The sequence below is a fragment of the Pseudomonas sp. lyk4-TYG-107 genome, assembly GCF_030209055.1.
GTDB lineage: Bacteria > Pseudomonadota > Gammaproteobacteria > Pseudomonadales > Pseudomonadaceae > Aquipseudomonas > Aquipseudomonas putida_A.
Map to the genome: position 1 here is coordinate 1 of NZ_JARVST010000033.1, position 53,875 is coordinate 53,875.

Below are 53,875 nucleotides of genomic sequence, written 5' to 3' on the forward strand. Positions count from 1 at the left end.
ACGCGGCCAACCGTGTACTGACCTAAACGCGCGACCAGCACATCAAAGCCTTCAACGGTATTGGGAACTTCAAAGCCGTCTTTCTGTGGTTGAACCCAGACGACCAGATTGGATTTGGAGATATCGATGCCGACCCAAGAAATCATGGCAAAACCCTCTTACACTCAGAAGTGAGAGTGCTCTGGCTTTGCCCACGCTTGTGATTCGAGTGGCGCTCGTCCAACTGTTCGGGCTTAGGGGCCAGAGTAGAAAGGTGGATGGCAGCTTTGCTCCCACTCGTGCTTCAAGCACCGCGGACTCACAGCTTGCCATCCACCCCTCTCACCTCAGAGTTTATTCCCTTACTCAGACACAAGCGGGCTTGCTCGCGAAGAGGCCATTACAGGCGACAGAAATCTTGGGCTGGTCTTTACTCATTGGCGCAAAACCTCTCAACCGCCAAGGAGAAACGCGCATGTCCGGATGGTACGAAGTGAGCAAAAGCAGCAACGGCCAGTTCAGGTTTGTGCTGAAGGCCGCCAACGCTGAAACCATTCTCACCAGCGAGCTCTACACCACCCGCGCGGCTGCCGACAACGGCATTGCTTCCGTGCAGACCAACAGCCCGCTGGATGAGCGCTACGAGAAAAAGACCACCAAGGATGGTCATCCTTACTTCAACCTCAAGGCTGCCAACCATCAGATCATCGGCAGCAGCGAGTCGTACTCCAACGATGCCGCGTGTGCCAAAGGCATCGCGAGCGTCAAGGCCAATGGGCCGAGCAAAGTGATCAAGGACAAGACCTTGCCGGTGCTCTGAAGAACACAGAAGAGCAAAAATGTGGGAGCGGGCTTGCTCGCGAAGGCGTCGTGTCAGTCGACATCTCCAGTGACTGATCCACCGCCTCGCGAGCAAGCCCGCTCCCACATGGGGTTGTGTGTGTTAGCGCAGGGTGTTGAGGATTGCTTTTAGCTGAGCTTGCCCAGCTTCGCTCAACGGAAACACCGGCAAGCGCGGATCACCAACCTCCAGCCCCGTCTCGCGCAATCCGGCCTTGATCGTCGCCGGCAAACCGCCCTTGAGGATGAAGTCCAGCAGCGGCAACTGGCGGTAGAACAACTCACGCGCCCGTTCCAGATCACCGGCCAGAGCGGCCGCATACAGATCCAGGTTCAACTGCGGGATCAGGTTCGGCGCAGCGGTGCACCAACCCTTGGCCCCGGCGGCGAAAGCCTCCAGTGCCAGCGGATTGCAGCCGTTGTAGAACGGCACCTGACCGTCGCCGAGCAATTGCAGCTTGTGCATGCGCTGAATGTCGCCGGTGCTCTCCTTGACCATGGTCACGTTTTCCACGCCATTGACGATGCGCAGAATCAGCTCCACCGACATGTCAGTGCCGCTGGTGGCCGGGTTGTTGTAGAGCATGATCGGCACGCTGATGCTGTCGCCGATGGCGCGGTAGTGCGCGAGGATTTCCGCTTCAGTGAGCTTCCAGTACGACGCCGGCAGCACCATCACCACGTCGGCGCCGTGGGCTTCAGCGAAGCGTGCGCGGCGTACGGCTTTGGCGGTGGTCAGGTCGGACACGCTGACGATGGTCGGCACCCGTTTGCCCACGTGCTTGATGCTGAACTCGGCGACCTGATCCCACTCGGCGTCGCTGAGGTAAGCGCCTTCGCCGGTGCTGCCGAGCGGGGCGATGGCATGGACGCCGCTGTCGATCAGACGATCGATCGATTGGCCGAGCGCCGGCAGATCGAGGCCTTCGCCGTGGGTGCCGAACGGGGTGATGGTGTAGCCGATGATGCCGTGAATATTGGACATGATGAGTCTCCGGAAAAAGCTGAAATCAGTTCAGGCAATCGGCGTGTTGGCGCAGGTTCTGCCGGGCGTAGTAGTTGAAGGCGGCGGCGTGGCGTTTGGGTTTCGACACCCAGTCATGGGCCTCGCGCCCCAGCGCCGGAATGATCGGTTTGATCGTGCCGGCGGCCATCGCCAGCAGCTGCAGTTTGGCGGCGCGCTCGATCAGTTGGGCGATGACACAGGCTTCTTCGATCGTGCTGCCGGTCGACAGTTGGCCGTGGTGCGACAGTAGAATCGCGCGCTTGTCGCCCAGTGCACCGGCAATCAGTTCGCCCTCTTCGTTACCCACCGGCACGCCCGGCCAGCCTTCGAGAAACGCGCAGTCGTCGTACAGCGGGCACAGGTCCATGTGGGAAATCTGCAGCGGCACCTCCAGCATCGACAGCGCGGCAATGTGCGTCGGGTGCGTGTGGATGATGCAGTTCACGTCCGGCCGGGCGCGGTAGACCCAGCTGTGGAAACGGTTGGCCGGGTTGGCCATGCCGTGGCCTTCGAGCACTTCCAGGTCTTCGTTGACCAGCAGCAGATTGCTCGCGGTGATTTCATCGAAACCCAGGCCTAGTTGTTGAGTGTAATAGGTCCCCGGCTGCGGGCCGCGAGCGGTGATTTGTCCGGCCAGACCGGAGTCGTGACCGCTCTCGAACAGGATCCGGCAGGTCAGCGCCAGCTTTTGCCGGTCAGTCCACGTATTATCCGCCAGGGTGTTTTGCATCTGGGTCAGCGCTTGCTTGACCAGTTGCTCTTTGGGTAGTGCTAATGTCTTGGCCATGTCTGTGTCCTTTGGGTGATTGCAAATGACACTAAAGAGCCTATATGACACAAAGTGTCATAAGCAAGCATCAATCGTCGTTTCCTTGATGGAATAACTGCTGCGCATGTCTATCCGTTTGAAATTGTTGAGAAAAAAACTTGGCGTAACGCTTGAGGCACTGGCTGAAAAATCCGGTATGACCAAGAGTTATCTGTCGAAAGTCGAGCGCGGGCTGAACACCCCGTCGATTGCGGCCGCGCTGAAACTGGCGAAGGCGCTGAACGTGAAGGTCGAGGAATTGTTCTCCGAAGACAACGTCAGCCTCGACAGCTACAGCCTGGTACGCAGCCACGAACGCCAGTCACTGGCGGCCAACGATCAGAGCCCGGGGTATGCGGTGCTGGCGCATCAGGTCAGCGAACGCAACCTGCTGCCGTTCATCATCTACCCGCCGCGCGAATTCACCGACAAAACCTTCAAGGAGCACTTGGGCGAGGAGTTTCTGTTCGTCCACGAAGGGCAGGTGGAAGTGGATTTCATGAACGAGCGGGTGCTGCTCGAACGTGGCGATGCGCTGCACTTCAATGCGCAGAAGCCGCACCGGATCAGATCGGTGGGCGAGGTGCAGGCGCAGTTGCTGGTGGTGGTGCACAGCAGCGAAGAATGAGCCGCCAGAAAAAGCTTCGCAAGCAAGCCCGCTCCCACATTTAGAATGCATTCCCCCTGTGGGAGCGGGCTTGCTCGCGAAAGCGTCAGTCCGGTTTACATCAAACCTCGACCGGCACCGACAACTTCGGATTACCCAACGCATGCGTCTTCGCATCAAAAAACCGCAACTCAATCCCGGTGCCCTCGAACACCTTGGCGTAATGGCGTTTCTGATGCTGGATGAACGCCGCACTGCGCGGATAAATCGAGATCGCCACGCTCGCCGGTTTTGCCAGACGCAGTGCCCTGACGATGTGAGCATCCTGCTCGCCCAAGGCATGACCGAAGATGCACAGGTTCTGCGCGTGTCCCAATAACTGCTCATAGCAGAACGACAGATAATCCGAACTGCGGATAGTCTTGAGCTTGTCTGCGCTCGGCCCTTCGTTGACGAACAGCGGCACGTCGTCGAGGGTCTTGATTGTGTTGTTGATCGCGAAACTGCCGAGCAGGGTGCCCTCGGTCGAGGTCAGTTTGCGCGCGGCGCCGTCCTGATTGCGCACCAGGTGCAGCCCGCCGTGCAGATACAACAGACGCGGTTTGGCGCTGCTGCTTGCGCTCAGATCGAAACTGGCGTCGGGACCGTTGAACAGGTCGTCGATCGCCTCGCTGCGGTGCTGGATCGCCCAGTAGCTGAGCAGGTCGTAATTGGTGGTGAACACCGTGCGATACCGCGCCAGTTCTTCATTGAGCGTGGCCAGGGTCGAGGCCTGCACCAGGCGCCATGGAATGTGCACCGCGTGCACGCTGTTGATCAGCGCTTCCTTGATCGCATAGTAGCGATTGCGCGGTGCCGCCGAGCTGACGGCCAACGCCTTGTTGACCCGGCTGGTGGTTTTCAGCGCGCCGAGTACCTGCTCGAAGCTGCGCGTCTGCATCGCGTCGAACACGCTCAGCTCCGATGGGCTCAGCGGTTTCTCCTCCACGGTGCGCGCGTTTTCGAACAGCGAGTCATAGCCAAAATCGTCCCACACCGCGCGGCTGGCGCCATTGCCCACCAGCAGACCGTTGAAGTCGGCGGTGGCGCGCAGGGCGCTCCAGTCTTCGAGGGTGGCGTCGACGTCCAGAAAATCGGTCATTGCGTGGGCAGTCTCAAAACAAAGGGCGGATGGACGGCGACTTTATCACGAGCGGGCATTGAGCCAGATCAACATCGGTGGTGACCGATCAGTCGATCCTGTGCACATCCGCCGTATCGGAGCAGTCGATTCGGCCCCAGTCAGGAGACGCGCATGAGCAGCACCTTTTTCATTCCGGCGGTAAACATCATGGGCAATGGATGCCTCGACGAGGCCATGGTTGCGATCCGCAACTATGGGTTTCGCAAGGCGCTGATCGTCACCGACGCGGGGCTGGCCAAGGCTGGCGTGGCGACCATGCTTGCCGAAAAACTGGCGATGCAGGACATCGATTCGGTGATCTTCGACGGCGCCAAACCGAATCCGAGCATCGCCAACGTCGAGGCCGGGTTGGCGCTGCTCAAGGACAGTCGCTGCGATTTCGTGGTGTCGCTGGGCGGCGGTTCGCCCCATGACTGCGCCAAGGGCATTGCTCTGTGTGCGACCAACGGCGGGCAGATCCGCGACTACGAAGGCGTCGATCAATCGAGCAAGCCGCAATTACCGCTGATCGCCATCAACACCACCGCCGGCACCGCCAGCGAGATGACCCGTTTCTGCATCATCACCGACGAATCGCGCCACGTGAAAATGGCCATCGTCGACCGCAACGTCACGCCGCTGCTGTCGGTCAACGACCCGGCCCTGATGGTCGCGATGCCGAAAAGCCTGACTGCCGCCACCGGCATGGACGCGCTGACCCACGCCATCGAAGCCTACGTTTCGACTGCGGCCAACCCGATCACCGACGCCTGCGCGCTGAAGGCCATGACCCTGATCAGCAACAACCTGCGCCTGGCCGTGCGTGACGGCAGCGACCTCGCGGCGCGGGAAAACATGGCTTACGCGCAGTTCCTCGCCGGCATGGCGTTCAACAACGCATCGCTTGGCTACGTGCACGCCATGGCCCACCAGTTGGGCGGTTTCTACGACTTGCCCCATGGCGTGTGCAACGCCGTGCTGCTGCCGCATGTGCAGACCTTCAACGCGTTGATCTGTGCCGAACGCCTGACTGACGTCGCTCACGCCATGGGTGCGGACATCCGTGGTTTCAGCCCGGAAGAGGGCGCTCAGGCGGCGATCAATGCGATCCGTTGTCTGGCCAGGGACGTCGATATTCCCGGCGGCCTGCGTGAACTCGGCGCCAAGCTCAGCGATATTCCAGTGCTCGCCACCAACGCATTGAAAGACGCGTGCGGTCTGACCAACCCACGGGCGGCGGATCAGCGGCAGATCGAGGAGATTTTCCGTAATGCGTTTTGAGATGCGCCGTCCTGATATTTTTTAGCCGAACTCACCGGCCCTTTCGCGAGCAAGCCCGCTCCCACAGTTGAAATGCGATCAACTGTGGGAGCGAGCCTGCTCGCGAAGACTGACTCGTCAACACCACAAAACCATGAGCTCTCAGATCAGCCAACCGCCGCCACATTCCGCTCAAACACCCCACCAAACTGAATCAACACCACCCCGCCAATCAGCAACAACGCGCCCAATACCCGCGACGCCGTCAGCTGTTTCTCCACCAGCCCAAACAACCCGAAGTGATCCAGCAGCATCGACGCAATCACCTGGCCGGCCAAGGCCAGCGCAACAAACCCCGACGCGCCGAGCTTCGGCAGCAACATCACCGCCAGCGCCACAAAGCACACGCCGAACGCACCGCCAGCCCACATCCACAACGGCGCCTTGCTGATAAACCCCAGCGACGGCAGCGGCAGGCGCAACGCCAGAATCACCGGCAACAGCACCAACACACTCACCAGCAACGAGGCCAAGGTTGCCCATAGCGGATGGCCGAGGCCCCGCGCCAGGTTGCTGTTGATCGCACTTTGAAACGGCACCACCGCCCCGGCAAACGCGGCCAGCAGCAACAAGCCAACCCACTGCAACGTACTCATGCTCACTCTCCAACAGGTTTTGCTGGACTCTAGGGTATTCGTCGCGCAGATTTAAATTCCGTTTTGTCATCCAGAACATGCACAAGATGAATGATCTACGCCGTATCGATCTCAACCTGCTGGTGGTCCTCGATGCTTTGCTCAGCGAGCAACATGTCACCCGCGCTGCCGAGCGGCTGCACCTGAGTCAACCGGCGGTCAGCCATGCGCTGGCGCGGCTGCGCGACTTGCTCGGCGATCCGCTGCTGGTGCGCGCCGGTTCGACGCTGGTGCCCACGGCGCGGGCGCTGGAACTGGTTGCGCCACTGGCCGAAGCGTTGGCCCAGGTGCAATCGCTGCTGGCGCCGAACACTTTCGGTCCGGCCACTGCGCGGCGAACCTTTCGTGTGGCGATGTCCGACTACGGCGCGGCCATCATCCTGCCCGATCTGATCCGCACCTTGCGCCGAGAGGCCCCGGGCATCGACCTGCAAATCAGCCATGCCAGCCGCGAGGGCATGCTGGAGGGTGTGCTCAACGGTGACATCGATTTGGCCGCCGGGGTGTTCCCGGAAATGCCCAACGAGTTGCGCAGCAGCGTGCTGTTCGAAGAGCGCTACGTCTGCCTGCTGGATCGCCGCAGCTTGCCGGCCGACGGCGTACTGGATTTGCCGACCTACCTGTCGCGCCCGCATGTTTTGCTGGAAATGCGCGGCAGCGGCACCCCGGAAATCGAGCGGGCGCTGACCTCACTGCGCGAACGCCGCCGCGTCGCCATTAGCCTGCCGCACTGGAACGTCGCCCCCGAGTTGATCAGCGGTACGGATCTGATTCTCACGGTGTCGTCACGCAGCGTGCGCGAGATTGATCAGCAGGAGCTGATTGTGCTGCCGCCACCGTTCGAGATTGCGCCGTTCACGTTTGTGCTGGCGTGGCATAAGCGCCGGGGTGGGGATCAGGCGTTGAACTGGTTGAATCGCCGGATTGAGGAGGGGATAGTGCGCGGCTGAAAACGTTATCAAGGAGTGGGGTGTGACAGTGAAGTCTGGATGGATCGGGTGGGTGGCCCTGAGTGGGTGGTTGATGGCGGGGCAGGTGTTGGCTGGTTGCGTGCCAACACCGATGGCAGGAGATCTGGATCTTTCTGTCTGCAAGGAGTGGCCTGCATATCCAGGATTAACCATCAACGCCACTGCACAGTTTAAGCGCGGATCCCCATCTGATGACCCAGAAGCGCTGAGTACCTACGATTTCGACTTGTCCGTTCTGGACACCGCTCAATCGAAACCCATTGCGACTTATTACAAAGCGGCTGCATTTGTATTGGATGGCGTCAGTTTGCGAGAAATAACGCTCGATACGGCTCGCTACACACTGACTACCGATCTTCGTGCCTTTGGCGTACGTGCGTTATCCACTAATGGATCCCGGATCAATCCGATGGAAGAAAACCTGCTTTCGCTCTACGTGAAAGAGGGCGAAAAATTGCGCCCGGTATTGGATAAATTAGTGGTTTATCGGTATGGCGGCGAGTGGGATGGTGACTGCGAAGGCGAGCGATATGAGATTTCAAGAACGGTAGAAATCGCTAAAACGAGCTCTCACGGCTATGCAGATCTGATTGTCAAAACCTTGGAGAAAGACACAACAAGTGTGGGGACGGGAGACGCATGTAAAACTAAAACCACTGACAACAAACCCGTTTTGACAACATTGCACTACGACGGAAAATCATACGTTTTGCCAAACGGTTTCCAAGGCCTGTAACCCGCCAGCCAGACACGACACTTATCAAGGAAGAACCATGCTTAACCCCACCAGACTCCTGATCGCCTTCGGTTTGCTGGCCATCACCACCCAAGCCCACGCCGCCTGCACCACCAAGAGTTTCGACGGCAAATCCATGTCACGCTGCAACGTCTGGCCGGCGTTCCCGAGTCAGGCGATTTCGGTCAAATCCACCTATCTGGCCGATTCTGGTGGTGACGATGCCGGGGCGTTCGATCTGGACCTGGCGCTCCTCAATGCGAGCAACGCCAAACCCATCGCCACCTACCGTAAGCCGGGCGCCTACAACTCCGATGCCGTGCGCCTGGATGACGTACGCATCGACACGGCGCGCTACCGATTGACGTCGGACATCCGCGCGTTTGGGCTGCGCGCGAAGTTCGTTCACAGTTCCCATGCCATTCCCTACGAGAAAACCGATCTGGCGCTGTATGTGCGCGAGGGCGACGAGTTACGTCCGGTGCTTGAAGGCCTGGTGGTCTTCAAGGACAACGGTGAGTTCGCGAATGACTGCGAGGGCTACAGCAAGAAAATCCGCCGAACGCTCGAGATCGCTCCAACGAGCCACAATGGTTTCGCCGATCTGATCGTCACCACCACCGGCAGCAAAATGAAAAACACCAAGTCCGGCAATCAGTGCGTTTCGACAAACACCGACCTGAAGAAAAAACAGATCACCCTGACGTACGATGGCCAGCAGTACAACGTCCCTGAAGACCTCAGAGGTTACTGACCCATGCTCACCGGCCTCAACCACCTGACCCTCGCTGTCAGCGATTTGCCCCGCAGCCTGGCGTTCTATCGCGATATGCTCGGTCTGCGCGTCGAAGCCACGTGGGACGCCGGTGCCTATCTGTCGCTGCCGGGGTTGTGGGTGTGTCTGTCGCTGGACGCACAGCGCAGCGCAGCGCCGTCCGTCGACTACACCCATTACGCATTCAGTCTGGCCGAGGCGGATTTTTCATCGTTCGTGCAGAAGCTAAAAGTGGCGAACGTACAGGAGTGGCGCGACAACCGCAGCGAAGGTGCGTCGTTCTACTTTCTTGACCCTGATGGCCACAAGCTTGAGGCTCATGTCGGCAATCTGGCTTCGCGACTGGCAGCCTGTCGGTTGAAACCGTACACGGGCATGCGTTTTTACGACGCGTCGTGATCAGACACATTGGGCTGATATAGACTGGCCATCATTTGTACTGGCGCCAGCAGGTTTTCCATGACTCCATCGCTGCTAATGGCCGTTCTGGCCTCGGGTTTCATATACGGCATCACGCCCGGGCCGGGTGTTCTGGCGGTGTTCGGCATCGGTGCGGCGCATGGGCGACGGGCCGGGGCCGGGTTTCTTTGTGGGCATTTGCTTGGCGATGTGGTCTGGTGCAGCACCGCGCTGATCGCCATCGTCGGTGCCCGCGAGATCGGCAGCACCGCATTCGATGTGCTGGGTGTGCTCAGCGGTTTGTACCTGTTCTGGCTCGGCTGGCGCGCAGTGCGAGCCCAGCGGCGCAGCGCTGATCAGCCGCAGGGCGCGGCGCGTCAGCCGTTCTGGCACGGCATCCTGTTCGGCCTGACCAATCCCAAGGCGTATCCGGTAGCGGTGGCGACGTTTACGGCGCTGCTGTCGAGCCGCGCCGAACTGCTCAACTGGTCGATGCTGCCGGGGCTGATCGCCCTGAGCTTTCTCGGCGGATTGCTGGCTTACGCTATCTTGATCGGCGTTGTCGGCGCCCGACGGGTGCGCACGCTGTATCAGCGCCACGAGCTGATGATCACGCGTTTGTGTGGCGTGATGTTCATCGGTTTTGCGATCAACGCACTGATGCACGCACTACCGGGATTGCTGCCGAACAAGGCTTGAATTTGTGTGCAGGGATGCGTGAACAAAGGGTCAGGGATGGTTGAACAGTGCTGCATTGTCCGGACACCCACGCTGAACCATGGAAAGCCGAAATTCCGCGCCGTTGGCGAGTTATATGGACCTGTTGCTCGATGCCGTCTGCGCGGTGGACAGGCAGGGCCGTTTCGTTTTTGTCAGTGCTGCCTGCGAGCGTATTTTTGGTTATACGCCTGACGAGTTGATCGGTCGGTCGATGATCGAGCTGGTGCATCCCGCAGATCGCCAGCGCACGCTCGCCGCCGCCCACGACATCATGGGCGGCGAACCCAAGCACAATTTCGAAAACCGTTACGTGCGCAAGGATGGCCGCATCGTCAACATCCTCTGGTCGGCGCGCTGGTCGGAGGTCGATCAACTGCGCATCGCCGTGGCCCGCGACATCACCGAGCGCAAGCAGGCGGAATCGCGTCAGGCTGCGCTGTACGCGATTTCCGAGGCGGCGCATGTCGCCGAAGACTTGCTGGCGCTGTTCAAACGCATCCACCTGATCATCGGTGAGTGGCTGCCGGCGCTGAATTTCTCCGTGGCGCTGTACGACGAGCACTGTGCGCAGCTGAATTTTCCTTATCACGTCGACGATCACGAATTGCAGCCCGAGCAACCGGGCACCGTCACCGGGCGTTTGTGTGCGCAGGTCATCCGCAGCGGTCAGCCGATTCTGCTGACGCCGGACAGCCCCGACGCCTCGCCCGACTTCGCGGCGCTGGTGGCGGGGCAGGACTCACCGTGCTGGCTCGGTGTGCCGCTGAATTCGAAGAACGGCACCATCGGTGCGCTGATCGTCAAAAGCCTGCCGGGCGGCGAGCGTTACACCGAGCAGGACAAGGAACTGCTGCAATACGTCTGCGCCCAGGTCGCCACCGCCATCGAGCGTCAGCAACTGCACGCGCGGCTCAAACGCATGGCGCAGTACGATCAACTGACCCAATTGCCCAATCGCGGGTTGCTCAAAGACCGTCTCAAGGCTGCGCTGGCCGGTGCCCGGGAAACCTCGGGAAACATGGCGCTGCTGTACGTCGATCTGGATCGCTTCAAACAGGTCAACGACACCTTTGGCCATGCGGTCGGCGACATGCTGCTGCAAACGGTGGCGAGTCGGCTCAAGGGCTGCGTACGCGACACCGATACCGTGGCGCGCATCGGTGGCGACGAATTCGTGGTGCTGTTGCACAGCGTTCACGCCGCTGAAGACGCCGACATCGTGGCCGGAAAAATCCGCCAGGTGCTGGTGCAGCCGATGCGCCTGGACGGTCACAACCTGTATATCGAACCGAGCATCGGCGTGGCCCGTTATCCCGAACATGGCAGTGAGGAGCAACAATTGTTCCGGCATGCCGACCAAGCGATGTACGCCGCCAAACGCCTCAATCATCGGGCGGTGGATAGCTGAAACAGTGCGCGCCGTTCGTCGCGGCGCGGGCAACTTTTCTAAACCTTTGGCAGTCCGGCAATTCTCAATCTAGGCGGGCATCTGCTCGCCAACGATCAACACCAAGAGGAAGAGAATCATGCCTAATTCAAGAAACTCGAACTCGGGAAACTTCGCCAACGATCGAACGAAGGCCTCTGAAGCCGGTCGCAAAGGTGGGAAAACCACCACCACGACAGTCGACAAAGAGCCTGCGAAAACCGAAATGGGCCGCAAGCCAGCTCAGAAGTCGAAGTAGTCGGTGAGGTAGTTTTGATTGAGAGGCGGGGGCGCAAGCCCCCGCTTGAATTTGCAGAGATAGGAGGGCGCGACCATGAGCCGGATGGCCACCCAGATACGTCGTTTCAGTTTTGCCACGCTGTTGGGTTTGTTCGCGGGCACAGCATTCGCCCAGTCGCCTGCCGACTTCATCAACGATGCGTCCGCCAAAGGCATGGCCGACATTGAAGCCAGCCGGCTGGCGCACCAGAAATCCGAATCCAAAGAGGTCAAGGATTACACCATTGTCGTGATCAATGACCGCACCACGGCCAACCAGCATCTGGCGAAGATCGCGAAGAAACTCGATCTGCCGGTCGCTCCCCGTGAAGAAATTGCCGACAAGGCCAAGACCATGATCCCTCAGGTCAAGGACGGTGAAACCTTCGACCAGGCCTACGCCGCGAGCCAAGTGAAAGCGACCGAAGAGGCCATCCAGCAGATCCAGCAGGAAGCGCAGTCGACCGACGTGCCGGAAATCAAGGCATTTGCCGACGAGACGCTGCCAAAACTGCAAAGCCATCTGGAAATGGCCCGAGCGCTGCAAGCCAGTCGCTGATACCACCGGCAAATAAAAAGATCGCAGCCTGCGGCAGCTCCTACACCGTTCAATGTAGGAGCTGCCGCAGGCTGCGATCTTTTGCTTTTTTAACTCTACTTAGCAGTCATTCAAATCCTGCTTCGGCTTGCTCTTCTCCCCCAGCCCTTCAAGATCGAATACCTCGCTTTCCCCCAGGCTGCGGTAATGCTTGCGCAGCGCCTCGAGTTGCTTGAGATCCAGCGATTCCAGCCCGAGCATTGCGTTCTGCGCTTCCTTGTTCACCCGCAACAACTCATCGAGCTTCAGATGCAGGATGTCGGTATCGCGGTTCTGCGTGTTCTGGATCAGGAACACCATCAGAAAAGTGATGATCGTGGTCGAGGTGTTGATGATCAGTTGCCAGGTGTCATTGAAATCAAAAATCGGCCCACTCAACCCCCACAGAAAAATCAGGATCAATGCGCCCATGAAGGTTTTCGGGCTGCCGGCCCAGAGGGCCAGGGTCTGGGAGATTTTCGCGAATTTCATTGCCGTGTTCCTTATTGGGAGAGCTTGAAATTCAGACATCCGGGGCGCGATGAAAATTCTACTTACAAATGACGTCTGCCAATAATTGTGAGGGTGAAGACATCCCTTGCAATAAGCCTGTCTGGAACTGCGCGCAGCGCTGCCTGTATTGTGACGAACCGCAGGAATGTCCCGACAGGAGAACGCAATGAGTTGGTCCGCCAGACAATACGTCGCTTTCGAAGATGAACGCACCCGCCCGGCACGTGATCTGCTGGCGGCGATTCCCACGGTTCAGGCGCGATCGGTGGTCGATATCGGTTGTGGCCCGGGTAATTCCACCGAATTGCTGGTGCAGCGTTTTGAGCAGGCCCAGGTCAGGGGGCTCGACAGTTCGCCGGACATGGTCAACGCCGCGCGCAAGCGCCTCCCGCAGTTGCAGTTCGAGGTCGCAGAAATCGATAGTTGGGGGGATCAAGGCCCGTTCGATGTGATCTTCGCCAATGCAGTGCTGCAATGGGTGCCGGATCACGCGACATTGCTGTCGGCGTTGGCGGCTAAACTTTCGGACGGTGGCAGTCTGGCGATCCAGATGCCGGACAACCTCAACGAACCTTCCCATCGACTGATGCGCGAAGTTGCCGCCAACGGCCCGTGGGCCGCGAAACTGGCAGGCGCCGCCGGACAGCGCACAGACATGGCGAGTGCCAGCGATTACTTCTCGATGTTGCGTCTGCACTGTTCGCGGGTCGATGTGTGGCGCACCACCTATCACCATCAGTTGTCCGGTGGAGCGGCGGGGGTGGTGGAGTGGTTCAAGGGCAGTGGCTTGATTCCGTTTCTGAGCCCGCTGACTGAAGAGGAGCGGGCGCAATATCTCACGCAGTATATGGCGGCGGTTGCCGAGGCTTATCCGGCGTTGCCGGATGGTTCGGTGCTGTTGCCGTTTCCACGGCTATTTATCGTCGCGACTCGGTAACGGCAAACACCCATTCTGTGGCGAGGGAGCTTGCTCCCGCTGGACTGCGGAGCAGGCCCAAGATATTCGGGGCGCTTCGCGCCCCAGCGGGAGCAAGCTCCCTCGCCACAATGCATATGCCGCGAATTAGCGCTGCACCGCCACCAACAACATCATCGGCCGCTCCCGCTCTTCAGCCAGCGCTGGTTGCGCCGCCACCTCCGCATCGCTCGGCCCCCATTCATTGACATGGCGAATGGCAAAACCCGCCGCGATCAACGAATTCAACAGCGTGCCCATCGTGCGGTGCTGCTTGATCACCCCGTCGGCCAGCCAGTGGGTCACCCGCTCGCCCTCCATCTGATAGCTGTCCAGCGGCCAGCGCTTGTGGCCATCGCTGTCGACCAGCCAGCCTGGATTGCGCGGGGCCATGAAGATCGGGTGCTCGATGGAGAACACAAAATGCGAACCCGGTTTCAGCGCCGCGTACAGATGGGCGAACAGTCCGGCCAGATCCTTGATGTAGTGCAGCGCCAGCGAACTGTAGGCCAGATCGAAACTGCAGGCCGGCAAGTCGAGATGTTCGAGGTCGGCGCGTTCATAGCGGATGTTCGCCGCCGCTGTGGTTTCGCGCGCCCGCTCCAGCATCTTTTCCGAGACATCCAGCCCCAGCACATGGGCGGCGCCATGTTCACTGGCCCAACGGCTGAACCAGCCATAGCCGCAGCCGAGGTCGACCACATTCAAGTCGTGCATCGATGGCAGCAACGCCTTGAGCGCCGGCCACTCCGGCGCGGCATCGAGGCCGCCTATAGAGCGGTTCATCTGGCTGTAGCCCTGGAAAAACTCCGGATCGTCGTAAATATTTTGCGTCATGGGGGGAAGTGGTCTTTTGAGTTCGGTCATCAGCGGCACAGAGGCCGCGCCATGGAGTCCCTCGAAAGTCAAAACGCGTATTCGTCGATGGCCGCGCAGGGGGAGGGTGGTGGGTGATGGGGAAATGCTAGCGGGTCGTGGGGAAGGTGAGAACCGTCGGTGTGTTGTGGATCTGTAATGTCGGAAAAATCCTCAGGGTTTCAAAAAGTGTGATTTGCAAGGATATGCAGTCATCGCAACAACTTGATGTTGTGATCAATTCGGCTTTGAATGGTACGCAGGGTTTCCTGAGTGATCGCGCCAGGATAACGATCATTTGCCACAGTTGAGAATTGGCTGGATACGTCGCAAAAGCGCTCAATGATAACTCCTGCCTCATAGGCACTAACCTCCGCTTCTGCTGCCAGTCCAAGCATGGCCTTTCGGTCGATTTCCAACGCTTCGCCCATCACATCCATCTGGTGATACCCACCCGGCCCCTCACAAAAGGTCACATCGTAGGCCGGGGCTAATTTCCAGTCGCCAGTTCGTGACATGGTGTAGGCAAAGTTTTTGGGGTGATCGTCTCGATTGTGGAACGCAACGTTGAATACAGCTCGCTCGAACGCTCGAGCTTTTTCTCGTACATCATTGGTGCATCTCTGCGTCGCGCGCAGGAAGTTGGCGTAGTCCAATGCTCCGGGGGATCGAAAATCTGCTCCGGTGAAAGCTGCGAGACTTTGCATGGGGACGCGCAGCCCGTCCTGTCGATCAAAGCGTTTGCTGGCGAAGGCAGTCATTCCGTCTGACAGACTGAAGTATTGCGTGTCTGGTGTTTGAATGCCGCAGAGGCGCAAGCACTCGGCATAGATCATTTCGATAGCGCACACTTCGGGGTGTTCGTGCTGGGCCGGGAACTTCACCAGCCATGCTTCAAAATCCGGAGTGGCGGCAGTGGTGAACGTCCCGGTATCAGGATCGCGATAGACCAGAGCTTTTGGTCTGGCACCTTGCGGAGATCCTCCCACCAGCAACAACTTCTGAAGAAGCTCACCCCCTTCACCTTTGAGCACTTGCTGCACTTCGGCTGCAAGCAATTCAATGGGAACATGCATCTGCGGTTCTAGCACCTCAGGCGCCACAGGCTTGAACGACATGGCGCCCATGGCATTGTTGCCAATGTAGGCCAGTCGCTCCAAGGGGCCGATGCGTGCGGGATTCAGGCCGCGACGTTTGAATAGACGATCCATCAGCAGCATGCCCCAACCGTCGGGCAGCGAGTCATAGACGGGGCCTGGCAATCCCAACTGATGTTGCGGGAAATCCCGGCTTAATTTTGCGCCTTGTAAAGGAAGTTTCAGGGACGAAAGTTCGAGTCCTCTTTTTTTCGCTTCGTCGCTGTACTCAAACACGACCAGCGGCCGACCGGTCAGAGCTGTGGTGGAAGCCAGCGTGCCCCACTGCCAATGTTCACCCCAGCCTTCGTAGTAGACGTCCACTCGCTCAAGCATTTTCGGATTTCCTTTTGATGCGTTGACGCTTGGCGCTGTTTTCGTAGCGCAGGATGTCGTCCAGAGTTTCAAGCTTTGGCAGGAACAGATTTTCGAGTTCCTTGCTGCGTCCAAGTACCATGGCGACGCGCACCAGATTTTCGAAGCCCACATTACGCCCGGCCTCAAGATTGGATACCGTGTTGGTTCCGATGCCGGCACGTGCGGCCACATCTGCTTGTGTCATCTCCAGAGCGAGTCGATCAGTGCGCAGGCGTTCACAGATCCGCTTGACGACCTCACTTGGCTTGCTAAGGCTCAAATCCAACATAATGGGTCTTACACCTCAAAAGCTACTTTAAACCCGGTAATTCTGGATTTATCCAGGAAATTGTCATCCATGCGTTATTCCTGTTTATTGTGGCTTATCTTTTAAAAATCGCAATAACCCACAGAAAAATGGAATTATTCAAATTTGGTTGAGGAGAGGTCCGAATCAGGAGAATCATCATTCATGGTGCCTTCCCACAAAATCCCGGACACAAAAAAACCGGCCCTGTAGGCCGGTTTTTCTGTTCCTGCATCCTCCGTCATAACACGACGTGAGACCTGAATGAGTGGAGCGGGTAGAGGGAATCGAACCCTCAACTAAAGCTTGGGAAGCTTTCGTTTTGCCACTAAACTATACCCGCTCAGAGCGGCTGACTTTGTACCAGAGTCGGGCGCAGATTTGAAGTTTTTCTTTTGCTCGCAGCGCGTTACAGCATTGAAAACGGTCATTCGCGGGCAAATCTGCAGGGCAATCAATGCTGGTTTTTCAGCCCCACAGACTCGCTCGCGACGACGCTTTTTCAAATGGCCAATGCATGGTGATCCTGGACGAACGCGTAGCGCGTTCGGCTCGACTGCGGTGAGGGTTTCAGGAAACCCAGCAGGGCGTTCTGGCTATCGCGGCATGCAGCCTTGTGCTCCATGTCGAGGAAGTGGCCGGTGGCCTGCAGCGTGGTGAAGGTGCTGTGCGCCACATGGTTGCCGAATATCCGGGCGTCTTCGGCGGCGGTGTATTCATCCCATTCGCCGTTGAGAAACAACACCGGCACGTTGATCTTCTTCGCCGCATTCAAATAGCACTGGCGATCGCTGTGCAGTACTTCACTGATGTGGAAGTGCATCTGCCCGTATTCGTGTTCGGCCAAGCTGCTGACGTGGCGATAGTTGAAGCGCTTGAACAGTGACGGCAGGTGTTTGCCGATAGTGCTGTTGACCAGGTGCCCGACGCGGTCGCCATCGCGCTGGCCGAGGTAATCGACACCGCGCTCAAGGTAATCAAGCATGTGTGCGTTGATCACCGGCGAGAACGAGCTGATCACGGCTTTCTCGATACGCCGCGGCTGGTGCGAAAGGGCAACCAGGGTCGCCGCTCCCCCCCAGGAAAACGACAGCACGTGTTCGGCGCCGAAGTGGTCGATCAGCTCCAGCAGGATCTGCCCTTCGACTTCCTTGGTCAGATGTTTCTCGTGACGATTGTGGATTTTCGACCGGCCCGCGTAGGGCTGGTCGTAGCAAACCACGTTGAATTGCGGGTGCAGGTTTTTCACAGTCTGTGCAAACGACGCAGTCGTGGCCATCGAGCCGTTGACCAGGATGATGGTCTTTTCTGCGGCGTCTGCGCGATAGAACTCCGTGTAAACCCGATACTGACCCTGTATATCCAGCACAGCGATTTCTGGCCTCATGTCATAAGACTCCTGGCAAGCAAGCGGGTATGCGCGCAAATAGAGATTGCACGAGCTTTGTGACAGGTAGGCATACGCCTGGAATTTGCTTGGCCCATGTCGATCCATGACTGCGGTCGACGGGTGTTGTTATTGGCGGGCAGTCTGCCGGCTGAGGCGCAACCCGAGGGCTGACGACCGGCAAAAAGTTTCTTGGAAGTATGTTGTGACTCGTCGGTCACAATTTGGCCGACGTCCTGATTCAAGCAGTGGGAGCGGGATCGCGCAAGTGCCGTTGGTAAATTGTTCGACAACTTCTGCTGAGCGGTCGCCGGCTTAGAACAAATGAATCTCTTCGGTGCGCAAAGCGCGGTACTCGCCCGGTTTTAGCGCGTTATCCAGCGACAGCGGGCCCATGGATTCGCGATGCAGGCGCAACACTTTGTTGTTGAAGTGACCAAACATGCGCTTCACCTGATGGTAGCGACCCTCGACGATGCTCAGGCGCGCCGCTCTTGGGCCGAGCACTTCGAGTTGCGCCGGTTGCGTGGTCAGGTTTTCAAAGGCGAAGTAGATGCCATCGGCAAACGTCAGCGCGTATTGCGGCCCGATCTCCTGTTCGGTCTCCACGTAATAGACCTTCGGCAGTTTGGTCTGCGGTTGGGTCAGGCGTCGCGACCAGCTGCCATCATTGGTGATCAGCATCAGCCCGGTGGTGTTGAAGTCGAGGCGTCCGGCGATGTGCAGGTCGTCCTTGTCCGGTTCATCGATCAGGTCAAGCACGGTCGGGTGCTGCGGATCGCGGGTGGCACTGACGCACCCCGGCGGCTTGTGCAGCATGAAGTAGCGTGCCGGTTTGCCGAGTTGCAGGACTTCTTCGTCGACTTCGACGCGGCTGAATTCCAGCACTTCGCTGTGCGGGTCGCTGACGACTTTTCCGTCGATCCGCACGCGCTTTTCCACCAGCAACAGGCGAACCTGCTGACGGTTGTAGCGGGGCAGGTTGCTGAGGAAACGGTCGACGCGCATGGTCAGGAATCGGCGGATAAAGGGGCGCGTATCTTACGGGATCGGTCGCACCGCTGCTTGCAGTTGCGCCTCGACCTGCGCGCAGCGCGGGCACAGACAGGATTGATTGCGCAGCGCTGCGGGCAAGGCTTCAAGCACTGCCGGATCGATGCTCACGGCATAGCACCAGCAGGCTTGGTCGGCAGTGCGCGGGTCGGCCAGGGTGCAGTCGTTGCGCGCGCCACAGGCCGGGCAGAGGTCGGGTTTGATGTCGGAATCAGGCATAGGACGAGTAAGGCATTTCCACGCAATTGCGGTTACGGCCAGTTTGTCTGGCCTGCTACATCGCATGATCGGCCCGAGACAGCAGGGTATGCAAGGTGTCATCAGCATGTACGGTGGCGGCACCGATGTATTCCTGGACATTACGCAGGCTAACTGTGGGAGCGGGCTTGCTCGCGAAGGCGTCCTGTCAGTCAGTGATTCGTCACTGACCCACCGCTTTCGCGAGCAAGCCCGCTCCCACAGAGGATTTTCAGTGTGACTGACACCGCTGATCTGAAGCCTTTGCGCGCCCGGCACTTGCCCCGGACCTGACAGTCAAAACTGTGTCGGCTGCGCTGTCTTGCTGCGGCCGCTGGTCTTTCAGGAGGCCGTCATGAGTACTTCAAAACTGTTGCGCCGGGTGCTGCTGGGAGCGGTGCTCGGCTTGGGGCTGTCCGGGTGTTATTACTACGCCGGTCCTTACGATGCTTACCCTGCCACTTACTACTATCCCGGCTATTACTCACCGTATTACTACGGCGGTTATTACGGCCCGCGCTACTACGGTGGCGGGCGCTATTACTACGGTGGTCACGGCTATCGCGGCGGCTACGGACGCGGTTATCACGGTGGCGGCTATCACGGTGGGCACCACTGACCAGTAGCTGAATGACAGTGGTTTCCAAATGAACAGGATTTCATCAATCACATGTTTCAACTTGTTACGGAAGCGCACCAGATTCGGAAAACGCTGTCAGATGTTTCGTCAGTTACCGAATAAACGACTGATGCCTGCCAGCGTCGCTGGTGTGGCTACCCGCGGTCCAGGAGGCCGCCATGTATCGACGAATTCTTCTACTTGCTGCGATGATGTTTTCCGTTGCCGGTTGCGCTCCCTACTCCTACGCAGACAGTTATTACAGCTCGGAGGTCTACACCTCACCCGCTCCGGCGTACTACAACACTGGCGGCACCTATTACAGCGGCGGCAGCACCTACTACTCGGCCCCGCGCTACTACCAAGCGGCTCCGCGTTACTACTCGGCGCCGCGTTACTACCAGCCAGCGCCACGCTACTACGAGAGCCGCCGCTGGCACGACAACGATCGCGGGCGCTGGGACGGGCACCGCGGTGGGGGTTGGGATCGTGACCGTGGTGGCCGTGATCATCACGGTAACCGCGGTGACCACGGCGGGCGAGGCGGTCGCTGGTAATCATCCGCAAACAAAAAAGCGGCGCATTGAGCGCCGCTTTTTTTGTGCCTGCGATTTACCGGGCGTTCAGTATTGCGTCAGATCCGCCAACGGATGCCGACCTTCCCAGACCTTGTGAAAATGCGCCTCGACCACCGCGTCCGGGACGTTATTGATGTCCGGCCAATGCCAGTGCGGTTTCTGATCCTTGTCGATCAGCCGCGCCCGCACCCCTTCGCTGAATTCCGGGTGCCGACAGCAATTGAGGCTCAGGGTGTATTCCATCTGAAACACTTCGGCCAGCGACAGATAGCGGGCGCGGAGGATCTGTTCACAGACCAGGTGCGCGGTCAGCGGCGAGCCTTCGCTCAGGGTTTTCGCGGCGCGAGCGAGCAGCGGATCAGAGCTGTCGCGTTGCAGGCTGATGGCCTTCCAGGCGCAGGTGACGTCGCTGACGTCGAGCAGTTCGTCGATCTGCTGGCGGCGCGGCAACCACTGCGGCTCGGGCATCTGCCCGACGGCTTCCTGTTGCAGGGCCTTGAGCAGACTGTTGAGCTGCATGTCGGTCTGTTCCTGCCAGTTGAGTTGCAGCAGGCCTTCGATCAGCTGCGGTTGCTGATCTTCAAGCAGAAAACGGTCGGCCAGATCCAGATCGATCGCATCCCGCCCGTTCATGTGTGCACCCGTCAGACCGAGGAACAAGCCGAGCTTGCCCGGCAACCGTGAGAGAAACCAACTGGCCCCGACGTCCGGGTACAGACCGATGGTGATCTCCGGCATCGCCAGGCGACTGCTCGGCGTGACGATCCGCGTGCTGGCGCCTTGCAACAGGCCCATGCCGCCGCCGAGCACGTAACCGTGGCCCCAGCAGATCAGCGGTTTGGGGTAGGTGTGCAGGCTGTAGTCCAGGCGATATTCGGCGGCGAAAAACTGCGCAGCGAGTGGCGGGACTTCGCCAGGATGGGCGCGACAGGCCTCCACCAGGCTGCGCACTTCGCCGCCGGCGCAGAACGCCTTGGCGCCGTTGCCGCGCAGCAGCACGCAGACGATTTGTGGATCCTTGGCCCAGGCGTTCAGTTTGTCGCTCAGCGCATTGATCATCGGCAAGGACAGCGCGTTGAGCGACTTTTCAGCATCCAGGCTGGCGATCCCGAGGCGGGCGCCATCGGTGCCGGTGAGTTCTTCGAAGTGCAGATTCATCGTGACCTCGATCGGGAAATTGAGCGTTCAGTATGATCGCTGTGCGGGAAAGTGCCGGATCTGTGTCAGATCAATTGACAAGCGTGGTCGGCTTTCCTAGGGTTCGCCCCATTGTTTTTGCCGGGTATGACCATGACTGCTGACGACCGTATCAAACTCGAACCGAGCTGGAAGGAGGCACTGCGTGCTGAGTTCGACCAGCCATACATGGCAGAGTTGCGCACTTTTCTGCAGCAGGAGCGGGCGGCCGGCAAGGAAATCTATCCGCCGGGCCCGCTGATTTTCAACGCGCTGAATTCGACGCCGCTGGATAAAGTCAAAGTGGTGATCCTCGGCCAGGACCCGTACCACGGCCCGGGCCAGGCCCATGGCCTGTGCTTTTCGGTGCAACCCGGCGTGCCGGCGCCGCCGTCGCTGGTCAACATCTATAAAGAGTTGAAGCGCGACTTGAACATCGACATTCCCGACCACGGCTACCTGCAGAGCTGGGCCGATCAGGGCGTGCTGATGCTCAACACCACCATGACCGTCGAGCGGGCCAATGCCAACGCGCATAAGGACAAGGGCTGGCAGTTCTTCACCGACCGGATTATTGAGGTGGTCAGCGAACGCCAGCCGCATCTGGTGTTCATGCTGTGGGGCGCGCATGCGCAGAGCAAGCAGAAGCTGATCGATGCGACCAAGCACCTGGTGCTGACCTCGGTGCATCCGTCGCCGCTATCGGCTTATCGGGGCTTCCTCGGTTGCGGGCATTTCAGCCGGACCAACAAGTTTCTCGAGCAAAATGGCGAAGCGCCAATTGAGTGGCGTCTGCCGCCGATTTGATGGGTTGAATGGGCGGGCCCCTTCGCGAGCAGGCTCGCTCCCACAGGTTCCTGTGGTTGCCACAGATTGTGTGAACACCTCAAAACCCTGTGGGAGCGAGCCTGCTCGCGAAAAGGGCGGCGCGGTATTACTCGGGATTACGGTTCCAGTATTTGAACAACGGCTCCGCCAGAAACAGTACAAACAGCAGCCGCATCACCTGCATCGCCGTCACCAGCGGCACCGACAGTTGCAGGGTCTCCGCCGTCAGACTCATCTCGGCAATCCCACCGGGCATCATGCCCAACGTCAGCGAACGCAGATCCAGATGGGTCAGCGCACTCAAGCCCAAAGCCGCCAATGTCGCGATCAACATGGTCAGCGCCGTGCCAATCAGCGTACGGCCCATGAATGACGGCGCGCGGCGGAAGAACTGTCGATTGAAGTGACAGCCCAGCCCGCTGCCGATCAGCCACTGGCCGATCTGGCTTCCACCGTCCGGCAGGCCGATGTGCAAATCCCAGGCAATGCTCACCGTGGCACTGACCAGCAGCGGCCCGAACAGCCACGGATTGGGTTGACGCAAACGCTGCCAGAGCCAGGCGAGCAGGGCGCCCGTGGGAAACAGAATCGCCAGCCAGCGCCAATCGACATTGCCGGCGTGGGAAATCGGTGTGCCGTCGCCCAGCAGATACTTGAACGCGGCCGGCACGCACAGCACCACCACCAGCACCCGCAGACTCTGCCCCGCCGCGACATGACTGAGCAGCGCGCCATTGCGTGCGCCGAGGTTAACCATCTCGCCTGAGCCACCGGGCATGCTCGAGAAAAATGCCGTGGCACGATCCTCGCCGGTACGGCGCATCAACCACACCCCGACCACCGCCGACAGGCTGGTGACCAGGGCACCGAAGAAGATCAATCCGAAATGACTCAGCACCTGCTCCATCACCAACGGGGTGAAGTGCAGGCCGATGCCGATGCCGACGATCCATTGGCCGCATTTACGCCCGCCGGGGATTTCCGTGAGTTGCCACGGGGTCAGGCAGCGCACGAGGATGATCGCCAGCAGCGAGCCGACCATCCACGGCAGTGGCCAGCCGATCTGGCTGGCGATAAAACCGCCAAGCAGACCGACCAGCGGGGTCGCCCACCAGCTTCTGAGGGAGGAGCGATCAGACATCGGCGATGGCGCGTTGCGCCGCCGAACGTTTGCGCCAGATGCGCAGCAGCGGCATCAGCAACATGATCGCGGTCAGGATCCACACGCCGAAAGTGATCGGGCTCGACCAGAGGATTTCCAGCGCACCGTTGGAAATCGACAGCGCACGACGCAGGTTCTGCTCCATCAGCCCGCCGAGAATGAACCCCAGAAGCACCGGCGACAACGGGAAATCCAGTTTGCGCAGGATGTAACCGAAGATGCCGATGCCGACCATCAGGAACAAGTCGAAGGTGGTCGCATGCACGGCGTACACGCCGATCCCGGTGATGATCGCGATCACCGGCACCAGTGCCCAGTTCGGCACGGCGAGGATGCGGGTGAAGATGCGGATCATCGGGATGTTGAGGATCACCAGCATGATGTTGGCGATGAACAACGACGCGATCAGGCCCCAGACGATGTCCGGTTGCTGTTGGAACAGCAGCGGCCCCGGGGTGATGTTGTACAGCGACAACGCGCCGATCATCACGGCGGTGGTGCCCGAACCGGGTACGCCGAGGGTCAGCATCGGCACCAGCGCGCCACACGCCGAAGCACCGATTGCGGTCTCCGGAGCAGCGAGGCCACGGGCGTCACCCTGACCGAATTTGCCGCCGGCACCGGCGATGCGTTTTTCGGTCATGTAGGCCACAGCACTGGCCAGCGTCGCGCCGGCACCCGGCAACACGCCCATGATGAAACCCAGCAGGCCGCAACGGATGTTCACCACGAACACCGACGCCGCTTCCTTGAAGTTGAACATCATGCGCCCGGTGGCTTTCACCGCTTCCTGACCGCGATGGGTTTTTTCCAGCAGCAGGAGGATTTCACTGACCGAGAACAGACCCAGTACCAGCACCACGAACTGGATGCCGTCGGTCAGGTGAATGTTGTCGCCGGTGAAGCGGTATACGCCGCTGTTGGCGTCGATGCCCACGGTCGACAGAAACAGCCCGATCAGCGCCGCAATAAAAGTCTTGAGCGGACGATCACCGGCCATGCCGCCAAGGCAGACAATCGCGAACACCATCAACACGAAGTATTCCGCCGGACCGAAGGCAATCGCCCATTTCGCCAGTAACGGGGCGAACAGCACCATGCCGCAGGTGGCGATGAACGCACCGATGAACGAACTCCATGCCGACAACGACAGCGCGACACCGGCCAGACCCTGACGCGCCATCGGATAGCCGTCGAGGGTGGTCATCACGGTGGAGGCTTCGCCCGGAATGTTCAGCAGGATCGAGCTGATCCGCCCGCCGTATTCGCAGCCCAGATACACCGCCGCCAGCAGAATCAGCGCCGACTCCGGTGGCAGGCCGAGGGCGAAGGCGATCGGGATCAGCAGGGCCACGCCATTGATCGGACCCAGGCCCGGCAACAGCCCGACCACGGTGCCGATCAGCGTGCCGGTCAAGGCCGTGACCAGGTTGTACGGGCTCAGCGCGACGCCGAAGCCCTGACCCAAATAACCGAGAGTATCCATATCAGTTCTCCAGAACGTCGAGCAGGCCCAGAGGCAGTGGAACGTCCATCAGACGGTCGAACAGCAGGTACAGACCGATGGCCATCAACGTTGTCACCACGATGCTTGGTAGCCAGCGACCGCCATACAGGCGCGCCATCGGGATGCCGATCAGGATGCTGCTGAGGATGAAGCCCAGCGGTTCGAACAGGCCGGCGAAGACCAGCAGCAACAGCACGCAGATGCCGATCTTGGTCAGGGTCTGGCGATCCAGCGGTGGCTCGTCTTCGCTGTGTTTGATCGGTGCCGGGCGGAACACCATGTACAGCAGCGCCAGGCCCATCAGACCGAGCATCAGCAGAGGAAAGGCGCGCGGGCCGACCGGTTCATAAGAAAAAGCCGCTTGATACGGCCACGCCATCAAGGCCAGGCCGATGCAGGCCAGCAATAGCACCGAGGCGAAAATGCGTTGTAAGAGCATGGGAAACTCCTGTGCCGAGGCCTCGATGCGCGAGGCCGCAGCCGCTAGACAGAGACGATCACTGAATCAGGCCGAACTCTTTGGCCAGCACTTTGTAGTCCGCGACCTGCTTCTTCACGTAGGTGTCCAGCTCCGGGCCGGTCATGGCGAACGGAAACAGTTCACGCTGATCGCGCAGCTTGGCGAACTCATCGGAGGCCAGCAGTTTGTCGAAGGCGTCTTTCCACCAGGCGTAGTCTTCGTCGCTGACTTTTGGCCCAAGGTAGAAACCACGCACCACCGGCCAGACGATGTCGTAGCCCTGCTCGCGCGCGGTCGGGATGTCTTTCATTTCCGGCTCGTCGATGCGCTTGTCGGCGAACACTGCGAGCAGACGCATGTCACCGCTCTGGATGTGCGGCATGGAGTCGGAGATGTCGGTACTGCCGACCTGGATGTGACCGCCGAGCAGCGCGGTGGCGATTTCGCCGCCACCTTCGAGGGCGACGTAACGCAGGTCACGCGGGTTGATCCCGGCAGCCTTGGCGATCAGTGCGGTCTGCATCCAGTCTTGGCTGCCGACCGTGCCGCCGGAACCGATGACCACGGAGCTCGGATCTTTCTTCAGGGCTTTGACCAGATCGTCGAGGGTCTTGTAGGGCGAATCGCTCTTCACCGCGATGGCGCCATAGCTGGTGCCGACGGCGGCCAGCCAGCGCACGTTGGTCTCGTCGAAACGGCCGAACTTGCCTTGCGCCAGGTTCAGCAACGAACCGCTGGACCACGCCACCAGCGTGCCGGCATCGGCCGGGCGCTGGGCGACGACCGCGTTGTACGCCACCGCGCCGACACCGCCGGGCATGTAGGTCACGCGCATCGGTTTGGTCAGCAGTTTTTCGTTGACCAGCGCACTCTGCGCCAGTTTGCAAGTCAGGTCGAAACCACCGCCGGGGGAGGCCGGGGCGATGCATTCCGGACGTTTCGGTTCGGCCATCAGTTGGCCGGCGAACAACATGACGCCAGCGGCCAGAGCAACTTTACGCAGTGATAAGTTCATCTATGTCTCCTTGGGAGTTGTTGTTATGGACGTACTGAATTACCAAAGGGCAACGCTATAGCTCACCAGCAGACGCACTTCATCGGCATCGCGAGCGGAGTAGTTGGAACGGTAGGTGGCATTACGCAGGCGTACGGCAACGTCCTTCAGGGCGCCGCTTTGTACGACATATTTGATCTCGGTGTTGCGCTCCCACTCTTTGCCTTCTTCGCCATTCTTGAGCTTGATGTTGTCACCGCTCAGGTAACGGCTCATGAACGACAGGCCGGGGATGCCGAGGCGGGCAAAGTCGAAGTCGTAACGCGCCTGCCAGGAGCGTTCTTCGGCGCCGGCGAAGTCGTTGATCTGCACGAAGTTGACCAGGTACGGGTCGCTGCCATCGACATAGGGGAACGCGCTGTCGCCGGACATGTGCTGATAACCGGCGCTGAACTTGTGGCCGCTCAGGGCGTAGCTGACCAGACCGTTGAGCGAGCGGTTGTCGATCTCGCCACCACGGGCCGCGCCCTGATCGTCACTGACCGCAAAGCGCAGGTCGGTGGCGAAGGTGCCCGGGCCCATCGGCCGCGAGGCGACCAGACCGAAGAAGTGCTGGTTATAGACTTCGTCGAGTTGGGCGAAGTGGTAACTGCCGGTGATCTTGTCGGTGAACTTGTAGTCCACGCCGGCGAAATCGAAATGCTTGCCGGCCACGGTGCCCGCGAAGCGGCTGTTCTTGTTGTTGAGGGCGATGTCCTCGAAGTCGGTGCTGTCGCGATCCTTGGCCTTGTCCAGACGCCCGCCGGTGAAGGTCAGGTTCTTGATCTCTTTGGAGGTGAGCAAGCCGCCTTCAAAGGTCTGCGGCAGGATGCGCCCGTCATTCGGTTTGAGGATCGGCAGTTCGGGAATCAGGCTGCCGATTTTCAGTTCGGTGGCGGAGATTTTCACTTTGCCGGTCAGGCCGACTTTCGAGTATTCGTTCGCCGCGCGCCCGTCATCGTGGGTCGGCAACAGGCCTGTACCGGTACGATCCGGGCTCGAATCAAGTTTGACGCCCAACATGCCCAGCGCATCGACACCGAAGCCCACGGTGCCGTCGGTGTAACCCGATTGCAGGTTGAGCATGAAACCCTGCGCCCATTCATCACGCTTGCTTTGCTGGGCACTGGTGCCGTCGCGAAAGTCGCGGTTGAAGTACATGTTGCGGGTTTCGAAGGTGGCGGAACTGTCTTTGATGAAGTCGGCGTAGCTCAACGGTGAGAAACCGGCGAGGGCAGCGGTGCTGGCTAGGGTGGCGTGGCGCAAACGAGAAGGACGAACAGGCGTAGAAGCCTTGGTCTGCAAGGACGGCATGCGGGTGTACTCCGTTTATTGTTCTTATTGGTCGAAAACGCTTCGAGGCGTTTTTCGTATCGCTGTGTGGCAGCAGCGACGGCAGTCGAAACTGTCCGTGAGCGGACTCTAACGGGCTAACCTTTCACTAACCTTTCAGCTGGATTTCGCGGGTTTCGGGCTTCACAGCGGCGGTTGCGGCTGTAAACTCCGCGGCAAAGAGTGGCGTCGGCCATCCCTGAATGAGGTAGAGATCCATGCGTGTTCTGCTCGTCGAAGACCATTTGCAACTGGCCGAAAGTGTCGCCCAGGCGCTCAAGAGCACCGGTCTGACCGTGGACGTGTTGCACGATGGCGTGGCCGCCGATCTGGCGCTGGGCAGCGAGGAATACGCAATGGCGATCCTCGACGTCGGCCTGCCGCGCATGGACGGTTTCGAGGTGCTGGCGCGCCTGCGCGCACGCGGCAAGAACCTGCCGGTGTTGATGCTGACGGCGCGCAGCGATGTGAAGGACCGCGTGCACGGCTTGAATCTCGGTGCTGACGATTACCTGGCCAAACCGTTCGAACTGACCGAGCTCGAAGCCCGGGTCAAAGCCCTGTTGCGGCGCAGTGTGCTCGGTGGCGAGCGTCAGCAGCGCTGCGGCGTGCTGGCCTACGATCTCGACACCCGACGCTTTAGTCTCGGCCAAGAACTGCTGACTCTGACCTCCCGCGAACAAGCCGTGCTCGAAGCGTTGATCGCCCGCCCGGGCCGGGTGATGAGCAAGGAGCAACTCGCCGCACAGGTGTTCGGTCTCGACGAAGAAGCCAGCCCCGATGCCATCGAAATCTACGTGCATCGCCTGCGCAAGAAACTCGACGGCCAACCGGTGGCGATCGTGACCTTCCGTGGCCTCGGTTACCTGCTGGAAAGTCGCGATGCATAAGCCCAGCAGCCTGCGCTGGCGGTTGCTGTGGAACCTCGCGTTGTTGCTGGTGGTGCTGATGCTCGCCAGTGGTCTGAGCGCGTACTGGAACGGGCGCGAAGCCGCCGACACCGCCTACGACCGCACCCTGCTGGCCTCGGCGCGGACCATCGCCGCCGGCCTGTCGCAGCGCGACGGCACCCTCAGCGCCGACGTGCCCTACGTGGCGCTGGACACCTTCGCTTACGACAGCGCCGGGCGGATTTACTACCAGGTCAACGACATCCATCAGAAGCTGATTTCCGGCTACGAAAACCTGCCCGGACCACCACCCGGTACGCCGAGAACCGACGATTATCCAGCGCTCGCGCGCTTCTATAACGCGACCTATCGCGGGCAGAACGTGCGCGTGGTCAGCCTGCTCAAAGCGGTCACCGAACCGAACATGAACGGTATGGCGGAAATCCGTGTCGCCGAAACCGATGAGGCGCGAGTCAGCATGGCCCGCAGTCTGGCGGCCGATACGCTGCTGCGTCTGGGCATGCTCGCGATCGGCGCCTTGTTGCTGGTGTGGTTTGCGGTGAGTGCCGCGCTGCGCCCGCTGGAGCGTTTGCGCACGGCGGTGGAGGAGCGTCAGCCCGATGATTTGCGGCCGCTGCCGCTGGTGGAAGTGCAACATGAATTGTGGCCGCTGGTGCGCGCGCTCAATCACTTCACCGAACGCTTGCGCGGGCAGTTCGAGCGGCAGGCGCAGTTCATCGCCGATGCCGCCCACGAACTGCGCACGCCACTGGCGGCGTTGAAGGCGCGGCTGGAACTGGGGCTGCGTTCGTCTGAAGCGGAAACCTGGCGCACAACCCTGGAATCCTCTGCGCAAAGCACTGATCGCCTGACCCATCTGGCCAATCAACTGCTGTCGCTGGCGCGGGTGGAAAACGGTGCCCGGGCGATTGCCGAGGGCGGCGCGCAACTGCTCGATCTGAGTCAGTTGGCCCGCGAGCTGGGCATGGCCATGGCGCCGTTGGCTCATGCACGCGGGGTCGCGCTGGCTCTGGAGGCGGATGAGCCGGTGTGGCTGCGCGGTGAGCCGACGTTGCTCAATGAGCTGCTGAGCAATCTGGTGGACAACGCACTGGCGCATACGCCACCGGGCGGCAACGTGATTCTGCGGGTCGCGGCGCCGGCGGTGCTTGAGGTTGAAGATGACGGGCCGGGGATTCCGCTGGAAGAGCGTGATCGGGTGTTTGAACGCTTCTATCGGCGCAATCAGCAGGTCGCGGGTTCAGGGTTGGGGCTGGCGATTGTCGGAGAGATCTGCCGGGCGCATCTGGCGCAGATCACCTTGCACGATGGTGAGCAGGCCGGTTTGAAGGTTCGGGTGAGTTTTATTGCTGGATAAATGTGGTGTTGGTGCGGGCCTCTTCGCGAGCAAGCCCGCTCCCACAGGGGATCCACGCCGTACACAAATCCCCTGTGGGAGCGGGCTTGCTCGCGAAGGCCGCGCCGCGGTTCCGGATCAGTAAAACATCGTCCGCGATTCTTCCAGATCCGCGCACAACTCCTTGTTCTCCGGATCGATCCCAAGCTTCCTGAACGCCGGCACGCTGAGTGGGTCAATCCGCGCAATCGGATGATCGCTGTCCTTGTGGCAATACAGACTCGCCACCTGCACCAGATCGACGTAATCGAGGTGCGCCGAGTCGCGTTTGAAATCCAGGTACAGCCCCGGTAACGCCACCAGTTGCTCGGGAAATTCCCAGACCCGCAACAGCTTGTCGCCCAGCAACGGGTGGATGTGGTCGATCACATGGTTGAGGCTTACCGGGTCTGACAGCAGTTCGTAGTGATCTTCGGCGTATGTGAGGATCGGCAATACGCCGATCTGATGCACCAGCCCGCCCAACGCCGCCTGATCAGGTTTGAGTTGGGTGTGCCGACGGCACAGGGCGTAGCTGACGCCGGCGATCTCCAGGCTCTTGCGCCAGACTTCGCGCATCTTCTGTTCGACCACCTCGGAGCGGGCGTGGAAGATCTGTTCCATCACCAGGCCGATCGCCAGGTTGCTGCTGTAGTTCACCCCCAGTCGGGTGATCGCGGTGTGCAGGTCGGTGACTTCCTGGGTCGCGCGCAGCAACGGGCTGTTGACCACTTTGATCAGGCGTGCCGACAGCGCCGTGTCGCGGCCAATCACTTTGCTCAGGTCGCTGACACTGATCTCCGGGTCTTCGGCGGCCTTGCGAATTTGCAGGGCCACTTCCGGTAACGTTGGCAGAACCAGGTCATCGTTATCGATGGCCTCAACCAAATCCTGTTGGACCTTATCCGCCAGCTCGCTCATGTAGATTCTCTAGGGTGTTGCAACAAAAGCTGCGATCAGCGCTGGATTTCGCGGTCGCGATCCAGTTCGTAGGGCAGGTCGAGCAAATGCAGGGCTGGCCCTTCGAGGGCGCCCAGGTGCAGATCACCCGCTTCGGCAGCTTCGGCCTGCAACACCGCCAACAGTTCAATCTTTTCTGCGGCGCGGGCGGCAATCACCACTTCGCCGATGGCGCTGCTGTGGCTTGGGGCGAACAGCGGGGTGCCCGGCTCCGGCAGTTCGCTCGCGTCCAGTTGCACGCGATAGAGACGACGCTTGAGCTTGCCCAGGTACTGCATGCGCGCGACGATTTCCTGGCCGGTGTAGCAACCTTTCTTGAAACTCACGCCACCGACGGCCTGCAGGTTGAGCATCTGCGGGATGAACAGCTCGCGGGTGGTCGGCATGACCTGACCGATACCGGCGCGAATCTGCCCCAGCAGCCATTGGTTCAATTTGCCTTCAGGCAGGGCGGTGGCCAACTTGGCTTTGATGGCATCGGCTTGATCGGCCGGTACCCAGAGTTCGGCGCGATCCGGCGAGACGCGAATCGCGATCAGGCCTGCGTTGCGCACCACGCCGTCGGTTTCGCCTGGCAGGTTCAGACCCAGGCTGGCCAACGCGGCGTCGCCGTGCTCCAGGCCAAAACGCACCCAGGCGGCGCTTTCGTCGGTCAATTTGGATTTGGAGAACACCGCGTACTTTTTCAGATCCGCCAGTTGCGGCTCCAGCAGTTCACTGGCCATTGCCAGCAGCACGCCGTCACCTTCGAGCAGAATGCGGAAGCTCGACTGCATCCGGCCTTTTTGCGTGCAGCGCGCGCCCAGGCTGGCCTGGCTGTCGCTGAGGTAATTGATGTTGCAGGTCAATTGGCCTTGCAGGAATTTGCCGGCATCCACGCCGCGAACCGCGAGTACGCCTTCATGAGACAGGGTGCAGAAAAAAGCAGAATCGGCCATGGGTCATCGCAGGGTAAAAAAGTCTGGGGCACATCATAAGGGCGCGTTGTTGAAATGGGTAGTTGATAAAGGATCGGTGGTGCCCGACCAAAGCCGACTGTGCGACCCGCGCCGGGGCTGTATACTGCGCGCCTATTTGAGGAGGGCTCCATGGTCGAACAAGTTGAACTCAATCGCCTCTTCTGGCACAGCCGCCGCGGCATGCTGGAACTTGACGTGCTGCTGGTGCCGTTCGTGAAAGAGGTCTATCCGCACCTCAACCAGGTCGATCGCGACTTGTATGTCCGTCTGCTGACCTGTGAGGATCAGGACATGTTCGGCTGGTTCATGGAGCGCAGTGAGTCCGAAGACCCTGAGCTGCAGCGCATGGTCCGGATGATCCTGGACCGTGTTCAGCCCAAGTAATACGTTCGAATGCCGCTGGCATGCCTCTCGGCAGTTGCTGGCGGCGTATCTGTTGACCCAGGCGTTCGCGCTGGGTCTGTTGTTTCTTCTGTCGATTCCACTCTGGGCCTGTCTGCTCGGGGCTTTCGCCTGTCTGCTGCACGCCGTGTGGGTGTTGCCACGGCAGATTCTGCTGACGCATCCGCAGGCTTTTTGCCGATTGCGCCGCGATGCCGATGGCTGGCAATTGTGGAATCAGGCGGGCGGCTGGCAAGCAGTCCAGCTGCGCCCTGACAGCCTGGCGTTGCCGTTGATCGTGGTGCTGCGCTTTCGTTTGCGCGGGGAGCGGCGGGTGCGCTCGATCTGTGTACCGCGAGACTCGCAGGCAGCGGATGTGCACCGACGCCTGCGAGTGCGGCTCAAGTTCAGCCGGCGTAGGTGGGCGGCACCAGAATAGTGTCGAGCGCCTCGGGCAGCAGGTTCGGGTAGTCGAGGGTGTAATGCAGACCGCGACTTTCCTTGCGCTCCATGGCAGAGCAGATCATCAGTTCGGCGACTTGCGCCAGATTACGCAGCTCGATCAGGTCGCGGCTGACTTTATAGTTACTGTAGAACTCGTCGATCTCGTCCAGCAACAGACGCACGCGGTGCTGCGCCCGTTGCAAGCGCTTGTTGGTGCGCACGATGCCGACGTAGTCCCACATGAAGCGGCGCAGCTCGTCCCAGTTGTGGGCGATGATCACGTCTTCGTCGGAATCGGTGACCTGGCTGGCGTCCCACTCGGGCAGGGCGGTTGGCGCGGTGACGTCATCCAGTTGTGCAAGGATGTCCGCTGCCGCCGAGCGGGCATAAACGAAGCATTCGAGCAGCGAGTTGCTGGCCATGCGGTTGGCCCCGTGCAGGCCGGTGAAGCTGGTTTCGCCGATGGCGTACAGCCCCGGCACGTCGGTACGACCATGCTGATCGACCATTACCCCACCACAGGTGTAGTGCGCCGCCGGCACGACCGGGATCGGCTGTTTGGTGATGTCGATGCCGAAACCCAGGCAACGTTCGTAGACGGTCGGGAAGTGGTTTTTGATGAAGGCTTCAGGCTTGTGGCTGATGTCGAGATAGACGCAGTCGACGCCCAGGCGCTTCATTTCATGGTCGATGGCGCGGGCGACGATGTCGCGTGGCGCCAGTTCGGCACGTTTGTCGAAGCGCGGCATGAACCGTTCGCCGTTGGGCAGCTTCAGGTGCGCGCCTTCGCCACGCAAGGCTTCAGTGATCAGGAAACTCTTGGCCTGCGGGTGATACAGGCACGTAGGGTGGAACTGGTTGAATTCCAGGTTCGCCACTCGGCAGCCCGAGCGCCAGGCCATGGCGATGCCGTCACCGCAAGCGCCGTCGGGGTTACTGGTATAGAGGTAGACCTTGGCGGCGCCGCCGGACGCGAGGATCACGAAGCGTGCGCCGTAGGTGTCGACTTCGCCGGTCGCGCGATTCAGCACATAGGCGCCGAGGCAGCGCTCGCCATTCATGCCCAGACGGCGTTCGGTGATCAGATCAACGGCAACTCGCTGCTCCAGCAGTTCGATGTTGCTGCGCTCTCTGGCCTGGGCGAGGAGGGTGGTGAAAATCGCTGCGCCGGTTGCGTCGGCGGCATGGATGATGCGCCGATGGCTGTGGCCGCCTTCGCGAGTCAGGTGGAATTCGAAACCGCCGTCTTCGGTGCCGGACTGTTCGTCGCGGGTGAACGGCACCCCCTGGTCGATCAGCCACTGGATGGCTTCGCGGCTGTGCTCGACGGTAAAACGCACCGCGTCTTCATGGCACAGACCGCCGCCGGCATTCAGGGTGTCGTCGACGTGGGATTCGACAGTATCGGTATCGTCCAGCACGGCAGCGACGCCGCCCTGGGCCCAATAAGTCGAGCCGTTGGCCAGATCACCTTTGCTCAATACGGCAATGCGCAAATGACCCGGCAGGGTCAGCGCGAGACTCAAACCGGCAGCGCCGCTGCCAATCACCAGAACATCGTGTTGAAACTGTTGGCTCATTTCAGGATTCCGCTCAAAGCGACCCGGATCGGGGGTGGCGCAGGACAGCTGGATCGGCGAGTCAAGACAGCCACACAGCCCACTAGTATATAGAGGGGTGGAGCGGCACAATAGCCGGGCCCGTATGGCATTGTGAAACTACTGTGACGACAAAAGCTTGACGTTTCGTCGGACGTTTTTTTCTGTCGTTTTGGGAAAAGGCGACTGTATCGAGGATGAAACAGGCTTTTTCAGCACGCGGTTGCTCAATGTCGCTTCAGCACGGCTATAAATAATTGGAACTTTTGCCAGAGGCCCAAGATCAATAGTCAGTTGCCAGAAGCACGGGACAGTGTCGGCTTCAATGCAGAACCTGCGATTGGGTTTTTGCCGGCGAACCGATGACAAGATTATTCGCGCAGCCGGTTTATCCCGCGCTGCGTTTTTCGTGCGTGCCAAATCAGAGCCCGCAGGAAACTTGCCTGGAGGGGGAGAACTTTTGCGAAAAGCCCGAGTCTATGTTTGCAAGTCTGGTCGTTTAGTTATGCAAGCCTCCTCCATGCTTATCGAGGAGTGTTCATGCTAACCCAGGAAGAGGATCAGCAGCTGGTCGAGCGCGTTCAGCGTGGCGACAAGCGAGCTTTCGATCTGCTGGTGCTGAAATATCAGCACAAAATTCTCGGGTTGATCGTGCGTTTCGTGCACGACACCCATGAAGCCCAGGATGTGGCTCAGGAAGCCTTTATCAAGGCCTACCGAGCGCTAGGAAACTTTCGCGGAGACAGCGCGTTCTATACGTGGCTTTACCGCATTGCCATCAACACGGCAAAGAACTATCTGGTTTCACGCGGCCGCCGGCCGCCGGATAGCGATGTAAGTTCCGAAGATGCAGAGTTCTACGACGGCGATCACGGCCTGAAGGATCTCGAATCGCCGGAGCGCGCGTTGCTGCGGGATGAGATCGAAGGCACCGTCCATCGAACCATTCAGCAACTGCCAGAGGATTTACGTACCGCTTTAACTTTACGTGAATTCGATGGTCTGAGTTACGAGGACATTGCGAGCGTCATGCAGTGTCCGGTGGGTACCGTGCGCTCCCGGATTTTCCGCGCCCGGGAGGCCATCGATAAAGCCCTGCAGCCGTTGTTGCAGGAAAACTGAGACAGCGGCGACAGCCAAGAGAGGAACGCCATGAGTCGTGAAGCCCTGCAGGAATCGCTGTCCGCAGTGATGGATAACGAAGCGGACGAACTGGAATTGCGTCGAGTGATCAATGCACTGGACGATGTTGAAACCCGTGAGACCTGGGCTCGTTATCAGATCGCTCGGGCAGCCATGCACAAGGATCTGCTGCTTCCGCGTCTGGACATTGCTGCGGCAGTTTCTGCTGCGCTGGAAGACGAAACGGCTCCAGCCAAAGTATCCCGCGGCCCTTGGCGCAACCTGGGTCGTCTGGCCGTTGCGGCTTCGGTGACCGTTGCGGTACTGGCTGGTGTGCGCCTGTACAACCAGGACGAAATCGCTGGCGTCGAACTGGCCCAGCAGTCCAATCAGCCTTCGCTGGTTGCGCCGCAGGTCAAAGGCCCGGCCGTCCTGGCTGGCTACAAGGAAAGCTCGGAAAACACTGGTCCGATGGCCAATGGCGTCCTGCAAGGTCAGCCAGGCTGGCACGATCAGCGTCTGCCAGGCTATCTGCGTCAGCATGCCCAGCAAGCTGCGTTGAAAGGTACTGAAAGCGCTCTGCCTTATGCGCGTGCAGCAAGCATGGAAAACCGTTAAGGAGGATCATGCGCGCCATACCTCTACTTTCGCTTCTGCTTAGCGGCTGGTTCATTGTTCCAGCCCATGCCGACGAGGCCCAGGACTGGTTGATCCGCCTGGGTCAGGCCGAGCAGCAGCAAAGCTTCCAAGGCACTTTCGTATACGAGCGTAACGGTAGTTTTTCTACCCACAATATCTGGCATCGTGTCCAGAGTGGTCAGGTCCGCGAGCGTTTGCTTCAGCTCGACGGCTCGGCTCAGGAAGTCGTGCGTGTTGATGGGCATACTCAATGCGTCAGCGGCACTCTGATTGCGGGGTTGGGAGACTCTCCCAACTCGACCGCTCGTTCGCTTGATCCCCAAAAGCTGAAAAACTGGTATGAGCTTGCCGTCATCGGCAAGTCGCGCGTGGCCGGGCGTGATGCGGTCATCGTATCGCTGACGCCCCGCGACCAGCATCGTTATGGTTTCGAGCTGCATCTGGATAAACAGACCGGATTGCCACTGAAGTCGTTGTTGCTCAACGACAAGGGGCAGCTACTCGAGCGTTTCCAGTTCACCAGCCTGAATACCGCTGATGTCCCGTCGGACAAAGATCTGCAAGCTGGCACCGAGTGCAAGGCCGTTACTATTGATAGTGACAAGGCGTCTGCCGTTAAGACAGCTCAGGTCTGGCATTCCGACTGGCTGCCTCCGGGTTTCGTGCTGACCAGCAGTACTTCACACAAAGATTCTGAAACCAAGACTCAAGTCAGCAGCCTGATGTATGACGACGGGCTGGCGCGGTTTTCGGTATTTCTTGAGCCGTTGAACGGTGCAACAGTGACCGATACCCGCACGCAGTTGGGGCCGACTGTCGCTGTTTCCCGCCGCCTCACTACGCCTGAGGGTGAGATGATGGTGACGGTGGTCGGCGAAATTCCAATCGGCACGGCCGAGAGGATTGCCCTTTCGATGCGCAACGATGGCGCTGCAACCAGCAAGCAGTGAGCTGATTTCAGTCATTTCCACTTCTTCTTCGAGACGTAGATGAAATGTTTGCTCAGCATTTTCATTTGCAAATCACCCGAAAGTTTTTTATAGGTCAGAGCCTCACGGCTCTGGCCTTGTCTGTTGTTCCCGGAACAAAAATACCGGCCCGCGGTTCCCGGTGTTCCTTGCTCCATATCGCTTAACCCTGCTCGTCGTAACGGGAGCTGTATGTCGATACTTAGCTTGAAGTCTTATCTCTCCATTTTCGCCACCGTGCTGGTGCTGGGTCAGGCTGTCCCCGCTGTCCAGGCGGCCGACCTGCCGGATTTCACCCAACTGGTTGAACAGGCCTCGCCTGCAGTGGTGAACATCAGTACCACGCAGAAGCTGCCTGACCGCAAGGTGAACCAGCAGATGCCTGACCTGGAAGGCTTGCCGCCGATGTTGCGCGAGTTCTTCGAGCGCGGCATGCCGCCTCAGCAGCGTTCGCCGCGCGGCGATAGTCAGCGTGAAGCGCAATCGCTCGGTTCGGGCTTCATCATTTCCTCCGATGGCTACATCCTGACCAACAACCATGTGATTGCCGATGCCGACGAAATCCTCGTGCGTCTGGCTGATCGCAGTGAAATGAAAGCCAAGCTGATCGGTACCGACCCTCGCTCCGACGTGGCCCTGCTGAAAATCGATGGCAAGGATCTGCCGGTGCTCAAGCTCGGCAAGTCCCAGGACCTGAAGGCGGGTCAGTGGGTTGTGGCAATCGGTTCTCCGTTCGGCTTTGACCACACTGTGACCCAAGGCATTGTCAGCGCCGTCGGCCGTAGCCTGCCGAACGAAAACTACGTGCCGTTCATCCAGACCGACGTGCCGATCAACCCGGGTAACTCCGGTGGCCCGCTGTTCAACCTGAACGGTGAAGTGGTCGGGATCAACTCGCAGATCTACACCCGTTCCGGTGGCTTCATGGGTGTGTCGTTCGCCATTCCGATCGACGTGGCGATGGACGTTTCCAATCAGCTGAAAAGCGGTGGCAAAGTCAGCCGCGGCTGGCTGGGCGTGGTCATCCAGGAAGTGAACAAGGATCTGGCCGAGTCGTTCGGTCTTGATAAGCCGGCCGGTGCGCTGGTTGCGCAGATTCAGGATGACGGTCCGGCAGCCAAGGGTGGCCTGCAAGTGGGCGACGTGATCCTGAGCATGAACGGTCAGCCGATCGTCATGTCCGCCGACCTGCCACACTTGGTCGGTGCGCTGAAAGCGGGCGCCAAGGCCAGCCTCGAAGTGATCCGTGACGGCAAGCGCAAGAATGTCGAGTTGACTGTCGGCGCGATTCCGGATGAGGACAAAGAGCTGGCTGCACTGCCGAAGTCGGGTGCGGAAAGCAGCAGCAACCGCCTCGGCGTTTCGGTGGCGGAACTGACCGCTGAGCAGAAGAAAACCTACGACCTCAAGGGCGGAGTGGTGATCAAGGAAGTTCAGGACGGTCCTGCGGCTTTGATCGGTCTGCAACCGGGTGACGTGATTACTCACCTCAACAACCAGGCCATCGGCTCCACCAAGGAGTTCACCGAGATCGCCAAGGCGCTGCCGAAGAATCGTTCGGTGTCGATGCGCGTTCTGCGTGAAGGTCGTGCGAGCTTCATCACCTTCAAACTGGCTGAATAACCCGGTTGCGGTGAAATAAAAACCGCCTCGAAAGAGGCGGTTTTTTTATGCATGAAACATTTGCCTCGTTGAGGAAAGCTCAGCCCATCATGTCCTTGATCATGCGCTCTTGCTCCATCAGCTCGCGCTGGCGTGCATCGATCCGCGAGGACAGCGGGAAGTTGCTGCCCGCCTTGCGCTTGGCAAAATCAAGCTGCTGGATCGCCTGACGATAATCGCCGACCAGCGCGAAGTACTCGGCGCGGGCCTGATGCAGACCAATGATGTTGCCAGAGAGGCCACGGGTTTCGGCGACCTGATACCACACGTCCGGATCGTTCGGACGGGATTTGAGCAAGCTGTCGAGGGCTTTCTCGGCGTCGGCGGTGCGATTCTGTTTCAGCAACAGATCGACCCGAACCTGATTCAGCGGGTAATTGCCCGGATATTGCGTGAGCATGCGGTCAACCCGCGTTTGCGCATCCGGCAGGCGGTTGTTGGTGATGTCCAAGTCGATCTGCGCGAGGTTGTAGATGATCTCGTTGGGTGACTTGGCCAGCAGCTGTTTGAGATTCTCCCTGGCTTCATTGAGCTGGCCGCCCTTGATCTGGGCGATCGCCAGGCCGTAGCGCGCCACATCGTTTTTCGGATTCTCATCCAGTTGTGCACGAAAGCGCTTGGCGCCTAGTCCCGGGGTTTCTTCGTAGATCAGCTGAACACGGGCGCGGATCAGCTGATAGCGCATGCTGTCTTCGATACCGCCCGCTGGCGCTTGTTCTGCGCGGTTACGGGTGTCGGCGATACGCGATTCAGTCACCGGGTGAGTCAGCAGAAATTCTGGCGGCTTGGCGTCGAAGCGGTATTGGCGCATCAGACGTTCGAACATGGTCGGCATCGAGCGCGGGTCGTATCCGGCCTTTTCCAGGTTGAGGATGCCGATACGGTCGGCTTCCTGCTCGTTCTGGCGCGAGAAGGTACGCTGCGACTGAATGGCTGCGGCCTGAGTACCGGCGATGGTCGCGATCCCGGCATCACCGCCACCGGCGGCGGCAATCACGATCCCGGCGAGCAGCGCCGCCATCATCGGTACCTGCATCCGCTGCGAAGCTTCTACACCGCGCGCGAAGTGGCGCTGTGACAAGTGAGCCAGTTCGTGTGCCAGTACCGAGGCGTATTCGCCTTCAGTCTGCGCGTTGAGGAACAGGCCGCCGTTGACCCCGACCACGCCACCCGGCGCCGCGAAGGCGTTGAGCTGCGGGCTGTTGATCAGAATGAATTCCAGACGGCGGTCGGTGACCTGGCTGGTCTCCACCAGTTTGTAAACACTGGATTCGACGTAGTCTTTGAGTTGCGGATCGTTGAGCTGCGCAACCTGGCTGCGCAACATCGCCAGCCAGGCGCGGCCCAGCTGATATTCCTGTTGCGGAGAGACAATGGCAGAACTGGCGTCGCCAAGTGACGGCAGATCGTCGGCAAAGCCCGGTGAGGCGAGCAGGCAAGCGAGCGTCAGCAGGGTAGGGCGCAGAAATGTCATGCACAAAGCCTTAGAAGACAAAGACCTTACTGTAGCCGGACACCGGGCTTGCGACCAGATATTCTAGGCGCCTCAACCACCTCAACCACCTGAACCGGAGTGACGCAATGACTGACGCTGTAGCCCATGACTGTGAATTGGACGCCAGTGGCCTGAATTGCCCGTTGCCGTTGCTCAAGGCCAAGATGGAACTCAACAAGCTGCCCAGCGGCGCGGTGCTCAAGGTGATCGCCACGGACGCGGGTTCGCAGCGCGACTTCCGCACCTTTGCCCGTCTGGCCGGTCATACGCTGCTGCGCGAAGAAGACGAAGCGGGCGTCTACCGTTACTGGTTGAAAAAAGCCTGAACCGACAGCGTAAAAGACCTAAGGATTATTGATGTTCAAAGTGTTACGCGACTGGATTCAGCGCTACTTTTCCGACGAAGAAGCGGTGGTGCTGGCGGTGCTGCTGTTTCTCGCCTTCACCGCGGTGCTCACGCTCGGTGGCATGCTCGCGCCGGTATTGGCCGGGATGGTGCTGGCGTATCTGATGCAGGGGCTGGTACTCGCACTGGAGCGTATGCGCGTGCCTGGTGCGGCGGCGGTGGGGCTGGTATTTGCGCTGTTCATGGGCGTGTTGCTAGTGTTCATCGTGGTAGTGTTGCCGTTGCTGTGGCATCAGTTGATCACGCTGTTCAACGAGCTGCCGGGGATGCTCGCCAAATGGCAGTCGCTGTTGCTGTTGCTGCCGGAGCGCTATCCGCATCTGGTCTCTGACGAGCAGGTGCTGCAGGCTATCGAAGCGGCGCGTGGCGAAATCGGCAAGTTCGGCCAATGGGCGCTGACCTTTTCGCTGTCGAGCCTGCCGCTGCTGGTCAATATCATGATCTATCTGGTGCTGGTGCCGATTCTGGTGTTCTTCTTTCTCAAGGATCGGGCCATGATCGGCGAGTGGGTGCGCGGCTATCTGCCCCGTGAGCGGGCGCTGATCACCCGCGTGGCGCAGGAAATGAACCGGCAGATCGCCAACTACATTCGCGGCAAGGTCATCGAGATCGTGATCTGTGGCGGCGTGACCTACATCGCCTTCGTCGCGCTTGGCCTCAACTATGCGGCGCTGCTGGCGTTGCTGGTCGGGGTATCGGTGGTGGTGCCGTACGTCGGCGCGGTGGTGGTGACCGTGCCGGTGTTACTGATCGCGCTGTTCCAGTGGGGTTGGAGCGATCAGTTCATCTATCTGATGGCGGTCTACGGGATCATTCAAACGCTGGATGGCAACGTGCTGGTGCCGTTGCTGTTTTCCGAGGCAGTCAACCTGCACCCGGTGGCCATCATCTGCGCGGTGCTGTTGTTTGGCGGGTTGTGGGGGTTCTGGGGCGTGTTCTTCGCGATTCCGCTGGCGACGCTGTTCAAGGCCGTGCTGGATGCGTGGCCGCGCAAGGAGCCGGTTGTCGCTCCGCTGCTGTAGCGGTTGAGCCAGATTTTAGATGAAGGCTATTCGCGAGCAGGCTCGCTCCCACATTGGATCTGTGCCGTTCACAAGTTCAATGTGGGAGCGAGCCTGCTCGCGAAGGCGTCAATGAGGGCGACGCAAAACCTTCAGGCTTTATTCAAGGCCTGAGCCGCAGCCAGCACCGCATCCACATGCCCCGGCACTTTCACGCCGCGCCATTCCTGACGCAGTACACCGTTCTTGTCGATCAGGAACGTGCTGCGATCAACGCCCAGATATTCCTTGCCATACAGTTTCTTCAGCTTGATCACGTCGAACAGCTGGCAGACGGCTTCGTCCTTGTCGCTGATCAGCTCGAACGGAAATTCCTGCTTGCATTTGAAGTTCTCGTGAGACTTCAGGCTGTCGCGGGAGATACCGAAAATCTCGGTATTAGCGGCCTGGAACGCCGCGTACTGGTCACGAAAACCCTGGCCTTCGGTGGTGCAGCCGGGGGTGCTGTCCTTCGGATAGAAGTAGATCACCACTTGCTTGCCCTTCAGGGCGGACAAGCTGACGGTCTGCCCGCTGGTGGCAGGTGCTTCGAAATCCGCAACCGGTTGGTCGATGACAACGGCCATGAAAGCTTCCTTACATTGGGTTTTGTGGGCGCCAAGGTTCGATCAGCGCATCCAGGTTCATCGCGTCGGCGAAGTCCAGGAACTGGTCGCGCAGCCAGCTGATCTGGGTGCCGGCCGGCAGCGTTACGGTGAACGTGGCGTTGAGCATGGTGCCGCCAGTCTGCGGGGCCTGATAGGTATCGCAGGTCAGGTTTTCCAGCTCGACGTTGTGATCCATGAAGAACTGGCACAGCTCATTGATGATGTCCGGGCGATACGCCGAGCTGACATAAGCCACGTACGGCAGGGCCTGTGGACGATTTTCCAGGGCCGCACTGCGCACCACGTTGACGGTAAATGCGTGGCGCTTGGCCAGGGTCGGCAGGCTGCCTTCGAGGCGGGCCAGCGCGTCCCAGCTGCCGGAGATTTCCAGCACCAGGGCGCTGCATTCGCCATGGCGAGTCAGGCGGGAGGTGACGACGGCGCAGCGATTTTCATGGCTGGCGCGGCACAGGACGTTAGTCAGCTCCATGGGGTTGGCGCCAAGGGCACTGATGACAAGGAATTGTTCGCGAACTGTGGGGGTGGACATGCAGCATTCCTAAAGCGATGAGCGGTCGGTAGGTCGATGGGCGTTGGCCGTCGGGAAGCGTCTGCGCGTGCCCGTTCAGAAAGCCCCGGGCCGTGGCTCGCAATTCGCTCCAATAAAGGCGGAGCGTGCAGCAGCGACACTGGAACGGGGCCTGGGAGGCCGAAAGGGGAGGCTGGAACCCGGCGTACAAGCTGATCTGTACCGATCAAAGTCTGAAGGGTAGCGAAAACCGACGCCAAGGGGAATGGCGGCGCAGTACTTCGCTTGTGCAAGCATCTTGGCGCCAGTACCATTACCGCTCTCTTTTTCCGGCAGGAGCGGTTTCATGATTGCGGGCAGTATGGTGGCACTGGTCACTCCCATGGATGCACAAGGGCGTCTTGACTGGGACAGCCTCAGCAAACTCGTGGACTTCCATCTCAAGAACGGCACCCATGCCATTGTCGCGGTCGGTACTACCGGCGAGTCGGCGACCCTTGATGTAGAAGAACACATCGCCGTCATCAAAGCCGTGGTCAAACAGGTAGCCGGGCGCATTCCGGTGATCGCCGGTACCGGCGCCAACTCGACCCGCGAAGCCGTCGAGCTGACCCGCAACGCCAAGGAAGCCGGCGCCGACGCCTGCCTGCTGGTAGTTCCGTACTACAACAAGCCGACCCAGGAAGGCCTGTACCAGCACTTCAAGCACATTGCCGAAGCCGTCGACATTCCACAGATTCTCTACAACGTTCCCGGCCGCACCTCCTGCGACATGCAGGCCGAGACCGTAATTCGCCTGTCCAGCGTGCCGAACATCATCGGCATCAAGGAAGCCACCGGCGACCTGAAACGCGCCAAAGCCATCATCGACGGCGTGAGCAAGGACTTCATCGTGCTGTCCGGCGATGATCCGACCGCGGTTGAGCTGATCCTGCTGGGCGGCAAAGGCAACATCTCCGTAACGGCCAACGTCGCCCCGCGCGAAATGGCTGACCTGTGCGAGGCCGCGTTGAAAGGCGACGCCGAGACCGCACGGGCGATCAACGAAAAATTGATGCCGCTGCACAAGGACCTGTTCATCGAAGCCAACCCGATTCCGGTGAAGTGGGCTTTGGTTGAAATGGGCCTGATGCACGAAGGCATCCGCCTGCCGTTGACCTGGCTGAGCGCTCCTTGTCATGAAACGCTTCGCACGGCCCTGCGCCAGTGCAGCGTCCTGGTTTAATTGAGGAAGTACAACGCATGAAGCGAATGGCCGGACTTTCCGCACTTGCCTTGATTATCTCCAGCACCAGTGGCTGCGGATGGGTCTGGGGCCCGGAAGGTTATTTCCGTGACCGTGGTAGCGATTACCTGGAAGCGCAACAGACTGCACCGATGCAACTGCCACCGAATGTCAGCACCTCCAAGCGTCTGGATCCGCTGTTGCCGATCCCGCGCAACGTGGCTGATGACACGGCGAAGGGCGAATACGTGGTACCGCGCCCGCAACCGCTGACGGCGGTTGCCGAGGCGACCGACTACTCGCTGCAGAAGAGCGGTGACTCGCGTTGGGTCGTGGCCCAGCACCCGCCGGCCGAAGTCTGGCCAGTGGCGGTACAGTTCTTCCAGGACAATGGTTTCCGGCTGGATGAACAGCGTCCGCAAACCGGCGAATTCACCACCACCTGGCAGCATTCCGACGAACTGTCCGCCGCCATGGCCAAGCGCCTGAGCGCCGCCGGTGTCGGTGCCGACAGCGAAACCCGCGTGCGGGTGCGTATCGAGCCAGGCGTGCAGCGCAACACCAGTGAAATCTACGTGGTCAGCGCCGAGCGTCCTGCCGGCAGCACCGCCGACGTCGATTTCACCAACCGTTCGGTCAACACTGGCCTGGACGCAGCGCTGGTCGACGACATGCTCGCGAGCATGAGCCGGATCTCCGAGAAGGGTGGTTCGGTGTCGATGCTGGCTTCGCGTGACTTCGATACCCCGAGCCGTGTCAGCCTCAGCGAAGACGGCAGCGGCAACCCGGTACTGAACGTCGGTCCTGACCTGGATCGTGCCTGGTCGAGCGTCGGTCGTGCGCTGGAGCAGGGTCAGTGGCGCGTTGAAGACATCAACCGCAGCCTGGGCCTGTACTACATCAACCTGGCCGAGAAAGCCGAGAAGAAAGACGACAAGCCTGGTTTCTTCAGCAGCCTGTTCGGCAGTGCGCCGACCAAGGAAGAAGTTGAAGCCCGCGCCGAGCGTTATCAGGTTCGCCTGAGCAAGGTCGGTGAAAACGTTCAGGTGACCGTAGAGAAGAACATCAATACCGTTGCGCCGGCCGATGTGGCGCGCAAAGTGTTGAGCGTGATTCAGGACAACCTGGGCTGATCACATGCGCTTTGCCGTTCTCGGCAGCGGTAGCCAAGGGAACGGCACGCTGATCGCCAGCGCTGATACCTATGTGCTGGTGGATTGTGGTTTTTCCCTGCGGGAAACCGAAAAACGCCTGTTGCGTCTGGGGGTTCACCCGGCGCAACTGAGCGCCATACTCGTAACCCACGAACATGCCGACCACGTGCATGGCGTGGGTTTGCTGTCTCGGCGCTACAATCTGCCGGTCTACCTCAGTCGCGGCACACTGCGCGGGATGCGCAAACCGATCGAACCCGCAGGCTTTCTGGCCGGCGGCGAGCAGCTGCAGATCGGCGCACTGAACATCGGGGTCATTGCCGTGGCCCATGATGCGCAGGAGCCGACCCAGTACGTATTCAGTGATAACGAGCAGCGGCGCTTCGGCCTGCTGACCGACCTGGGTTCCTATTGCGAGCGGGTGCTGGACGGCTATCGGGATCTCGATGCGTTGATGATCGAGTCCAACCATTGCCGCGACATGCTGGCCCGTGGTCACTATCCGTACTTTCTCAAGCAACGGGTGGGCGGCGAGCTGGGACATTTGAACAACCATCAGGCGGCATTACTGGTGGCCGAGTTGGGGTGGCAGGGCTTGCAGCATCTGGTTCTCGCCCACCTGAGCAGCAAGAACAACCTGCCGCAGCTGGCCCGGCAATGTTTCGTCGACACCCTCGGGTGCGACCCGGACTGGCTGCAACTGGCCGATCAAGATTCAGGGCTCGACTGGCGCCATATCGCCTAGCCCATCTACTTAGCAAGCGGAGCCCATCATGGAAAAACGTGAAGAACTCTACCGCGGCAAAGCCAAATCGGTTTACAAGACCGACGACGCTGACCGTTTGATCCTGCTGTTTCGCAACGACACCTCGGCGTTCGACGGCAAGCGCATCGAGCAGCTCGACCGCAAAGGCATGGTGAACAACAAGTTCAACGCCTTCATCATGCAGAAACTCGAAGCGGCCGGCATTCCGACCCAATTCGACAAACTGCTGGGCGACAACGAGTGCCTGGTGAAGAAGCTGGACATGATCCCGGTCGAGTGCGTCGTGCGTAACTACGCCGCCGGCAGCCTGGTAAAACGTCTGGGCGTCGAAGAGGGCATGAAGCTCAACCCGTACACCTTCGAACTGTTCCTCAAGGACGACGCCAAGGGCGACCCGTTCATCAACGAATCCCACGTCGTGGCATTCGGTTGGGGCACCGCCGAGCAACTGGCACGCATGAAAGAACTGTCGCTCAAGGTCAACGAAGTCCTGAGCAAACTGTTCGACGACGCAGGCCTGCTGCTGGTGGACTTCAAGCTTGAATTCGGCGTGTTCAGCGACGGCTCGATCGTCCTCGGCGACGAGTTCAGCCCGGACGGCTGCCGCCTGTGGGACAAGGACACCAAGAAGAAGATGGACAAAGACCGCTTCCGCCAGGGCCTCGGTGACGTCATCGAAGCCTACGAAGAAGTCGCCAATCGTCTGGGTGTACCGCTTTAATCGACGCAAGCATCTGATAGCACGAAGAAAATTTTCGAAAGAGGGTTTGCTTTCGGCAGAAGTGTTGTTATGATGCGCGCCGTTGGAGAGATGCCAGAGTGGCCGAATGGGACGGATTCGAAATCCGTTGTACCTTCACCGGTACCTAGGGTTCGAATCCCTATCTCTCCGCCATACATTGAAAAGCCCCGTAGACTCTGGTCTCGGGGCTTTTTGCATTTCAGAATTCTACGTAACGATTCTACGTAAAATACTTGTCTCTACAGCCCTCTCAGGGCGCTCCTACAGCTTCTTTTCTGTCATTTGCACCCATCGCCTGTCGAGCCGTCTCAGCGCCTATGCGGGGTCGTGGGCGCCTAGTGGGAGCGGGGGGGTAAGCAGGGGGTGGTCGGGAGGGGGTATTTAAAAAGCCTCATACGCTGAGGCTTTCTTGTTGCAACGCGTTTTACGCGTAGGAGATCAGCTTCCACGTAACAGCTTTACCGTTATGTGGTGGAAACACGTTGCCTTCCGCGAATGGCCCCGTAGTAGAAGGCGAATCTTGCGTTTGCCATACACCGCTTTCTGGTGACTTCTCGCCGGTTTTGCGGGTGGTTCCGATTGGTGACTTGCTCATTTTCATATCCCCATGGCAGGTATTGCTCAGGCTGCAACACGCAGCCTGAAAGCAATAAGAGCGTAGCTTGGATCCAATTAATAGCAATGTGATGTTGCGTGTCGAAACGGATCAATGGCTTGGTGAGGGTTCCGGCAACCGGGACAAGCGTTTCGCCGTTTTGGGTGGGCCGTGCGGAAGCATAGCCGGTTGAACGTCACGTGAGGGCAGTCTGTATGGGTCGTGCCGACCAAGCTGGGGCGGTGATTCGTGCGTAGTCAAACAACTGTTTGAAAGTATTTTAAAGTTGGCACAAATAATGCTTGCATTTTAACAGGTGTCGTGCGATAATAGTGTACGGATGGAGAAGATTTCTTTACTCGGGATTAGCCCCTCCGCAACAGCATCACCAAACCAAATTCAAACATTGAGACCGACCCAGTCCGCTGAGGTTGGTTTTCGTGTGGCCGAAGGTTTTCAGAATGCCTTCTGACTCCAGTCGCAAGTCTGGGCCAGCTACTTGCAAGACCGGGTTGGTAACCCCCTCATCGCTGACAGGGGCGATGGTCGAAATCTCTGTCAAATCTGGCCGCTCTTCCCCAAGGAAGGCACTTCACATAGTGGCAACTCCGATGGGCCAAAGAGTTGTAGAGGGTGCGTTGTTAGATCCGCGCCCTCGAACCAAATTCGCAAAAACACTCATGTAACTTTGTCGGGTGCGACGCAAACCGTCTCACCCGATTCTTTTACTTAAAGTATTTTTCAGTCGCGCCAATAACCAAATATACACACCCACATACTACATATTTAATAAGGAGGCACGCCCATGGCTGTCGTTCTACGAAGTTGCATTGTCTGCAATACCGAATTTCCATCAAAGAACATGCGTGCGAGGTTCTGCAAATCCACGTGTAAGTCGATCCATCACCGAGCAACAAAGAAGCCTGAAACACCAACCATAAAAACAGAAGAGGTAAACACCATGAGTCAATTGTTCCAACCAGATGCAGCGCATCTAAAACGTCTACAAGACTTCGAAGTAGGGCAGTACAACACTCGCACCCAATGCAATATCCAAGGCCGAGAGCAGCTTGGCGTTATGGAAGAATTTGAGGTGCAAGGTCTGCAACAAGCCCTCGACAGATACGTTGAGCTTGTCGGTCTCGGATATACAGCAACTGGCGAGATTGCCCATCTGCCCAAACTGATCGCAGGGCCAACATTGGATTGGGTAATTCTCTCTCTGCGTAAGCCAGAGTCACAAGTTGAACACGAGATCGCTCAGATCAAGGCTCAAGTTGAGCAAGAATATTTACAGCGCTTGGAAGCTGATAAGGCTGCGTGTGTAGCTAAAGAAGTTGAGTCTCTATTGGCTGGCGAGAAGCGCAGAAAGCAACAAGCTGAATTTGATGCAAAGGCAGCGCAAGAAGCGGCAGAGTACGCTAGGGTTGAAGCTGAGGTGCTGGCAGCGCTTGGAGGCAAACAATGAGAAGTCGCTTGGACACAGAAGTAGACAAACAATTGGATATGGCATGGGTCAAGATGGGTTTGAATGCAAAGTTCTACATTACCAAAGCCCAATACGAATCTACGGTGCTTGAGGCGTTTATTGCAGGTGCTCGTATTGCACTTATTCTGCCATTGAGTGAGTTCGGAGGTGCACAATGACCGATAAAATCGATCCAACCACTCTGTCAGGTACGGAGTTGCTACTACGTGAGAAGTACGCCAGAGATACACTTGCTACAAGCCCCTCAGAGGCTCCTGTGGAGGCGGTGGTTAAGCAGGCGCCACCAATGGATGACGAAGCTTCGGAAGAGGATGTAAACGCATTTAAAGCGGCTCTGGAACTACTTGCAGCCAGAGAGCGTGCCAATAAGATTGTTGAAATGGCTAAACAAGCCCAAAAGAACAAAGGAAAGCAATGACAAAAACTGCTACACCGAAACAAGAGCTGAAAAAATCTCCGCAACACCACAGCATCACCCACATGACAAATCCCAAGATTCGCCTCTTCGCCTGTGCAATGGGTCAATGGCTTCGTAAATGTCACGGCTTCGACGTTGATTACTCTTACCGCTGGGTTAGAACTCAGGATGGATCTATCTACTTCGCTTTGTCAGGTTCCCGCAGTGTGCAAACTGTCTTCGCCGATTACCTAGAGAATAATCGAGGCGATTACTACGACAGTGCAACCATAACTCAATATGGGAACAACTCAGTAGCATTCAACCGTGTATTCGCAAGACTCATGGAGTTGAAACATGGTCTTGGCGCCTACGGTGAAACGAAATGAGTCTACAAGAAGAAGTGGCGCGCCTAACTGGTAAGCTGGTATTTGAAGTTTCAAGCGCGCCGCTGACTAGGTTTCTCGGAATTCTCAAGCAAGCAGAGAAACAAATGCAAAGTGTAGGGCGCCATGCTGAGCAACTGCAAAAGCAATTGAATATGAAGTTTGGTGTTTCAGGTAAGGGCGCGAGCGCTCAGAGGTTGAAATTCGATGCTGAAGTGCGTAAGTCGCTGGACAAGGAACTAGCTACTGAAACCAAGCTATCTAAACTTCGCCGTCAACAGTTCACCACTCAACTTGCCGAGCAGCGTCTTATCAGTGCAGGCACCCGTCAAGAGGGCCTATTGCAAAGTAATGCGCTCAAAGATCAAGTGGCGCGTGCAGTGCTCCAAGCTAAACAGCACAAGGCACAGCAAGAGGCTCTGAAAGTTGAATTAGGCCGAGCGAAGGTTCAAGCCAGTGCCGAACAGTCTCAGCTTCGCCAAGCGAGATTGGCTGACGTTCTGCAAAAGCGTCAGGCTCGAACGGTTGAGCTTCAACGAAAGGCGGCAGCACACCAAACAGCTTTGCAACGTGCTGAAGTGGCTCTACAGAACGCTCGTGCAAATGGTATTCGCCAAGCCGAACGATTCGAGGCGTCCAAGGCAGCGGCTGCTGTACGTGAAGCCAGAGCGGCGGTTAAGCACGACCAATCAAGCCAGCGTTTCGCCTTTGCGGCTGAGCGCCACGCCGCATGGAAGGCCCGTCAGGATGCGCCAAAGGAAATGGGCTTTGGTGGTCTGGCCGTGGGTTTCTCGGCTGCGTTAGCAGCGGTGTACAGCCTAGTTAAAGGCATTGGCTACTTGAACGAACGTATCCAACAACGTCAGGAAAGTGCGAGTACAGCGGAAAGCTTCAACTCTGCTCTCCAAAGTGCCGGGGGGAAGAATCCAGCTAACCAGAAGTTTGCTCGTGATCAGTTCATTGATATCAGCAATCGCTATGGACAGGAAGTGTCGGTAGAGACAGGAAAGTCCTTCGCACTGTTCATTCAAGGGCAGTTGGCATTAGGTAAGACTCTCACTCAAGCCACCAAGATGTTCGAAGATCAGTCAGCGACGTTCCGTGCTGCTGCACTCGATAAGGAAGCCCAGAAGCGCGCTGCTTACCAACTCAATCAGATCCGAGCAAAAGGGAAGCCGGAAGGAAGCGACGTCAACGATTTGTTTGATGCCGTTGGTGGTGTAGTTGCTGCGTCTATTCGTCAAGCTGCTGCAACCCGTCTCAACTTCAAGGGAAAAGTTGAAGAGCAAGCAGGATGGTTCAAGCAAGCTGTAACCGATGGGAAGATTAAGGCTGCTGACTTCGATCAGGGGATGAGCAACTTCCTGCAAGCGAACTTGGATCTTCTCGCAAGACAGATGAACTCCATTGCCGCGAATCAACAGCGTGCAGAAAATCAAGCCTATCTGAATGACAACACAGTCAATACTAACGCTGAGTTGAAGGCAGTCATTCTGGATCGGATCAAGGCAGAGAATGAACTGAACACAGCGCTACAGCCGTTGAAAGAATCCCTGATGACATTCGACCAAGGATTGACCAAGTTCAACACAAGTTTGATTCGCATGTTGATAGGACACGATGTGAATGGTAACGCCACGCCAAATGCCATGCAGAAAGATCCGAATGCTCTACCGGGTACAGTTGGTGCTGCACTTGGCCCAAGATTGAAACCAGCATCACCGAATGAACAAGCAAGTTTGGATGATCGTGCAAGACCGGGATTGTTGAATGGTCTTCGTCGTTTGTTCACTGGTGCATCTCTTGCAGATGATCAGTCAGCAGCGGAGGAGAACAGGGGGCGTTGGGCTGGCGGACATATCAACCCAGTTCAACGCGAAAGTTTCGATGTATTCCGCATCGGCTCTTCAGAACTCGGCAAAGATTCTGAGAATGTTGCTGATGGCAAACTTCGCCAGTTCCGTCTGCCGCCTGCGTATACAGCAGCGGATATCATGGAGGCCTCGGCTCAACAACAGCGTAAGCAAACAGCATTGCCTAGTGATTGGATGTCGCCAGATGATCCCAATAACGGTCGTATTGTCCAGCCTGCTGAAAGCAAGATTGACCAGAGTCACACCGAGGTTAATGTCTCTGTAAATGTGGATGCTCGCGGTATGGATGCCACCGAAGTGAAACAGCTTTCGGCTGAGACCTTCCACGATGAATTCAATAAGGTATTGCGTACAGTTCGTGCTGACCAGACGGAGATAGAGTGATGAAATCCATTATTCAAACCATCATCTTTGCCTGTGTCCTACAAATTTTCGCAGGCGGCGTGTTCACTACATATATGTTGGATCGTGCAAACGTTCTCTCCCGTGATTACACCGACAATGCACTACGACTGCAATACAACCAGTTGCAAGTGCAGTTCAGTAACGAACGAGAAGGGATGCATGCATGGCTTGATAAGCGAATCGACTTGAAACTTTCTCAACTGCCCAAGGAGCATAAGCAATGAAATACGGTGAGATCGCCAGTCAACCAGACTATAGGGCCGCTTGCGGCCTTTATGTCGCTGAAACTTACGGCGTGGATGTAGTGCATCAACTACCAACTGTGCTGGATACGCTTTGGTCTTCAGTGCTAGCAGGTGCGACGGAGGAACTTGCTCAGCGGAATATTCTGAGTGATCACCGTTTACCAGTTCCAGAAAAGAAAGTGTCGCCTCTCTAGTAGCAGAATCGCATGATTCAATACGCCTCACGCCTTGTTCTATAAGGGGTGTAGCCATTTTTCGTGTGCGTGAGCACACATGTTTATCCCATTCAACAGGAGACAACTGTATGGCGCTGCCATTCGAATTCAAATCATCAGGGGCGGCGTTAACCGCTGCCATGACCCTGATCGGAGCAACACGTAAGAAGTTTGTAATCAAGCAAATCATCAACCCCTTTGGAAACATCCGTTGGATCGTCACACATCCAGACGGTAACCCAGCAATCCCATACGAGGGATTCCCTCGCTTCGCTCAAGGAGTGTTCACCGCATGAAGACATGCACATGTCGCCACTGCTCTACCAAGTTCCAAACACCGAAAGTGGAAGCCTTTTGTAGTGGTCAATGCCGCCACGCATACAGCGTAATCAATCCCAAGCCTACATATCCTGCTAACCGAGACGGAGCATTCAATGACAACAGCAACACCGAACAAGAATAAGGTTACACGCCAACCTACGTGCCCAAACTGCAAGAAGCGTTTCCGCACCACCAGCATCAAGAAGATCTATTGCACTCCCCAGTGCCAGAAAGAAGCCACCAAGAAGAAACGCCGAGTATCCCGTACCAACCGCGCCATCCACTCAGCGTTCTTCTATCACTTGGCCTACGAATGTGAGCGTGCCGGAACACTCCAGATCCTCACGGGCCACACCGTCGAATCATTGGTAGCCCTCTACGACGTGTACAAGCTGAAGCTCAGGGCGAACCGTTACGGAGAGACCAAGGACTACGAGATCAGCCACATTCACCCAGTGCAAGGATGCAAGACCATAGGCCTCTACCACGCTCCCAACTTGGTAGTGGTGCCAGCCAAGCTCAACCGTGAACACGGCACTCAACACTACGGTCAAGGGCTGAGCATCAGCCGCAACGCGCTGGTATCGAAACATTCGGTAGAGAAGGGCGCCCCACGTAAGCAAACCGTGCAACGCATCATTGCCTTTCTTGGTGCTGACGTGGTCGCCGAGACTGTGAAGATTGCCAAGATCCAGCCAACCCAACGCCACAAGATGCTGAGCTGGCTACATGATCACCTAGACCCAACAGTGCCTGATCAACGTAACTACTTGGACTCTCTTGATGGGATGTCAGGTAAGGCGCTAGCAGCGCTCAAGGTCAAACTAGAGGGTAAGGAGGGGAGTGGGTTCCAGATCAAGACAACGATCCTCACCCCGTTTCAAGTGTTGTCCCAGGAGCTGGAACGCCATGCTCATCACCGACCAGAACTAACCGAGGTGCTGGACATTATCTGCAAGCGTGTAAGCCCTTTCACAGCGCTACACATGAGTAGAACCACCCTCAACGCTGATGAGGCTCAGGCAGTGTTTGACGTGCTCCACGGCAAGCCTGTTGAAGTTATCCGCGACGTGCTGACGGAGTTCGTAGAGCGCCATACAAGCACCATGGACAACGACGAGCGTATCCCGCCATACCAGCCAATCGTGTTCAGAGCGCAGCGCCCGGCAAGGGTAATAGCATCCCGCAAGCGGAGCGAAGCAACCCTGCAAAGCCCTGTCAGCTTCGCT

The 53,875-nt window shown here is 58.7% G+C and carries 61 protein-coding genes and 2 tRNA genes (1 of these 63 cut by a window edge); 39 read left to right on the forward strand and 24 right to left on the reverse strand.

The genetic code is table 11. The annotated features are described in order from the left end of the window. Positions 1-454 precede the first annotated feature (454 nt). Positions 455-799, forward strand: a complete 345-nt coding sequence (locus QRN61_RS25020) for a YegP family protein (protein ID WP_096797064.1) — start codon at positions 455-457, stop codon at positions 797-799. Positions 800-922: 123 nt separating this feature from the next. Here QRN61_RS25020 and QRN61_RS25025 read toward each other — a convergent pair whose 3' ends face one another. Both QRN61_RS25025 and QRN61_RS25030 read right to left on the reverse strand, forming a co-directional pair. Then, positions 923-1,807 (reverse strand): dihydrodipicolinate synthase family protein, encoded by an 885-nt coding sequence (locus QRN61_RS25025; protein ID WP_285376124.1) that lies wholly within the window; start codon positions 1,805-1,807, stop codon positions 923-925. Positions 1,808-1,829: 22 nt separating this feature from the next. Further along, on the reverse strand, positions 1,830-2,612 hold the full coding sequence (locus QRN61_RS25030; protein WP_103368249.1) for an aldolase: 783 nt from the start codon (positions 2,610-2,612) through the stop codon (positions 1,830-1,832). Positions 2,613-2,718: 106 nt separating this feature from the next. Between QRN61_RS25030 and QRN61_RS25035 the strand changes: the two genes are divergently transcribed. Next, on the forward strand, positions 2,719-3,261 hold the full coding sequence (locus QRN61_RS25035; protein WP_027614428.1) for a helix-turn-helix domain-containing protein: 543 nt from the start codon (positions 2,719-2,721) through the stop codon (positions 3,259-3,261). A 100-nt stretch (positions 3,262-3,361) separates the two neighbouring features. On the opposite strand, the gene QRN61_RS25040 is transcribed toward QRN61_RS25035, so the two are convergent. Continuing rightward, positions 3,362-4,381: a DUF4917 family protein gene (locus tag QRN61_RS25040; RefSeq protein ID WP_285375986.1), complete on the reverse strand. Its 1,020-nt coding sequence runs from the start codon at positions 4,379-4,381 to the stop codon at positions 3,362-3,364. A gap of 153 nt (positions 4,382-4,534) precedes the next feature. Here QRN61_RS25040 and yiaY point away from each other — a divergent pair, with 153 nt between their 5' ends. After that, a complete protein-coding gene (yiaY, locus tag QRN61_RS25045) occupies positions 4,535-5,683 on the forward strand; it encodes an L-threonine dehydrogenase (RefSeq protein ID WP_285375987.1) in 1,149 nt (382 codons plus the stop codon). Between the two features lie 146 nt (positions 5,684-5,829). Here yiaY and QRN61_RS25050 read toward each other — a convergent pair whose 3' ends face one another. Beyond that, positions 5,830-6,318 (reverse strand): DMT family transporter, encoded by a 489-nt coding sequence (locus tag QRN61_RS25050; RefSeq protein ID WP_027614431.1) that lies wholly within the window; start codon positions 6,316-6,318, stop codon positions 5,830-5,832. 77 nt (positions 6,319-6,395) lie between these two features. Between QRN61_RS25050 and QRN61_RS25055 the strand changes: the two genes are divergently transcribed. From QRN61_RS25055 to QRN61_RS25090, 8 genes are all read left to right on the forward strand, one after another. After that, entirely contained in the window at positions 6,396-7,307 is a 912-nt protein-coding gene (locus QRN61_RS25055; RefSeq protein WP_178085244.1) for a LysR family transcriptional regulator, read from the forward strand. Positions 7,308-7,329: 22 nt separating this feature from the next. After that, complete coding sequence (locus QRN61_RS25060) at positions 7,330-8,064, forward strand: PA3715 family protein (RefSeq protein WP_103368256.1); 735 nt, start codon at positions 7,330-7,332, stop codon at positions 8,062-8,064. A gap of 37 nt (positions 8,065-8,101) precedes the next feature. After that, positions 8,102-8,818: a PA3715 family protein gene (locus QRN61_RS25065; protein ID WP_096797071.1), complete on the forward strand. Its 717-nt coding sequence runs from the start codon at positions 8,102-8,104 to the stop codon at positions 8,816-8,818. 3 nt (positions 8,819-8,821) lie between these two features. After that, on the forward strand, positions 8,822-9,238 hold the full coding sequence (fos, locus tag QRN61_RS25070; protein WP_103368257.1) for a fosfomycin resistance glutathione transferase: 417 nt from the start codon (positions 8,822-8,824) through the stop codon (positions 9,236-9,238). Positions 9,239-9,298: 60 nt separating this feature from the next. Next, complete coding sequence (locus tag QRN61_RS25075) at positions 9,299-9,937, forward strand: LysE family translocator (RefSeq protein ID WP_097086642.1); 639 nt, start codon at positions 9,299-9,301, stop codon at positions 9,935-9,937. A gap of 79 nt (positions 9,938-10,016) precedes the next feature. After that, on the forward strand, positions 10,017-11,366 hold the full coding sequence (locus QRN61_RS25080) for a sensor domain-containing protein (protein ID WP_103368258.1): 1,350 nt from the start codon (positions 10,017-10,019) through the stop codon (positions 11,364-11,366). Between the two features lie 118 nt (positions 11,367-11,484). After that, entirely contained in the window at positions 11,485-11,643 is a 159-nt protein-coding gene (locus QRN61_RS25085; protein ID WP_003222499.1) for a KGG domain-containing protein, read from the forward strand. A 75-nt stretch (positions 11,644-11,718) separates the two neighbouring features. After that, on the forward strand, positions 11,719-12,222 hold the full coding sequence (locus QRN61_RS25090; protein ID WP_027614439.1) for a DUF4142 domain-containing protein: 504 nt from the start codon (positions 11,719-11,721) through the stop codon (positions 12,220-12,222). A gap of 99 nt (positions 12,223-12,321) precedes the next feature. Here QRN61_RS25090 and QRN61_RS25095 read toward each other — a convergent pair whose 3' ends face one another. Next, a complete protein-coding gene (locus QRN61_RS25095) occupies positions 12,322-12,732 on the reverse strand; it encodes a low affinity iron permease family protein (protein WP_027614440.1) in 411 nt (136 codons plus the stop codon). A 187-nt stretch (positions 12,733-12,919) separates the two neighbouring features. Between QRN61_RS25095 and tam the strand changes: the two genes are divergently transcribed. Further along, positions 12,920-13,690, forward strand: a complete 771-nt coding sequence (tam, locus tag QRN61_RS25100; protein ID WP_285375993.1) for a trans-aconitate 2-methyltransferase — start codon at positions 12,920-12,922, stop codon at positions 13,688-13,690. A gap of 126 nt (positions 13,691-13,816) precedes the next feature. On the opposite strand, the gene QRN61_RS25105 is transcribed toward tam, so the two are convergent. The 7 genes from QRN61_RS25105 to QRN61_RS25135 all read right to left on the reverse strand — a co-directional run bounded on the left by QRN61_RS25105 (position 13,817) and on the right by QRN61_RS25135 (position 19,022). Continuing rightward, complete coding sequence (locus tag QRN61_RS25105; RefSeq protein WP_150370438.1) at positions 13,817-14,545, reverse strand: class I SAM-dependent methyltransferase; 729 nt, start codon at positions 14,543-14,545, stop codon at positions 13,817-13,819. A 230-nt stretch (positions 14,546-14,775) separates the two neighbouring features. Continuing rightward, the gene (locus tag QRN61_RS25110) at positions 14,776-16,035 is read right to left on the reverse strand and encodes a type II toxin-antitoxin system HipA family toxin (protein WP_103368260.1); all 1,260 of its coding nucleotides are present in this window, start codon (positions 16,033-16,035) and stop codon (positions 14,776-14,778) included. Beyond that, on the reverse strand, positions 16,028-16,345 hold the full coding sequence (locus QRN61_RS25115) for a helix-turn-helix domain-containing protein (RefSeq protein ID WP_285375996.1): 318 nt from the start codon (positions 16,343-16,345) through the stop codon (positions 16,028-16,030). The genes QRN61_RS25110 and QRN61_RS25115 overlap by 8 nt, the downstream gene beginning before the upstream one ends. 287 nt (positions 16,346-16,632) lie before the next feature. After that, positions 16,633-16,706: transfer RNA gene (locus QRN61_RS25120), tRNA-Gly, on the reverse strand. Between the two features lie 159 nt (positions 16,707-16,865). Continuing rightward, positions 16,866-17,750, reverse strand: coding sequence for an alpha/beta fold hydrolase (locus QRN61_RS25125; protein WP_285375998.1), 885 nt, complete (start codon positions 17,748-17,750; stop codon positions 16,866-16,868). A 315-nt stretch (positions 17,751-18,065) separates the two neighbouring features. Beyond that, on the reverse strand, positions 18,066-18,758 hold the full coding sequence (locus QRN61_RS25130) for a pseudouridine synthase (RefSeq protein WP_097086657.1): 693 nt from the start codon (positions 18,756-18,758) through the stop codon (positions 18,066-18,068). A 33-nt stretch (positions 18,759-18,791) separates the two neighbouring features. Continuing rightward, positions 18,792-19,022 (reverse strand): cysteine-rich CWC family protein, encoded by a 231-nt coding sequence (locus QRN61_RS25135; RefSeq protein WP_225137841.1) that lies wholly within the window; start codon positions 19,020-19,022, stop codon positions 18,792-18,794. 373 nt (positions 19,023-19,395) lie between these two features. Here QRN61_RS25135 and QRN61_RS25140 point away from each other — a divergent pair, with 373 nt between their 5' ends. Then, positions 19,396-19,659 (forward strand): hypothetical protein, encoded by a 264-nt coding sequence (locus QRN61_RS25140; RefSeq protein ID WP_285376004.1) that lies wholly within the window; start codon positions 19,396-19,398, stop codon positions 19,657-19,659. A gap of 179 nt (positions 19,660-19,838) precedes the next feature. Next, the gene (locus QRN61_RS25145) at positions 19,839-20,216 is read left to right on the forward strand and encodes a hypothetical protein (RefSeq protein WP_282413839.1); all 378 of its coding nucleotides are present in this window, start codon (positions 19,839-19,841) and stop codon (positions 20,214-20,216) included. A gap of 66 nt (positions 20,217-20,282) precedes the next feature. On the opposite strand, the gene dspII is transcribed toward QRN61_RS25145, so the two are convergent. After that, a complete protein-coding gene (gene dspII / locus QRN61_RS25150; RefSeq protein ID WP_285376006.1) occupies positions 20,283-21,395 on the reverse strand; it encodes an enoyl-CoA hydratase/isomerase DspII in 1,113 nt (370 codons plus the stop codon). A 132-nt stretch (positions 21,396-21,527) separates the two neighbouring features. Here dspII and ung point away from each other — a divergent pair, with 132 nt between their 5' ends. Further along, positions 21,528-22,220, forward strand: coding sequence for a uracil-DNA glycosylase (gene ung, locus QRN61_RS25155; RefSeq protein WP_115990433.1), 693 nt, complete (start codon positions 21,528-21,530; stop codon positions 22,218-22,220). Positions 22,221-22,347: 127 nt separating this feature from the next. On the opposite strand, the gene QRN61_RS25160 is transcribed toward ung, so the two are convergent. From QRN61_RS25160 to QRN61_RS25180, 5 genes are read right to left on the reverse strand one after another with little or no spacing between them, the layout of a single operon-like run. After that, positions 22,348-23,382 (reverse strand): AbrB family transcriptional regulator, encoded by a 1,035-nt coding sequence (locus QRN61_RS25160; RefSeq protein WP_027614451.1) that lies wholly within the window; start codon positions 23,380-23,382, stop codon positions 22,348-22,350. Further along, on the reverse strand, positions 23,375-24,889 hold the full coding sequence (locus tag QRN61_RS25165; RefSeq protein ID WP_027614452.1) for a tripartite tricarboxylate transporter permease: 1,515 nt from the start codon (positions 24,887-24,889) through the stop codon (positions 23,375-23,377). The genes QRN61_RS25160 and QRN61_RS25165 overlap by 8 nt, the downstream gene beginning before the upstream one ends. Position 24,890: 1 nt before the next feature. Then, positions 24,891-25,349, reverse strand: a complete 459-nt coding sequence (locus tag QRN61_RS25170) for a tripartite tricarboxylate transporter TctB family protein (protein ID WP_285376008.1) — start codon at positions 25,347-25,349, stop codon at positions 24,891-24,893. A gap of 58 nt (positions 25,350-25,407) precedes the next feature. After that, complete coding sequence (locus QRN61_RS25175; protein ID WP_027614454.1) at positions 25,408-26,385, reverse strand: Bug family tripartite tricarboxylate transporter substrate binding protein; 978 nt, start codon at positions 26,383-26,385, stop codon at positions 25,408-25,410. A 39-nt stretch (positions 26,386-26,424) separates the two neighbouring features. Then, positions 26,425-27,717, reverse strand: a complete 1,293-nt coding sequence (locus QRN61_RS25180; RefSeq protein WP_285376011.1) for an OprD family porin — start codon at positions 27,715-27,717, stop codon at positions 26,425-26,427. Positions 27,718-27,953: 236 nt separating this feature from the next. Here QRN61_RS25180 and tctD point away from each other — a divergent pair, with 236 nt between their 5' ends. Together tctD and tctE are read left to right on the forward strand one after the other, a co-directional pair. Then, positions 27,954-28,625, forward strand: coding sequence for a two-component system response regulator TctD (gene tctD, locus QRN61_RS25185; RefSeq protein ID WP_285376012.1), 672 nt, complete (start codon positions 27,954-27,956; stop codon positions 28,623-28,625). Beyond that, a complete protein-coding gene (tctE, locus tag QRN61_RS25190) occupies positions 28,618-30,003 on the forward strand; it encodes a two-component system sensor histidine kinase TctE (RefSeq protein WP_183781629.1) in 1,386 nt (461 codons plus the stop codon). Before tctD ends, tctE begins: the two co-directional genes overlap by 8 nt. Positions 30,004-30,120: 117 nt before the next feature. Here the strand turns inward: tctE and QRN61_RS25195 are convergent, their stop codons facing one another. Together QRN61_RS25195 and ygfZ are read right to left on the reverse strand one after the other, a co-directional pair. Beyond that, positions 30,121-30,942 (reverse strand): HDOD domain-containing protein, encoded by an 822-nt coding sequence (locus QRN61_RS25195; protein WP_027614457.1) that lies wholly within the window; start codon positions 30,940-30,942, stop codon positions 30,121-30,123. 35 nt (positions 30,943-30,977) lie between these two features. Then, positions 30,978-31,919, reverse strand: coding sequence for a CAF17-like 4Fe-4S cluster assembly/insertion protein YgfZ (gene ygfZ / locus QRN61_RS25200; RefSeq protein ID WP_285376015.1), 942 nt, complete (start codon positions 31,917-31,919; stop codon positions 30,978-30,980). 150 nt (positions 31,920-32,069) lie between these two features. Here ygfZ and QRN61_RS25205 point away from each other — a divergent pair, with 150 nt between their 5' ends. Further along, on the forward strand, positions 32,070-32,324 hold the full coding sequence (locus QRN61_RS25205) for an FAD assembly factor SdhE (RefSeq protein WP_003222550.1): 255 nt from the start codon (positions 32,070-32,072) through the stop codon (positions 32,322-32,324). Further along, a complete protein-coding gene (locus QRN61_RS25210; RefSeq protein ID WP_150370446.1) occupies positions 32,308-32,760 on the forward strand; it encodes a protein YgfX in 453 nt (150 codons plus the stop codon). Before QRN61_RS25205 ends, QRN61_RS25210 begins: the two co-directional genes overlap by 17 nt. On the opposite strand, the gene nadB is transcribed toward QRN61_RS25210, so the two are convergent. After that, positions 32,729-34,345: an L-aspartate oxidase gene (gene nadB, locus QRN61_RS25215; protein WP_103368268.1), complete on the reverse strand. Its 1,617-nt coding sequence runs from the start codon at positions 34,343-34,345 to the stop codon at positions 32,729-32,731. The two genes, QRN61_RS25210 and nadB, sit on opposite strands and share 32 nt — an antisense overlap. Before the next feature lie 558 nt (positions 34,346-34,903). Here nadB and rpoE point away from each other — a divergent pair. From rpoE to QRN61_RS25235, 4 genes are all read left to right on the forward strand, one after another. After that, the gene (rpoE, locus tag QRN61_RS25220) at positions 34,904-35,485 is read left to right on the forward strand and encodes an RNA polymerase sigma factor RpoE/AlgU (protein WP_003172477.1); all 582 of its coding nucleotides are present in this window, start codon (positions 34,904-34,906) and stop codon (positions 35,483-35,485) included. A gap of 30 nt (positions 35,486-35,515) precedes the next feature. Then, positions 35,516-36,103 carry a sigma-E factor negative regulatory protein gene (locus QRN61_RS25225; RefSeq protein ID WP_285376018.1) on the forward strand — a complete coding sequence of 196 codons (588 nt, stop codon included), beginning with the start codon at positions 35,516-35,518 and terminating at the stop codon, positions 36,101-36,103. 8 nt (positions 36,104-36,111) lie between these two features. Further along, complete coding sequence (locus QRN61_RS25230; protein ID WP_247267793.1) at positions 36,112-37,074, forward strand: MucB/RseB C-terminal domain-containing protein; 963 nt, start codon at positions 36,112-36,114, stop codon at positions 37,072-37,074. 210 nt (positions 37,075-37,284) lie between these two features. Further along, positions 37,285-38,715 carry a DegQ family serine endoprotease gene (locus tag QRN61_RS25235; RefSeq protein ID WP_285376022.1) on the forward strand — a complete coding sequence of 477 codons (1,431 nt, stop codon included), beginning with the start codon at positions 37,285-37,287 and terminating at the stop codon, positions 38,713-38,715. 79 nt (positions 38,716-38,794) lie between these two features. On the opposite strand, the gene QRN61_RS25240 is transcribed toward QRN61_RS25235, so the two are convergent. After that, positions 38,795-40,228 carry a M48 family metalloprotease gene (locus QRN61_RS25240; RefSeq protein WP_007963277.1) on the reverse strand — a complete coding sequence of 478 codons (1,434 nt, stop codon included), beginning with the start codon at positions 40,226-40,228 and terminating at the stop codon, positions 38,795-38,797. A gap of 107 nt (positions 40,229-40,335) precedes the next feature. On the opposite strand from QRN61_RS25240, the gene QRN61_RS25245 reads away from it, so the two are divergent. Further along, positions 40,336-40,575: a sulfurtransferase TusA family protein gene (locus QRN61_RS25245; RefSeq protein ID WP_007963279.1), complete on the forward strand. Its 240-nt coding sequence runs from the start codon at positions 40,336-40,338 to the stop codon at positions 40,573-40,575. A 31-nt stretch (positions 40,576-40,606) separates the two neighbouring features. Further along, complete coding sequence (locus QRN61_RS25250) at positions 40,607-41,677, forward strand: AI-2E family transporter (protein WP_027614463.1); 1,071 nt, start codon at positions 40,607-40,609, stop codon at positions 41,675-41,677. A gap of 131 nt (positions 41,678-41,808) precedes the next feature. On the opposite strand, the gene QRN61_RS25255 is transcribed toward QRN61_RS25250, so the two are convergent. Beyond that, entirely contained in the window at positions 41,809-42,282 is a 474-nt protein-coding gene (locus QRN61_RS25255) for a peroxiredoxin (protein WP_003222570.1), read from the reverse strand. 10 nt (positions 42,283-42,292) lie between these two features. Then, complete coding sequence (locus tag QRN61_RS25260; RefSeq protein WP_007963284.1) at positions 42,293-42,853, reverse strand: glycine cleavage system transcriptional repressor; 561 nt, start codon at positions 42,851-42,853, stop codon at positions 42,293-42,295. A 325-nt stretch (positions 42,854-43,178) separates the two neighbouring features. On the opposite strand from QRN61_RS25260, the gene dapA reads away from it, so the two are divergent. From dapA to QRN61_RS25330, 14 genes are all read left to right on the forward strand, one after another. Beyond that, on the forward strand, positions 43,179-44,057 hold the full coding sequence (gene dapA / locus QRN61_RS25265) for a 4-hydroxy-tetrahydrodipicolinate synthase (protein WP_027614465.1): 879 nt from the start codon (positions 43,179-43,181) through the stop codon (positions 44,055-44,057). Positions 44,058-44,074: 17 nt separating this feature from the next. Next, on the forward strand, positions 44,075-45,190 hold the full coding sequence (bamC, locus tag QRN61_RS25270) for an NlpB/DapX family lipoprotein (protein ID WP_027614466.1): 1,116 nt from the start codon (positions 44,075-44,077) through the stop codon (positions 45,188-45,190). Positions 45,191-45,194: 4 nt separating this feature from the next. Continuing rightward, a complete protein-coding gene (locus tag QRN61_RS25275) occupies positions 45,195-45,956 on the forward strand; it encodes an MBL fold metallo-hydrolase (protein WP_183781638.1) in 762 nt (253 codons plus the stop codon). A 28-nt stretch (positions 45,957-45,984) separates the two neighbouring features. Then, entirely contained in the window at positions 45,985-46,698 is a 714-nt protein-coding gene (gene purC, locus QRN61_RS25280; RefSeq protein ID WP_007963288.1) for a phosphoribosylaminoimidazolesuccinocarboxamide synthase, read from the forward strand. A gap of 84 nt (positions 46,699-46,782) precedes the next feature. Next, positions 46,783-46,872, forward strand: a tRNA-Ser gene (locus QRN61_RS25285). Between the two features lie 1,247 nt (positions 46,873-48,119). Next, positions 48,120-48,782, forward strand: a complete 663-nt coding sequence (locus QRN61_RS25290) for a hypothetical protein (RefSeq protein WP_147304781.1) — start codon at positions 48,120-48,122, stop codon at positions 48,780-48,782. An 8-nt stretch (positions 48,783-48,790) separates the two neighbouring features. Then, positions 48,791-48,961 (forward strand): hypothetical protein, encoded by a 171-nt coding sequence (locus QRN61_RS25295; RefSeq protein ID WP_158556636.1) that lies wholly within the window; start codon positions 48,791-48,793, stop codon positions 48,959-48,961. After that, on the forward strand, positions 48,958-49,221 hold the full coding sequence (locus tag QRN61_RS25300) for a hypothetical protein (protein WP_285376030.1): 264 nt from the start codon (positions 48,958-48,960) through the stop codon (positions 49,219-49,221). Before QRN61_RS25295 ends, QRN61_RS25300 begins: the two co-directional genes overlap by 4 nt. Then, entirely contained in the window at positions 49,218-49,589 is a 372-nt protein-coding gene (locus QRN61_RS25305; protein ID WP_115988024.1) for a hypothetical protein, read from the forward strand. The genes QRN61_RS25300 and QRN61_RS25305 overlap by 4 nt, the downstream gene beginning before the upstream one ends. Further along, on the forward strand, positions 49,586-51,844 hold the full coding sequence (locus QRN61_RS25310) for a hypothetical protein (protein WP_285376032.1): 2,259 nt from the start codon (positions 49,586-49,588) through the stop codon (positions 51,842-51,844). Before QRN61_RS25305 ends, QRN61_RS25310 begins: the two co-directional genes overlap by 4 nt. Further along, positions 51,844-52,089, forward strand: a complete 246-nt coding sequence (locus tag QRN61_RS25315) for a hypothetical protein (protein WP_285376034.1) — start codon at positions 51,844-51,846, stop codon at positions 52,087-52,089. Before QRN61_RS25310 ends, QRN61_RS25315 begins: the two co-directional genes overlap by 1 nt. Next, positions 52,086-52,304: a hypothetical protein gene (locus QRN61_RS25320; protein WP_285376036.1), complete on the forward strand. Its 219-nt coding sequence runs from the start codon at positions 52,086-52,088 to the stop codon at positions 52,302-52,304. Before QRN61_RS25315 ends, QRN61_RS25320 begins: the two co-directional genes overlap by 4 nt. A 110-nt stretch (positions 52,305-52,414) precedes the next feature. Next, on the forward strand, positions 52,415-52,621 hold the full coding sequence (locus tag QRN61_RS25325) for a hypothetical protein (protein ID WP_285376038.1): 207 nt from the start codon (positions 52,415-52,417) through the stop codon (positions 52,619-52,621). 138 nt (positions 52,622-52,759) lie between these two features. Then, positions 52,760-53,875: the 5' portion of a hypothetical protein gene (locus QRN61_RS25330; protein ID WP_285376039.1), read on the forward strand. 6 nt of this gene lie beyond the right edge of the window; the window shows 1,116 of its 1,122 coding nt (coding positions 1-1,116); the start codon lies at positions 52,760-52,762; its stop codon lies beyond the right edge, outside the window.

Bases quoted from the DNA above. Each gene is read 5' to 3' on its own strand.
- QRN61_RS25020 (WP_096797064.1), top strand. From the start codon at position 455: ATGTCCGGATGGTACGAAGTGAGCAAAAGCAGCAACGGCCAGTTCAGG.
- QRN61_RS25030 (WP_103368249.1), bottom strand. From the start codon at position 2,612: ATGGCCAAGACATTAGCACTACCCAAAGAGCAACTGGTCAAGCAAGCG.
- QRN61_RS25035 (WP_027614428.1), top strand. From the start codon at position 2,719: ATGTCTATCCGTTTGAAATTGTTGAGAAAAAAACTTGGCGTAACGCTT.
- QRN61_RS25040 (WP_285375986.1), bottom strand. From the start codon at position 4,381: ATGACCGATTTTCTGGACGTCGACGCCACCCTCGAAGACTGGAGCGCC.
- yiaY (WP_285375987.1), top strand. From the start codon at position 4,535: ATGAGCAGCACCTTTTTCATTCCGGCGGTAAACATCATGGGCAATGGA.
- QRN61_RS25050 (WP_027614431.1), bottom strand. From the start codon at position 6,318: ATGAGTACGTTGCAGTGGGTTGGCTTGTTGCTGCTGGCCGCGTTTGCC.
- QRN61_RS25055 (WP_178085244.1), top strand. From the start codon at position 6,396: ATGCACAAGATGAATGATCTACGCCGTATCGATCTCAACCTGCTGGTG.
- QRN61_RS25065 (WP_096797071.1), top strand. From the start codon at position 8,102: ATGCTTAACCCCACCAGACTCCTGATCGCCTTCGGTTTGCTGGCCATC.
- fos (WP_103368257.1), top strand. From the start codon at position 8,822: ATGCTCACCGGCCTCAACCACCTGACCCTCGCTGTCAGCGATTTGCCC.
- QRN61_RS25075 (WP_097086642.1), top strand. From the start codon at position 9,299: ATGACTCCATCGCTGCTAATGGCCGTTCTGGCCTCGGGTTTCATATAC.
- QRN61_RS25080 (WP_103368258.1), top strand. From the start codon at position 10,017: ATGGAAAGCCGAAATTCCGCGCCGTTGGCGAGTTATATGGACCTGTTG.
- QRN61_RS25085 (WP_003222499.1), top strand. From the start codon at position 11,485: ATGCCTAATTCAAGAAACTCGAACTCGGGAAACTTCGCCAACGATCGA.
- QRN61_RS25090 (WP_027614439.1), top strand. From the start codon at position 11,719: ATGAGCCGGATGGCCACCCAGATACGTCGTTTCAGTTTTGCCACGCTG.
- QRN61_RS25095 (WP_027614440.1), bottom strand. From the start codon at position 12,732: ATGAAATTCGCGAAAATCTCCCAGACCCTGGCCCTCTGGGCCGGCAGC.
- tam (WP_285375993.1), top strand. From the start codon at position 12,920: ATGAGTTGGTCCGCCAGACAATACGTCGCTTTCGAAGATGAACGCACC.
- QRN61_RS25105 (WP_150370438.1), bottom strand. From the start codon at position 14,545: ATGACGCAAAATATTTACGACGATCCGGAGTTTTTCCAGGGCTACAGC.
- QRN61_RS25110 (WP_103368260.1), bottom strand. From the start codon at position 16,035: ATGCTTGAGCGAGTGGACGTCTACTACGAAGGCTGGGGTGAACATTGG.
- QRN61_RS25115 (WP_285375996.1), bottom strand. From the start codon at position 16,345: ATGTTGGATTTGAGCCTTAGCAAGCCAAGTGAGGTCGTCAAGCGGATC.
- QRN61_RS25125 (WP_285375998.1), bottom strand. From the start codon at position 17,750: ATGAGGCCAGAAATCGCTGTGCTGGATATACAGGGTCAGTATCGGGTT.
- QRN61_RS25130 (WP_097086657.1), bottom strand. From the start codon at position 18,758: ATGCGCGTCGACCGTTTCCTCAGCAACCTGCCCCGCTACAACCGTCAG.
- QRN61_RS25135 (WP_225137841.1), bottom strand. From the start codon at position 19,022: ATGCCTGATTCCGACATCAAACCCGACCTCTGCCCGGCCTGTGGCGCG.
- QRN61_RS25140 (WP_285376004.1), top strand. From the start codon at position 19,396: ATGAGTACTTCAAAACTGTTGCGCCGGGTGCTGCTGGGAGCGGTGCTC.
- QRN61_RS25145 (WP_282413839.1), top strand. From the start codon at position 19,839: ATGTATCGACGAATTCTTCTACTTGCTGCGATGATGTTTTCCGTTGCC.
- dspII (WP_285376006.1), bottom strand. From the start codon at position 21,395: ATGAATCTGCACTTCGAAGAACTCACCGGCACCGATGGCGCCCGCCTC.
- ung (WP_115990433.1), top strand. From the start codon at position 21,528: ATGACTGCTGACGACCGTATCAAACTCGAACCGAGCTGGAAGGAGGCA.
- QRN61_RS25160 (WP_027614451.1), bottom strand. From the start codon at position 23,382: ATGTCTGATCGCTCCTCCCTCAGAAGCTGGTGGGCGACCCCGCTGGTC.
- QRN61_RS25165 (WP_027614452.1), bottom strand. From the start codon at position 24,889: ATGGATACTCTCGGTTATTTGGGTCAGGGCTTCGGCGTCGCGCTGAGC.
- QRN61_RS25170 (WP_285376008.1), bottom strand. From the start codon at position 25,349: ATGCTCTTACAACGCATTTTCGCCTCGGTGCTATTGCTGGCCTGCATC.
- QRN61_RS25175 (WP_027614454.1), bottom strand. From the start codon at position 26,385: ATGAACTTATCACTGCGTAAAGTTGCTCTGGCCGCTGGCGTCATGTTG.
- QRN61_RS25180 (WP_285376011.1), bottom strand. From the start codon at position 27,717: ATGCCGTCCTTGCAGACCAAGGCTTCTACGCCTGTTCGTCCTTCTCGT.
- tctD (WP_285376012.1), top strand. From the start codon at position 27,954: ATGCGTGTTCTGCTCGTCGAAGACCATTTGCAACTGGCCGAAAGTGTC.
- tctE (WP_183781629.1), top strand. From the start codon at position 28,618: ATGCATAAGCCCAGCAGCCTGCGCTGGCGGTTGCTGTGGAACCTCGCG.
- QRN61_RS25195 (WP_027614457.1), bottom strand. From the start codon at position 30,942: ATGAGCGAGCTGGCGGATAAGGTCCAACAGGATTTGGTTGAGGCCATC.
- ygfZ (WP_285376015.1), bottom strand. From the start codon at position 31,919: ATGGCCGATTCTGCTTTTTTCTGCACCCTGTCTCATGAAGGCGTACTC.
- QRN61_RS25205 (WP_003222550.1), top strand. From the start codon at position 32,070: ATGGTCGAACAAGTTGAACTCAATCGCCTCTTCTGGCACAGCCGCCGC.
- nadB (WP_103368268.1), bottom strand. From the start codon at position 34,345: ATGAGCCAACAGTTTCAACACGATGTTCTGGTGATTGGCAGCGGCGCT.
- rpoE (WP_003172477.1), top strand. From the start codon at position 34,904: ATGCTAACCCAGGAAGAGGATCAGCAGCTGGTCGAGCGCGTTCAGCGT.
- QRN61_RS25225 (WP_285376018.1), top strand. From the start codon at position 35,516: ATGAGTCGTGAAGCCCTGCAGGAATCGCTGTCCGCAGTGATGGATAAC.
- QRN61_RS25230 (WP_247267793.1), top strand. From the start codon at position 36,112: ATGCGCGCCATACCTCTACTTTCGCTTCTGCTTAGCGGCTGGTTCATT.
- QRN61_RS25235 (WP_285376022.1), top strand. From the start codon at position 37,285: ATGTCGATACTTAGCTTGAAGTCTTATCTCTCCATTTTCGCCACCGTG.
- QRN61_RS25240 (WP_007963277.1), bottom strand. From the start codon at position 40,228: ATGACATTTCTGCGCCCTACCCTGCTGACGCTCGCTTGCCTGCTCGCC.
- QRN61_RS25245 (WP_007963279.1), top strand. From the start codon at position 40,336: ATGACTGACGCTGTAGCCCATGACTGTGAATTGGACGCCAGTGGCCTG.
- QRN61_RS25250 (WP_027614463.1), top strand. From the start codon at position 40,607: ATGTTCAAAGTGTTACGCGACTGGATTCAGCGCTACTTTTCCGACGAA.
- QRN61_RS25255 (WP_003222570.1), bottom strand. From the start codon at position 42,282: ATGGCCGTTGTCATCGACCAACCGGTTGCGGATTTCGAAGCACCTGCC.
- QRN61_RS25260 (WP_007963284.1), bottom strand. From the start codon at position 42,853: ATGTCCACCCCCACAGTTCGCGAACAATTCCTTGTCATCAGTGCCCTT.
- dapA (WP_027614465.1), top strand. From the start codon at position 43,179: ATGATTGCGGGCAGTATGGTGGCACTGGTCACTCCCATGGATGCACAA.
- bamC (WP_027614466.1), top strand. From the start codon at position 44,075: ATGAAGCGAATGGCCGGACTTTCCGCACTTGCCTTGATTATCTCCAGC.
- QRN61_RS25275 (WP_183781638.1), top strand. From the start codon at position 45,195: ATGCGCTTTGCCGTTCTCGGCAGCGGTAGCCAAGGGAACGGCACGCTG.
- purC (WP_007963288.1), top strand. From the start codon at position 45,985: ATGGAAAAACGTGAAGAACTCTACCGCGGCAAAGCCAAATCGGTTTAC.
- QRN61_RS25290 (WP_147304781.1), top strand. From the start codon at position 48,120: ATGGCTGTCGTTCTACGAAGTTGCATTGTCTGCAATACCGAATTTCCA.
- QRN61_RS25300 (WP_285376030.1), top strand. From the start codon at position 48,958: ATGACCGATAAAATCGATCCAACCACTCTGTCAGGTACGGAGTTGCTA.
- QRN61_RS25305 (WP_115988024.1), top strand. From the start codon at position 49,218: ATGACAAAAACTGCTACACCGAAACAAGAGCTGAAAAAATCTCCGCAA.
- QRN61_RS25310 (WP_285376032.1), top strand. From the start codon at position 49,586: ATGAGTCTACAAGAAGAAGTGGCGCGCCTAACTGGTAAGCTGGTATTT.
- QRN61_RS25315 (WP_285376034.1), top strand. From the start codon at position 51,844: ATGAAATCCATTATTCAAACCATCATCTTTGCCTGTGTCCTACAAATT.
- QRN61_RS25320 (WP_285376036.1), top strand. From the start codon at position 52,086: ATGAAATACGGTGAGATCGCCAGTCAACCAGACTATAGGGCCGCTTGC.
- QRN61_RS25325 (WP_285376038.1), top strand. From the start codon at position 52,415: ATGGCGCTGCCATTCGAATTCAAATCATCAGGGGCGGCGTTAACCGCT.